The sequence below is a fragment of the Paracoccus beibuensis genome, assembly GCF_026162625.1.
GTDB classification, from domain to species: domain Bacteria; phylum Pseudomonadota; class Alphaproteobacteria; order Rhodobacterales; family Rhodobacteraceae; genus Paracoccus; species Paracoccus beibuensis.
Window position 1 is genome coordinate 1 of the sequence record NZ_JAOTBD010000021.1, and the last position, 56,103, is coordinate 56,103.

Here is a 56,103-nt window from a genome sequence, read left to right on the forward strand (position 1 = left end):
CGTCACGCAGTAGCGAAAAGGACGAGCTGTCGGTATTCTGCTTCATGGCGTGATCTCCCTGGCGTTGCCGCCGCCGGTCGGGTGGGTGAGTGTCCACCTGCAGATCACGCCGCCAGCCAATATCCACCAGTTCCGAGACACAATCAGTCTACTGTCAATCGTGATCTTCTGGAGACTGCCGCAGCGCACGTCGTCGCGCAAGACGACGATTGCGGGAGGAATGATGTTGCGAAAGATCGGTGCCCCTGCCGGCATGGTCACGTCCGATTTTCCTCGACCCGTCTGGCTTCGAACATACACGTCCATCCAACGCTCGAATCCTGCGACGCAGCGCCGCGGCCGCCGCGCGTCGGAGTGGGACGACCTTCATGGCCAAATCCGCGTCAAGGGTCGACAGTTGCGCTATAGTCGGATTCACCTCACACGATGCAGCCTGACGCGGGCGCAGGTGCGACCTGAGGCGGTCACCCGACCCATCATCGACGCCTTGGCTGATCGTCAGAGCGACATCGTCGCCTTGACCGCACGCCGCCAGGCGTCATAGCGCGACTGGCGGTCCCGATCATCCATGGCGGGGCTAAAGGAGCGGTCCAGCGCCCAATTCTTGGCAAACCCCTCCGCGTCCGGATAGATGCCGGACCCCTGCCCCGCAAGCCAAGCGGCGCCAAGCGCAGTCGTTTCCAGCACCTTGGGCCGGTCGACCTGTGCGCCCAGGATGTCTGCCAGGAACTGCATGGCAAAATCCGACGCGCTCATCCCGCCATCGACGCGCAGTGCGGTTTCGCCGCGCGGCGTCCAATCGGCGTTCATTGCCTCGAGCAAGTCGCGGGTCTGGAAGCCGACGCTCTCCAGTGCCGCTCGCGCCAACTCTGCCGGACCCGAGTTGCGGGTCAGGCCATAGATCGCGCCTCGGCTGTCCGGGCTCCAGTATGGTGCGCCAAGACCGGTGAAGGCCGGCACCAGGATCACCTGCTGCGACGGGTCGGCGGTTTCCGCAAGGGGCTGCGTTTCGGCAGCGTTGCGGATGATCTTCAGCCCGTCGCGCAGCCATTGCACGACGGCGCCCGCGATGAAGATCGACCCTTCCAGGGCATAGGTCGGCTTGCCGTCCAGCTGATACGCTATCGTCGTCAGCAGCCGCTGCGTTGAGGCGACGGGCCTGTCCCCTGTGTTCAGCAGCGCAAAACAGCCCGTGCCATAGGTCGACTTGATCATGCCCGGCTGGAAGCAGGCCTGTCCGACGGTCGCCGCCTGCTGGTCGCCCGCGACCCCGGTGATCGGGATCGGACGCCCGAAGAGGTCCGCCCGCGTGGTGCCGAAATCCGCCGCGCAGTCACGAACCTCTGGCAGCATTGCAGAAGGGATGTCGAACAGATCGCAGATCGTCGTGCTCCACCGCCCCTTGTGGATGTCATAGAGCATCGTGCGCGCAGCATTGGTCGCGTCGGTGACATGTGCCTTGCCGCCGGTCAGGTTCCAGATCAGCCAGCTGTCCACGGTGCCGAAGGCCAGGTTGCCCGCCTCGGCCCGTGCCCGCACACCATCGACATTGTCCAGGATCCACTTCAGCTTCGTGGCCGAAAAGTACGGGTCGATCAGCAGGCCTGTGCGGGCGCTGATCATCTCGCCGTGGCCAGCCTCTTCCAGCTTCCGGCAGAAGGCGGCGGTGCGGCGGTCCTGCCAGACGATCGCGTTGTGGACAGGCTTGCCCGTAGTGCGGTCCCAGACCACCACGGTTTCGCGCTGGTTGGTGATGCCGATGGCCTCGATGCGGGGATTGCCGCATTTCTCGATCGCCGCGCGGCAGGTCGCCGCCGTGCTGGACCAGAGGTCGCGCGCATCGTGCTCGACCCAGCCGGCGCGCGGGAAGTGCTGAGGAAACTCGGTCTGGGCGCTGCCGCAGGGCCGCAGATCGGCATCAAAGATGATCGCGCGGGACGAAGTCGTGCCCTGGTCGATGGCAAGAACGTGGGACATTGGCATTTCCTCCGTCGGATAAAGAAGGGGCGCGGCTGGCCGCGCCCCCCGAGGCTAACGTCGCAGGCTTGTTCCTGCCAGCGCTTGATCAGTTCCTCCTAGGAGATCGTCACCGGCTCGGGCTTTTCTTTTTCGAGCTTCGGCGCTCCTTCCCGGTCCAGCCAGACCTGCGGATCCTCGGGCTCTTTCGGAACCGGACCCAGATCGCCCTGCCCGCCTGACCGTGCCAGTCGATCCAGCACGTCTTCCTGCTGCTGGCAAAGCGCGTCAAGCGGCTCTTGCGCCATCTTCGCACCCGAGGACGCGTCGCCGATGATCTGCCACCACAGCTGAGCGAGGCGCAAATCGTCCGGCACGTTCAGGCCCGTGTCCGGCCAACACGTCCGATCCGGCGAGCGTTAGAACTCAACCAGCCCCCCAACCGCAGTGTATGTTCCGTAAAGCTTTCGTGCAGTCTGTTGCTGTCACGCACAAATGTCGGTCCAACATGGTTCTTCTTCGTGTCGACGGTATTAGAGACGATGAATTGCGCACAGAGCCTGCGGGCACACTCGGTCATGCCGGCACCGGATCTTGCCGCCCGACTACCTTGGCACCATCCCGCATCAGCAGCGTGTCCTTGGGACACTGTCTTCGGACATGAAGAAGCCCGCCGCAGCGGGTGGATGACGTTCGGGTCGTCGTCAGCCTCACGACGCGGGCGCGACGACCCAGCCAGAAGAATCAAGGATCAGCCTACGGAACAGCGATCCTGCGCCGCGCCGCTACCGCTTTTGCACGCTGAGTCGTCCCGGGCATCCGTCGAAGTCATTGCACGCGGAACGACATCACCGACGGAGGGAAAAGCGTCAGCCAAGGCAAGACCGAAGCCGCCCTGTGAATCCCGTTGATTGCTGATCTGCGGGCAGCGCTGTCTTCCATACCGAAAGCGGGTTTGACGATCTGCGCCCAGCCAACGGCAAGCCATCCACCTACGACGGTGCTTGGGCGATGATGATGGGCAGCGGCCGGCGCATAGGTTCCGGTGCCAACGACATGCACGGCCTGTACCACACGGCAGGTCACGAACCGGCCGCACTGGGCTGCTCCCATGAGCCGACCATGGCCGTCGCGGGGCATTCGTCGCGGTCGATGGTGGCACACTACGCCGGCGCTGCTCGGTAGAAATCTCGCGCAACGGCGGCTCGAAAGCTGCGGGAACGAACGGGGGGCGAACAATGAATGTTGCGAAGCCCGCGATTGCAACCAACTAACCTGTCGAAACGAAAGCCGCTGGAAGGCACCAGACCCGTCGGTTTGGCCGGATTTCAAATCCGATTGGGCAGCAAGCCTGTCCAGGGTGAGTTCGACACTCATTCCCTTCCGCCAGGCCTCTCAGCACTCGTTCAGCGGCTCGGGCCGGCCACCCAGATCGAGGCTGCGCACCGTCGGCGGCTGCCACCTGGGCGAGGCCGAAGCGGCGCCGTGTGTCCTGGTGCCCAGTTGCGAACCTCCGGTGTCGCCGCTCCAGCCGGTGGTAGCGGTACTCTCGGGTGCGGTTGCGCCCTCCGACGGCTGCGGGCGGTCAGCGGGTTCGGCCGTTGTCGCAGGATCGGGGTAATCATCGGTGGCGCTGATGGCGCTTTCCTGCGTCAGGCCGCGGGCAGCAAGCGCCAGCAGCAGCACCGGAACGCCTAGGAAAGACGCCGGTCGGAACATCGTGGCCTCGCATCGAAATGCTGGTTGCGAAACGTCTGTCAGTCGCGCTCGTTCCGGCGCTGAAACTTTGCTGCCCTCAGCCCATCCTTTCGGAGGTCGAAGCGCCGGCGATGCGCAGGTTGTTCTGAACGTGCGTGACGCCCGACACCATTTCGGCCAAGTCCTCGGCATGGCGCTTGGCAATGCGCTCGCGCACGGTTCCGTCCAGCGTGACCTCGCCACCTGCAACCGAAACTTCGATGTCGGACGCATCGATGTGGCGATCGACCGTCAGCCGGTCGTTCACGTCCTCGAGAATCCGTTCGTCCGAGCGGCGATAGTTCTTCGGGCCCCGCCCACTGTGATCTTCGTCGCTGTCACGCCGACGTCGTGCATCCTTGTCACCGAACCAGGACGCGACTTCGTCCCCGGCGCGGTCGAGGAAGTCTCGGTCATGGCCATAGCCGTGCCTGCGCGGGCTGGGATCCCGGCGGTAGGGATAATCCGCCATGCCGAAGCCCAGGTTCCCGACGCCGTAACGGTTGCCGCCGTAGCGCGGGTCCGCATCGCGGCCATAGACGGCGGAATCGGGTCGGTGTTCCATGTCGCTGCGTTCGGCACCTGCTCCGAAGCGCTGCTCGTCGTCGAACCGGCGGCGGTCGGCATCTTCCTCCGCCTCGTCACGGGACCAGCCGCTTGCGGTGTCGCGGCGCCAGCGGTTTCGGTCTGCCATGCCAGTCCTTCTTTCAAGGATGCCGATAGGGCATTCGCGCCCTGAACCGCAGTTTCCGGCCGATGTTCCAACGGCGGGGGCCAGGACGTCAGGAACATATCCCGCCCGGTTCGGTTGACCGGAAGCCCAGAGCACAGGAGGACGCAATGAACGAAGATCGCACCAAGGGTCAGGCGAAGGACGTCATCGGCTCCGCAAAGGAGACGATAGGCAAAGCGACCGGCGACAAGGAAACCGAGCGCAGCGGCCAGGCGGACCAGGCCGAAGGGAAGATCCAGAAGGGCGTCGGCAAGGTCAAGGACGCGCTCAGCGACAACAAGCACGACAGATAGCCGCCTGCCGGACCGCCGACAGGGTTCGTCGCGGTCCGGCGCAGCCTCGTATCGAACAAGGACATCCGGATGAATTCGCGCCGCCTCTTCCTTCTCTTCGCCACCACCGCCATCACTTTCGCTGTGCCGGCGCAGGCGCAGCAGGCGCCGATCACTCCGGCAGACCAGGCAGAGACCGGTCCGGCGGCAGAGCCGTCTGTCGCGCCCTTCGACAACAGCAGCGAAATGGCGACGGCTCCGCAGGAGCAGCCGCAGCTTGGGGCAGACTGGCCCTTCTGGGGCGGCGACAGCGACGCCACGCGCTATTCGCCGCTGAACCAGATCACGCCCGAAAATGTCGCCGGGCTGGAACGCGCCTTCGTCTTCCACACCGGTGACATGCCTAGCGCGGAGGCCGAGGGAAAGTACGCGCCCGAGACGACACCGCTGAAGGTCGGTGACGACCTTCTGATGTGTTCTGCCAAGAACGTGCTGATCTCGATCGACGCGGCGACCGGAGAGGAGAACTGGCGCTTCAACCCGGGTGTCCCGGACGACGCCATCCCATATTCCGCCAGCTGCCGGGGGGTCAGCATCTGGACCGATCCGCAAGCGGCCGAGGGCGATCTCTGTTCGACCCGCGTGATCGAGGGCACGCTCGACGCCAAGCTGATCGCCGTCGACGCACGCACGGGCGACCCCTGCGAGGGTTTCGGCGAGAACGGCACGGTCGATCTCTGGGAAGACATCGGAGAGCGCGTGCCCGGCTGGTACGCCGTAACCGCGCCACCCGCCATCGTCCGGGGGATCATCGTGACCGGCGCGCAGGTCAAGGACGGTCAGGCCGAGGATGCGCCGTCAGGCGTGATCCGCGGCTTTGACGCCCGCACCGGCGAACTTGCCTGGGCTTGGGACGTGGGCGCGCCCGAACAGAATGCCGACGGCCCGCCCGAGGGCGAGGTATATACCCGCGGCACGCCCAACATGTGGACCACCGCCACGGCCGACGAGGAGCTGGGCCTGGTCTACCTGCCGATGGGCAACAGTTCGGTGGACTACTACGGCTCGAACCGGTCCGAGGCGGAGAACGAGTGGTCGACCGCCCTTGTCGCCCTCGATGCGACCACCGGAGAGCCGGTCTGGTCCTTCCAGACAGTTTATCGCGACGTGTGGGACTATGACCTCGGCAGCCAGGCGACGCTGGTCGACTTTCCGCAGGACGGCACCACCGTCCCCGCGATCATCCTGCCGTCGAAACAGGGCGACATCTATATCCTGAACCGCGAAACCGGCGAAAGCCTCCACCCGGTCGGAGAGTTCGAGGTTCTTTCCCAGGGAGAGATCGAGCCCGACTACATCGCGACGACCCAGCCGGCCAGCACATATCACACGTTGCGCCAGAAGCCCCTGACCGAACGCGACATGTGGGGCGCGACGCCGCTGGACCAGCTGTGGTGCCGCATCCAGTTCCGCCGCGCGAGCTACGATGGTTATTTCACACCGCCATCTGCCGACCGTTACTTCATCCAGTATCCGGGTTACAACGGCGGGTCCGACTGGGGTTCTGTCGCCGTGGACACGGATCGCGGCATCATCGTCGCGAACTATAACGACATCCCGAACCACAACCGCCTGATCCCGCGCGAAGAGGCCGAGGAGCGGAACCTCCAGCCGATTTACGCGCAGGAGAGCGGCGGCGACGCCGGCAGCAATGCCGAGGGCGCGGGCGACCCCCAGATCGGCGCACCCTATGCCATCGACGTCAACGCCGGGTGGCGCTCGCCGCTGACCGGCATGCCTTGCACCGCCCCCCCCTATGGCGGCATCCGGGCCATTGACCTCGAAACCGGCAAGACATTGTGGGACCGCCCGCTCGGGACGGCGCGACGGAACGGGCCCTGGGGCATCCCGTCCGGTTTGCCGCTGGCCATCGGGACGCCGAACAACGGCGGGTCGGTGGTGACCGCCAGCGGGCTGATCTTCATCGGCGCCGCGACCGACAACCTGTTCCGCGCCATCGACATCGAGACCGGCGAGGTCCTGTGGACCGACGAGCTGCCGGCCGGCGGCCAGGCCAACCCGATCACCTATGAGGTCGACGGCCGCCAATACGTGCTGATCGCGCCGGGCGGGCATCACTTCATGGAAACCGGCGTCAGCGATGCGGTGATCGCCTATGCTCTGCCCGACTGACGCGCGGGACAGCCCGGTTATTTCAAGCTTGAAATAACCGGGCGCCGCGGTATCCTGCCACGGAAGCAGCAGGAAGGCCCTGGGCATGAAAATCGCAGTCCTTGGCGGCGGCCCCGCCGGTCTCTATTTCGCCATTTCGATGAAGCTGCGCGATGCGGCACATGACATCACCGTCTTCGAAAGGAACCGACCGGACGACACTTTCGGCTGGGGCGTGGTTCTGTCGGACGAGACGATGTCGAACTTCGCCGGCAACGACCCGGTATCGGAACAGATGATCCGCGACAACTTCGCCTATTGGGACGACGTGAAGGTGGTGCGCCGAGACGAGAGCATGACCTCGGGCGGGCACGGATTTTCGGGGATCGGCCGCAAGGTCCTGCTGCAACTGCTGCAGCAGCGGGCCAGCGACCTGGGCGTGCGGCTGGCCTTCGAGGCCGACATCCCGCCCGAAAGGGTCGAGGAGCTGCGCCGCGACAACGACCTTCTGGTCGCAGCCGACGGGCTGAACAGCCGCACGCGCAGCCTCTATGCCGACCGCTTCGGCGTCGAGACGGACATGCGGCTGAACCACTTCGTCTGGCTGGGAACGCACCAGAAGTTCGACGACGCCTTCACCTTCATCTTCGAGCAAACCGAACACGGCTGGATCTGGGCCCATGCCTATCAGTTCGACGACGACACGGCGACCTTCATCGTCGAATGTGGGCCAGAAGTCTTCGACGCCTTCGGCTTCGCAAGCCTGAGCCAGCAGGAGAGCATCGCGCTCTGCGAAAAGATCTTCGCGCGGCACCTGGGCGGCCACCCCCTGATGACGAACGCCAACCACATCCGCGGGTCGGCCTGGATCAGGTTCCCGCGCGTCACCTGCGAACGGTGGTTCTTCGACAACGTCGTCCTGCTGGGCGATGCGTCGGCCACGGCGCATTTCTCGATCGGGTCGGGGTCGAAGCTCGGCATGGAAAGCGCCATCGCCCTTGCGCACGAATTGAACAGCGGCAAGCCCCTGCCCCGCGCGCTGGAGGATTACCAGGAGGAACGCGAGCTGCAGGTGCTGCGCGTGACGTCGGCCGCGCGCAACTCGACCGAGTGGTTCGAGGAAATCGACCGTCACCTGGCGCTGGACATGATGCAGTTCACCTATGCGCTGCTGACGCGCTCGCAGCGCATCAGCCACGAGAACCTGCGCCTGCGCGACCCAGAATGGCTGGCCTCGGCCGAGGCATGGTTCCAGCGGAAGGCGGGCAGCAACTCGACCCGCCGGCCGATGTTCGCGCCATTCCGCCTACGGGGGATGGAACTGGTGAACCGTGTCGTCGTCTCGCCCATGGCGCAGTACAAGGCCCGTGACGGGATGCCGACCGACTGGCACCTGATCCATTACGGCGAACGCGCCAAGGGCGGCGCCGGGCTGGTCTTCACCGAGATGCTGTGCGTCAGTCCGGAAGGACGGATCACCCCCGGCTGCCCCTGCATCGGCCCGGACCAGCTGGACGCCTGGAAGCGCCTGGTCGATTTCGCCCACGAGGAGACGCAGGCGCGGATCTGTGCTCAGATCGGCCATGCCGGGCGCAAGGGCTCGACCCGGGTCGCCTGGGACGGCATCGACCAGCCGCTGCCCGAGGGCCTGAACTGGCCGTTGATCTCGGCCTCGGCCATGCCGCTGATGCCGGGGAACGTTGTGCCCAAGGCGATGGACCGCGCCGACATGGACATGGTCCGCGACCAATTCGTGCAGGCGGTCCGCACGGCCGCCGAGGCCGACTTCGACATGGTCGAGATGCATGCCGCACACGGCTATCTGCTGGCGTCCTTCATCTCTCCGGTCACGAACCGGCGCGACGACGACTATGGCGGCAGCCTGCAGGACCGGATGCGCTTCCCGCTGGAGGTCTTCGAGGCCATGCGCGCGGCTTGGCCCCAAGAGCGACCGATGACGGTGCGCATCTCGGCCCATGACTGGATGGACGGCGGCGTGACGCCGGACGAGGCCGTGGCCATCGCCGCGATGTTCAAGGAAGCCGGCGCCGATGCGATCAATGTGTCATCGGGGCAGACGGACAAGGGCGAACAGCCGGTCTATGGCCGCATGTTCCAGGTGCCCTTCGCCGACCGCATCCGCAACGACATCGGCCTGCCGGTCCTGGTCGCGGGGAACATCTACGAGGCCGATCACATGAACTCGATCCTGATGGCGGGCCGGGCGGACCTGGTGCTGCTGGCGCGGCCGCACCTGGCCGACCCCTACTGGACGCTTCACCAGGCGGTCGATCTGGGTGACGACGCACAGCCTTGGCCCAAGCCCTACGAGGGCGGTCGGCGCCAAGCGATCACCTTGGCCGAACGCGCGAAGGCCATGTCATGATGCTGCAGGGAAAGCGTGCCTTCGTGTCTGGCGGCGGTTCCGGCGTGGGTGCCGAGATCGCGGTGCTTCTGGCGCAGAACGGGGCAGAGGTGACCATCTGCGGCCGTCGCCCGGACCCGCTGCAACGCGCCGCGCGGCGGCATGGGCGGATCACCTGGACCGTCTGCGACATCACCGACGAGGCCGCCGTGGCCCGCGCCATTGGCGACGCCCTGCCCGATATCGTCGTCGCGAATGCCGGCGCGTCGGAAAGCGCGCCTCTGGTGCGAACGGATCTCGAGGCGTTCCGCCGGATGATCGACGTCAACCTGACGGGCACGTTCCTGACCCTGCGCGAAGGCGCGCGTGCCATGTCGGGCAAGCCCTGGGGACGGCTGATCGCCATTGCATCTACCGCCGGGCTGAAGGGTTATGCCTATGTCGCGCCCTACGCGGCCGCCAAGCACGGCGTCGTGGGCCTTGTTCGCTCGGCCGCGCAAGAGTTTGCGGCCAAGGGCATCACCGTCAACGCCGTCTGCCCCGGCTTTCTCGACACCGAGATGACTGACCGCTCGATCGCCAACATCGCCGCCAAGACTGGCTGCACCACGTCGGATGCCCGCGTCCGGCTAGAGGCGCTGAACCCGATGAAGCGGCTTGTGCCGCCCGGCGATGTCGCGCGAACGGTGCTGTGGCTCTGCGGTGACGGATCGGACATGATCACGGGCCAGGCCATCTCGATCTCGGGCGGCGAGACATGAGCCGCTTGACAATTGCAGGAGAGTTCCGATGACCGCCATCAGCCCCCACATGTTCCTGCAACCCGACGGATGGCTACCCGCCAAGGGCTATGCCAACGGGGTGATGGCGCAGGGGCGGATGGTCTTCACCGGGGGCCTTGTCGGCTGGAACGCCCGCCAGGAATGGGAACATCCCGACATGGTCGGCCAGTTCCGCCAGACGCTGCTGAACGTCGTCGCCGTTCTGGACGCCGCTGGCGCACGACCCGAACACCTCGTCCGCCTGACCTGGTACATCACCGACAAGCGCGAATACCTGGACAACCTGCGGGACTTCGGTGCCGCCTACCGCGAGGTGATCGGCCGCCACTTCCCGGCCATGGCCGTCGTAGAGGTGTCGGCCCTGATCGAGGACGCCGCCAGGATCGAGATCGAGGCGACGGCCGTCATTCCCGACTGACCGCCGGGGCGAAAACCGCGTCAGTCGCTTCGCGCAAGGCTCTGCGACGCCTCGATCGACCGCAGGATATCGTCGCCGAGAATAGCTGCGGCGGCGCTTCGGCACATCGAGATATTGCTGTCATCCTCGACAGTCACGGCTGCGATCTGTCCTGCGCGCAGATGCGCAGTCACGCTGCAGTCGCTCTCGCCGGTGGCGGCGCTCCAGTCGGCAGAGATGTCCAGCATCTTGTCGGTTCGGTCGTCGAACAGAAACATCTGTCGCCTTTCAAGTAGGTCCGGTCAGGCTGATCGCCAACGAAATTGCGGCGGTGCCGAAGGTCATAATGAAGGTGTTAACAAAACGTAAACTGCCACCCAGGCAGATGCGGTGTGTCGTCTACGCGTCACTGGTCATCGGCTTTTGTCATTTTGCGCATACTGCAGCTTTGACAGGCAGCCCCTGCGTTTCGTCACCGCATTGCCGCGTGCAGTCTTCCTTTGCTGCAACAGTCAAACGACGATCACGTCAGAATCGTGTGCGGGACGTGAAGAATGTTCAAAGGCCAGATCGATCAGGTTCGCCGGAACACCCCAGATTTCCAGGCGCGGGCCGCGCGCATTTTGTCGATGCGGGATCTCTGACGCCAGCACACCTGCCCAGCAGCCAACGTCTTGCACCGGACCTGCTTCGAACCGCGCCGGTGGGCCAGCACGGCTTGGCCGAGGACATCGTCCTTGCGGCGCTTCGTCCCGCCTTCTTCGTGACCGAAAGCGGCATTGACGCGACCAATGCGATCGCAACCGACCCTGACCTTCTGGACCTCGTGACCTGGAACGGCAGCATGTTGACGCGCGCCGCGACCGGCATCGGCCGAATCGATCTGCTGCATCACGCGACGCTTCCCTATGCCGGAACGGGGTTCCTGATCGACCACACGCTGGCGGTCACGAACCGGCACGTGGCCTTGGTCCTCGCCGAACGCCTCCGCTTCGGCATGCGGACCGGCCGGTTCGGCAGCGACATGAGGGCCCGGCCGGACTATCACGGGTTCGTCGGAAACCGCTCACAGCAGGGCCGAGGTGACCGAGGCTCTCCATATCGCGCGTGACGATGAACCCGACCCCGCGTTCCTGCGCGTCGTCCCCCAGCCCGGAACGGTGCCGCTGCAGATCCTGGGCAAGCGGCTGGCCGGCGACCGCGCCCCCGTCGCCGGCCAACCTCATGCACCGGGTCTTTCGCGGCACATACGGCGTCAAGCGGTTGGCGCCGGGCTTCGTCACGGGCACCGCCTGCCAGGGCATGACGCTGCTGGCGGATTATTCGTCTCTCGGCGGAAACTCCGGCTCTGCGCTCGTCTCGCTCGAGGACGATCACGCCGTCGGATTGCACTTTGCCGGTCGGTTCATGGGGAACAATTATGCCGTGGCCGCGGACGTGCTGGAGGCCGCCCGCCGCGATGTCTTCCGCACCCTGCCCGGCACCGCCCTGCCCGCCGAGGCGCCGGTATCGGCAGCAGGGCCGTTCGCCGACAGGAACGGTTCCGACCCTGGCTTCCTGGGCGGGGCCTCTGCTGGTGCCGCTGCCGGGTCTGGGTCGGTGGGAAGCCGCGCCCGTGGCCGGCGACGACGATGCCGTTCTGCGCTATCGCAACTTTACGGTCATCCAGTCGGCCGTCCGGCGTCTTCCGCTGGTCACGGCGGTCAACATCGACGGCGCGCAGGCGCGGATGTTCAAGCGGCGGGGCGAATGGCGGCTGGACCCGGACCACCAGGCCGGCAACAATCTCTGTCGCCGCAATCCGCTGGACCGAAGCCACATGATGCGCCGGCGCGGCGCGGGTTGGGGACCCGACGCACACTAGGCCGAGGAAAACACCTCCACTACGCCCACTGCACGCCGCAGCACCAGGACCTGAACCAGAAGGACTGGCTGGGGCTAAAGGACTATATCATCGGCGCGGCCGCGACGCAGGGCTTCCGGCTGTCGGTCCTGACAGAGCCGGTTTTCCACGACAGCGACGGGCGTCTGAGGGCCAGGGTGGCGCCACCGACATCCCCCATCCCCGAAGAATTCTGGGAGGTCGGCGTGATGATCGATGCGGCCACCGGCTACGTTCTATCGCAAGGCCGCATGATCCGCAGCTTGGTCGAGAGCGCCTTCGTCTATGGCCGCGATTTCGCTGATCGCCGCCGAAACGGGGATTGAACTTCCGCAGTCTTGTGGATGGGGACCCGCTCGGGACGGAGGCCGGGGAAAGCCTCCGCCGGATCGCGCGGTCGGTGGACGGACCCGAGAGCCTGATCCTGCGCAGGAACGGCTTTGAATCGGCTGCAAGCTGACGTCTTTCCGGCCGAACACGTACTTGCCTGAGGCGAGCGCAGGCACGCCTGCAGGGTGTGCCTGCGCTCGGCGCCGCCGCTCGGTGCAACGACCCATAGCCGTACCTGATCGGATGCCGATCCGGGCTTCGGCGTCACGTGCAGGACGCGTCATCTGGGAGGCGTCCACCCGCGGCCCAGCCCGTTCCACGCGTGGCCATGCTTGCAGGAGCCGGCCAGCAATTCATTGGCTGCGGAAGTCGGCGGGCCTGATCCCGTGGCGGGAGAGCTTGTCGTAGAAGGTCTTGCGCGGCAGGCCCAGAAGCGTCATGGCCTCGGTTGCGTTGCCACGGGCTTCGCGCAGGGCGTCGCGGATCAGTCCGGCCTCGCAGGCGGCAACGAGGTCGGGCAGCGCCGGCCTGTCGCCGCCTGCAGTGTCGGGCGTCCAGGGGCCGACGCCCAGGACGTGGCTTTCGGCCTGCCCCTGCAATTCGCGCAGATTGCCGGGCCAGCCGTGGGTGGACAGCCGTGCCATCAGCAGGTCGGTCAGCGGCGGGACGCTGCGCGACAGCCGGTCGGCGGCCGCCTGAAGGAAGTGCCGGAACAGGGCCGGCACATCCTCGCGCCGGGCCGAAAGGGGTGGCACCTCCAGGATGGCGCGCGACAGGCGATAGAACAGGCCCTCGTGCAGGTCGCCGGATGGCCCGGTCGTCGCCAGGATCTGCAGGTCCAGCGGGCGCGGGGCAGCGGCGCCGGGCAGCCAGAACTCGCCGGCCTCGACCAGCGCCAGAAGCCGCGTTTGCAGATGCCGCGGCAGGTCGTCCAGCCGTTCGAGGCAGAGAATCCCCCGATGCGCCCCCTCCAGAAGCCCGGGCCTGCGCGGCAGGCGCGAGCCGGGCGCAGCCTCTTGCCCGGTCAGCAGCACCTCGAACCCCGCCGCGTCGACCGAGGCGCAATCCACCGTCACCAGCGCACGGGACCGGCGTCGTCCCTGCTGGTGGATCGCGCGGGCGACCAAGGATTTTCCTGCGCCGGCAGGGCCGCGGATCAGGGCGTCGCTTTCGGCCTCGGCAACCCGGTGCAGCATCTCTCGCAGCCGGACCATTGCGGCGCTGTCGCCCATCAGAGGCGGATGCGCCGCCGCGGCATCCAGCGACGGAAGCCGCAGCCGCCGGTTTTCCAGCACCAGCGCCCGCGTGGCCAGCGCCCGCCGCAGCGCCGCGATCAACCGGTCGGCCGCCACGGGCTTTGTCCGGAAGTCATAGGCTCCGTCCTGCAGCGCCGACACTGCCATCTGCACGTCGCCGTGCCCGGTCAGCAGGATCACCGGCAGGTCCGGATCGAGCGCATGCAGCCGCTGGAACAGCTGGATGCCGTCCATGCCGGGCATCCGGACGTCCGTCAGGACGACCCCCGGATAGTCGGGACTCAACCCCGCCAGGGCGGGCTCGGCCGCCGAAAATTCCTCGACCTCCAGCCCCGCAAGCGTCAGCGTCTGGCGCTGCGCCGCACGCAGGTCGTCGTCGTCATCAATAAGGCGGACACGCAGCAACGGGGTCATGCGGCCCTCGGCAGGGTGAGGCGAAAGGCGGCACCGCGACCCGCGATTGGCGGAACGACGTCCAACTCTCCTCCGAAATCGCGGGCGATGTCGCGAGAGATCACCAGCCCCAGCCCCAGCCCCTGCGGCTTGTCCGTGGCAAAGGGCGTGAACAGCTGCGCGGCCATGTCGGGCGTCAGGCCGGGGCCATCGTCGCTGATCGTCAGGCCGATGCTGTCAGGCCCTTCGGCCAGCGTGATGCTGATGCGGGCACCCGCCATGCCTTCCTGCGCGTCGTGGCTGTTGGTCAGAAGGTTGACCAGAATCTGCTCCAGCCGCACGGCCTCGGCCCGCACGAAAAGGTCGCGGGGAATGTTCGGCAGATCGAACGCCATAGCGCTGGCCCGGCGGCGGCTGGCGGTCAGCATCATCGACGCCTCGATGGCGTCGCGCAGGGACACGGCGCCGAACGAACCGGTGGCCTTGCGGGAAAAGCTGCGCAATTCGCTGGTGATCTGGCCGATGCGTTCGGTCATCCCGACGATGCGGTCCAGGTTCTGGCGCACCATCGGCGCCACGTCCTTGAGCACGCCCAGGCCATTCTCGGCCAGCAAACGGATCGTGGCCAGCGGCTGGTTGACCTCGTGTGCGAAGCCCGCCGTGACCTGACCCAGCGTCGCCAGCTTGTTGGCCTGCACCAGGTCGGCCTGCAGCTGCGCCAGCCGCTGTTCGGCCGCCTGGCGTTCGCGCATCTCGTCCGACAGTGCGCTGGTTCTTGCCGCCACCGCGCGTTCCAGGTCGGCGCGATATGCGGCCGCGGCCCGGGTCCTGCGGGCGGCCCGGCGCAGCCGCGCGCTGATCAGCGCCGCCGCAACCCCGGCCAGCAGCGTCGCCATCAGCGCCGTCCCCGCCGCCAGCGCCGCCACCCGGCCCGCCGCGGCGGTCGGCGCCTGCACCACCAGCCGCCAGTTCGTCCGTCGCACCGGCGCGCCGATGTCGGCGACGCCGGGCAGGGCCGGCGCCGGCTGAAACCGCTTCGACGGCCGGCTGGTGATGATCACGCGGCCGGTTTCGTCCAACACATGCGTCGCTGCCGGATCCCGCGCCCAAGCCGCCTCCAGCGCGTCGAACTCGACCTTCACGACGACGACGCCCAGGGTCTGCCCGCCGGCGCGCACGTCATGCGCCAGGTAAAGGCCCGGCCGCCCGCTGACGGTACCAAGCGCGTATTCCTGCCCGGTTCCTTCGGCCAGTGCCTCGCGGAAATAGTCTCGGAACCCATAGTCATGACCCACGAAACTGACCGGCTTGCCCCAGTTCGAAGCCGCGATAGCGCGGCCGCTGCGGTCCAGCAGATAGATCACGTTGCTTTGCGTTTCTGCCCGCAGCAGGTCCAGCTTGGCCGACACCGCGACATCGGCATCGACGCCGCCTTCCAGCGCCTCGACCACCTGCTGGTCGACGGCCAAAACGGCCGCGACGGCGCGCTGACGGTCCAGAAGACTGTCCAGCGCCAGCGCCCGCGTTTGTGCGGCCACCGTGGCGGTATCCTCCAGCCGCGCCAGCGCCGCCTGATGCGTCAGGCGATGGGTCGCCAGCGGCACCAGCGTCGCCAGCACCAGGCAGCAGAGCGCCAGCCACCATCGCGAATCACGTCGCGGCAAATCGTCCGTGACGCTTGCCGTCCTGCCTGCCCTTCGCAGCTTCGGGTGTTTCGGCTTCCACACTAGCACGCGCTCCCTGTGCGGAAAACCACACACGATTCCCGCCATGCACGGCAAGTTCAGCCATGAAAACGACGCACTGCTGCCATGCGGCCGATGTTTCAGCATTAACCTTTGGGGGCGCAAAGTCGACACATGCAGGTCGGAGGAGACCAGATGCACCTGAACGCTTCCGCGCAAACCGATGCGCCCGCCCCCAAGCCCTTCTATGCACACCTCTACGTCCAGGTCATCGCAGCCATCGTGCTGGGCGCGTTGATCGGCCACTTCCACCCCCAGACGGGCGAGGCGCTGAAGCCGCTCGGCGACGGGTTCATCAAGCTGGTGAAGATGATCATCGCGCCCGTGATCTTCCTGACCATCGTGACCGGCTTGGCCGGCATGAGCACGCTGCGGGGCGTCGGCTCGGTCGTCGGCAAGGCCTTCGCCTATTTCCTGACCTTTTCGACGCTGGCGCTGATCGTGGGCCTGATCGTCGCGAACGTGGTCCAGCCGGGCCGCGGGATGAACATCGACCCCTCGACCCTCGATGCCAGCACCGTCACGGGCTACGCCGAAAAGGCGCACGAGACGTCGCTGACGGGCTTCGTGATGGACATCATCCCGACCACCCTGATGTCGACCTTCGTGGAAGGCAACATCCTGCAGGTGCTGTTCGTAGCGATCCTGTTCGGGATCGGCATGATCCTGGTCGGTGAAAAGGCCAAGCCGGTGCTGAACGTGCTGGAATCCGCCAGCTTCGCGATCTTCCGCGTCGTGGACATCCTGATGAAGGCCGCCCCCATCGGCGCCTTCGGGGCCCTCGCCTTCACCATCGGCAAGTACGGCATCGGGTCGATCGTGAACCTGGCCGCGCTCGTGGGCACCTTCTACCTGACCTCTGCCGTCTTCATCATCGTGATCCTGGGCACGGTCTGCATGGTCAACGGGTTTTCGATCTTTCGCCTGATCTCGTACCTCAAGGCCGAGATCCTGCTGGTGCTGGGCACCTCGTCGTCGGAATCGGCCCTGCCCTCGCTGATGGAAAAGATGGAGAAGGCCGGCTGCGCCCGTCCCGTCGTCGGCCTCGTCGTGCCGACCGGCTATTCGTTCGACCTCGATGGCACCAACATATACATGACGCTGGCGGCCCTGTTCATCGCGCAGGCGACGAACACCGACCTGTCGGTGCAACAGCAGGTGCTGCTGCTGGTCGCGATGCTGTCGTCCAAGGGCGCGGCGGGCGTGACCGGCGCGGGCTTCATCGCGCTGGCGGCGACGCTGTCGGTGGTGCCGACGGTTCCCGTGGCCGGGATGGCGCTGATCCTGGGCGTGGACCGCTTCATGTCCGAATGCCGCTCGATCACCAACTTCATCGGCAACGCCGTGGCGACCGTGGTGGTCAGCCGCTGGCAGGGGGCGCTGGACCGCACGCAGTTCGATGCCGCGCTGGCCGGCCGTCCGCTGGCCCCGGCAGCCCATCGTGGCGACCTGGCCCTGACCCCGGCGGGGCTGCAGCTGGGCGAACGCAGCGCGGACTGAGCCAAATCTTCTGGAACGCACGACGGGCGCCGGTCGATCCGGCGCCCGTTGCATGTCTGCGCGTCCCCGACCGACCTCAGGACGTTGCCGCGAACCTGTAATGCGTGGTGCTATGGAACTCGTCCCCCGGTCTCAGGACGATGTCCGGAAAGTCGGGGTGGTTCGGCGCGTCGGGCCAGTGCTGCGCCTCGAGGGCGAGGCCGGCATGTGGGCCATAGATCCGCCCGTCCAGGCCCGGAACCCCGTCCAGCTGAACGCCGTCATAGAATTGCAGGCCGGTGCAGGTCGTCAGGACCTCCATCCCAAGGCGGCGGCCGGTAACGGCGCCGACGGGCCTCAGCGACTGCGGTGCCGCCGACAGGCAGAAGTTGTGGTCATAGCCCGCATCCCCGATCACCCGCGACTGGCGAAAGTCGAAGGCCGTCGCCTCGACCGGGGCGACCCGGCCCGTCGGGATCAGGTCGTCGTCCACCGGCAGGTACTGCCGGGCGTCGATCCTCAGCTGCTGGTCGCGGATGTCGCCCCGCCCGTCGAGGTCGAAATACCCGTGATGCGTCAGGTTGCACAGGGTCGGCCTGTCCGTCACCGCCGACAGCTCGATCGCAAGCGCGTTCTTCGCCAAGGCGATCGTGGCGGTGATCCGCAAGGTGCCCGGAAAGCCCATGTGCCCGTCCGGCAGGACCAGGCACAGCGTCACCCAGTCCGGCGCCAGGGCCGCGACCTGCCACAACTGAACGTCGCTGCCATCGGCGCCGCCGTGCAGCGTATGGCGGCCACGGAAATTCCGGTCCGTCCGGTAAAGCGTTCCGTCCAGCCGGAAGCACGCGTCGCCGATCCGGTTGGCGCACCGCCCCACAATGGCGCCAAGATAGCGTCCGCGGCCCACGTAATCGGCCACATCGGGACAGCCCAGCACCAGCGGGTGATCGACCCCCTCCATCCGCAGGTCCTGCACGATGGCCCCAAGCGTCAGCACCCGCGCAGTCAACGCCCCGTCGCGCAGCGTCACGCAGTCAACCGCCCGCCCGTCAGGCAGGGTGCCGAACGGCGCGATCACAGGATCACCCGCGGTTCCGGCAGGCCGGGGAACGGGGCGCGCACTAGGTAGGGCAGACCCTGCAGGGCATCGGGCTTCTCGATCCCTTCCAACGCGGTGGTGACCAGCATGTCGCGGAAGTCCTCTCCTCCGAAGGCCGGGCAGCTGCTGTGGCGCCCGGGCACCGCGATCTGATGCGTCTGCTTGCCGTCGGCGTCATAGCGGCGCACCGCCCCCAGGCCCCACAGTGCGCAGCAGAACCCGCCCTCGGAATCGACGACGGCGCCGTCGGGATTGGCGCCCTCGGGCGACAGGTCAAGAAACAGCTGCGCGGGTCCGTCCGGCCAGCCGTCGGCGTCCAGCGGCAGCCACCAGACCGTGGCCGCCTTGGTGCAGGAGTAATAGGCGCTGCGACCATCAGGCGCAAAGCAGATCGCGTTGGAAATCGTCAGCCCTTCGACCACGCGGCGCACCTGTCCCCGGTAATACCGATAGATCGACCCGCGGCCGGCTTGGGCGGACTTGCCCATCGTGCTGAACCAGAACCCGCCCTGCCGGTCCGCCCGACCGTCGTTCGACCGGGTCTCGGGATCGTCGGCCTCGACCGCCGCAACGTCGCCCAGGCTGCCGTCGCGCAGGTCCAGCAGCGCCAGCCCCGTTTCGGTCGCGATCATCAGCCGGTCGCGGTCCACCCAGCCTGCGGCCGAGGCCATGCGGTCGAACCGCCATTCGCGCGCCCGCCCGCCGTCGCGCGACAGCAACCGGCGGTTCAGGATGTCGAACCAGAAGAACTGCCGCCGCTCGGGGTGCCACAGGGGTCCCTCGCCCAGCTCGCACGGGCGGTCGTCATAGGCGTTCATGCGGCACCCCGTGCCAGCCGGCTTCCGGACAGTTTCAGCAGGCCCTTCTGCAGCAGGATGAAGACCAGCAGCAGAAGGCCGATGACGATCTTGGTCCACCAGCTGGACAGCGACCCGTCGAAGACGATGTAGGTCTGGATCAGCCCCATCGTCAGCACGCCGACCAGCGTCCCGAGGACATAGCCCGCCCCGCCGCTCAGCAGCGTGCCGCCAATGACCACGGCGGCGATGGCCGTCAGTTCCGTGCCCACCGTCGCCAGCGAATAGCCGGACCCGGTATAGACCGAAAAGACGATCCCCGAGAGACCCGCCATCGCCCCCGAGAAGGCATAGACCAGCACCGTCGTCCGCCCCTGCCGAACGCCCATCAGCCGCGCGGTCTGTTCGCCACCGCCAAGCGCATAGACGCTGGCGCCGAAGCGCGTGCGATGCGCGATGACCATGCCAAGCGCCACGACCAGCAGCATCAGCACGCCGATCAGCGTCAGCCGCCCCTTGCCCGGCATCAGGTAGTAAGCCCCCTGCAGCGTCTGGAAGAACGGGTGCTGGATCGGCACCGACTGGATCGACAGCATGTAGGCCGCGCCGCGCGCCAGGAACATGCCCGCCAGCGTGACGATGAAGGCGGGCATCGCCAGCCGGTCGATCAGGAACCCCATGCCCGCCCCGAAGGCCGTCGTCAGCAGCAGCAGCAGCGCGAATACGACCAGCGGATGCAGCCCCGTGTCGCGCAGCACCACGGCAATGAAGACCCCGGAAAATGCGATGACCGAGCCCACGGACAGGTCGATCCCGCCCGACAGGATCACCAGCGTCATGCCGACCGCGACGATACCCAGGTAGGCGTTGTCGGTCAGCAGGTTGCCCAGAACGCGCGTGGACAGGATGTTCGGGAACTGCGTCCAGGCCAGCAGATAGGCCAGCAGGAAGATCGCGATGGTCGCATAAAGCGGCAGGGCGCGGGTGTTCATATCCGGCTCCTCTGGCGCGGTTCGACCCGGTGGCTGTCGCGCCACAGCGACCACTCGGCCGCGATGCGGGGCGATTGCAGGATCAGGATGATCAGCACCAGCCCGGCTTTGATGACCAGGTTGTATTCCGACGGAAAGCCGGCCAGCAGGATGCCGGTGCCGATGGTCTGGATGATCAGCGCCCCCAGGATGGATGCGATGATCGAAAACCGTCCGCCCAGCAGCGAGTTGCCGCCGATGACGACTGCCAGGATCGCATCAAGCTCCAGCCACAGCCCGGCGTTGTTGGCGTCCGCGCCGCGGATGTCGGCGGTTTCCACGATGCCGGCCAGCGCGGCGCAGAGGCCCGAGGCGACATAGACCGCGATCAGCAGCACGGTGGCGTTGACGCCTGCCAAAGCCGAGGCGCGGCGGTTCACGCCCACGGCCTCGATCAGCAGGCCAAGCGCGGTGCGGCGCACGACCAGCGCCACGGCGGCGGCGGTGACAACCCAGATCCAGGTCGGCACCGGCATGCCCAGCAACACGCCCGACCCCAGCCAGCCAAAGCCCGCATCCGTGAAGGTCAGGATGCGGCCCTCGGTGATCAGTTGCGCGACGCCGCGTCCCATGGTCATCAGGATCAGCGTGGCAACAAAGGGCTGGATGCCGACCACGGCCACCAGCACGCCGTTCCACAGCCCCGCCAGGGCCCCGGCCGCCAGCGCGATCAGCAGCGCGGGCGCCAGCCCCAGGCCGGACGAAATCGCCAGCGCGGCCGACGCCCCGCAGATCGCCATGATCGCGCCGACGGACAGGTCGATGCCGCGCGTGGCGATCACCAGCGTCATGCCGACGGACAGCAGCGCGACCGGTGCGCTGCGCTTCAGTACGTCGATGACCGGTCCGACCAGGCGCCCGCCGCTGAATTCGACCGCAAGGAAGCCCGGAAAGAAGACCGAGACCAGCGCGATCAGCGCGGCAAGCGCGATCAGCTGGGGTGCGATGCGTGTCAACAGGGTCATGCTGCGGCCTCGTCTGCGATGGCGCGCATGATGCGGTCGCCGGTGACCTCGGCGCCCGTCAACTCGGCCACGTGGCGGCGGTCGCGCAGGACGATCACGCGGTCGGCCACGGCGACCAGTTCATCGATCTCGCTGCTGATGACCAGGACGGACATGCCCTGGGCGGTCAGGTCCTCGATCAGGCGCAGGATCTCGGCATGGGCGCCGACGTCGATGCCGCGCGTCGGCTCGTCCAGGATCAGGAAGCGGGGGTTCATCGCCAGCCAGCGGGCCAGCACGGCCTTCTGCTGGTTTCCGCCGGACAGCTCTCCGATCGGCTTTTCGCGGTCGGATGTGCGGATGTCCAGTTTGCGGATATAGTCGTCGGCCAAGCGGTTCTGTTCCGCCCGCGGGACCGGGCGCGCCCAGCCACGCCGCGCCTGCAGGCCCAGGATGATGTTCTGGCGGACCGACAGGTCCGCCACGATCCCGTCGGTCTTGCGATCCTCGGGCGCAAAGCCAAAACCCGCGCCGATGGCCGCGCGGGGGTTGCGCAGGTCCAAGGGGCCGTCGACGTCCCGCGCCTGCCCGCCCTGCGACTGGCGCAGGCCGAACAGCATCTCGGCCGTTTCGGTTCGGCCCGACCCCAGAAGACCCGCAAGTCCCACGACCTCGCCCTGCCCTACGGTCATGTCGAACGGATCGATCACGCCAGCCCGGCCGATGCCGTCGAATTGCAGCATCCGTGGCGCCGCGGCCTTGCCGTGATCGTGCGTTTCGGACACCGCGTCCTCCAGCGCCCGGCCCAACATGTGTTCGATCAGCGACATCCGGTTCAGGTTCGAGGTCGTCTCGGTCACGATCTTGCGGCCGTTGCGCAGGATCGTCACGCGGTCGGTCAGCTCGAACACCTGGTCCAGGAAATGCGACACGAAGACGATGCCCAGCCCACGGTCGCGCAGGTCGCGCACGACGTCGAAGACCATCTCGACCTCTCGACGGTCGAGGCTGGCGGTCGGTTCGTCCAGGATCAGGACCTTGCCCGACAGCGACACCGCGCGGGCGATGGCCACGATCTGCTGGATCGCCACCGAATAGGTGCCAAGGTCGCGATCCACGTTGATGTCCAGCCCATACTGTTGCAGCATCGCCTGAGCCACGACCCGGGTGCGGCGGCTGTCGACAAGGCCGAAGCGGCGCGGCTCGCGTCCGAACATCAGGTTCTGCGCCACGGTCAGGTTGGGCAGCAGGTTCACCTCTTGATAGACGGTGCCGATGCCCAGTTCCTGTGCTTGGCTGGTCGAGCGCGGGTCGATCCGGGCACCGTCCAGCGCGATGGTGCCCGCGTCCCGCTGATAGGCGCCGGTCAGGCACTTGATCAGCGTGGATTTGCCAGCGCCGTTCTCGCCCAAAAGGGCGTGGACCTCGCCAGCGGCGACGTCGAAATCGACATCATCAAGCGCGCGCGTACCTGGAAATGCCTTGGTCAGCGACCGGATTGAAAGCAGCATGTCCCCTCCTTCGGTATGGCCGGGGCGCAACCGCCCCAGCCGCCGTCCGTCAGTAGCCCAGGCCCTTGCGACGATCGTATTCGCCCTGCGGATCATCGGCTTGGGTGAACAACTTCGATTCCGTCTGAATGAACTTCTCGGGAGTTGTGCCGTCGGCCCAATAGGCCGCCAGAGCGTCGAAGGCGGGTCCGGCCATGTTGGGGGTCAGCTCGACCGTGGCATTGGCCTCTCCGGCGGCCATGGCCTGGAAGATGTCGGGCACCGCGTCGATCGAAACGATCAGGATGTCCTCGCCCGGCTTCAGGCCGGCTTCCTTGACGGCCTGGATGGCGCCCACGGCCATGTCGTCGTTATGGGCGTAAAGTGCGCAGATTTCCTGGCCGCCACTTTCGGCCTGCAGGAAGCTCTCCATGACCTCCTTCCCCTGCGCACGGGTGAAGTCGCCGGTCTGGCTGCGCACGATCTCGATGTTGTCGTGGCCCTCGATGGCGTTCTCGAACCCGGTCTTGCGGTCGATGGCGGGGCTCGATCCGGTCGTGCCCTGCAGCTCGACCACGCGGCATTCCTCTCCGGCAACCTCGTCGACCAGCCACTGGCCGGCCACTTCGCCCTCGTGTACCAGGTCGGACCCCACGGCTGTCAGGTAGAGGTCATCGGCACTGTCCACCTGCCGGTCCAGCAGCACGACGGGGATCTCGGCCTCCTGCGCCTCTTGCAGGACCGAATCCCAGCCGGTCGCCACGACCGGCGCCAGCAGGATCGCGTCCACGCCCTGCGCGATGAAGGACCGGATGGCGGCGATCTGATTTTCCTGCCGCTGCTGCGCGTCCGAGAACTGAAGCTCGATCCCGCGCTCCTCGGCCTGCTGGCGGGTCAGCGTGGTTTCCGCCGCGCGCCACCCTGATTCCGAGCCGATCTGCGAAAAGCCGACCACCTCGCCCTCGGCCATGGCCGAGGTTGCCGAGACCGCCAGCGCCGCCGCCGTCATCATCAATGTCTTCCGTGTCATTTTCTTCCTCCCTTGGTTCGGTTTCACGACCTTCCTCCGTCAGTCGCGCAGATCCCCTGGCAGCAACGCGTCGGGGATGTTCTGATAGCAGACCGGTCGCATAAAGCGCCGGATTGCCAGCGTTCCGACGCTTGTGGCGCCGAAATTGGTCGAAGCCGGATAGGGGCCGCCATGCACCATCGCATCGGCGACCTCGACCCCGGTGGGCCAGCCATTGGCGAGGACGCGCCCGGCCTTGCGTTCCAGAACGGGCAGCAGCCGCCGGGCAAGGCCGGCATCCGCGTCGTCCATCTGCAGGGTGGCGGTCAGCTGCCCTTCCAGACCGTTTGCCAGCGCCAGCATCGCGTCGTCGGACGCGACGGTGACGATCAGGCCAAGCGGGCCGAAGACTTCTTCGCCAAGCGCATGGTCGGCCAGATAATCCTCGGCGGTGCAGAGAAAGAGGCTGGGCCGCGCCTCGCGCCCGTCCGCCCGGTCATGAACGACGGCTTCGGCCCGCTCGCCGACGCGTGCGACACCTGTGCGATAGGCCTCTGCGATACCATCCGACAGCATCACCTGCGCAGGCGCATCCTGAAGCGCCGCCTTGGCAGCGGCCACAAAGGCATCGGTCCGGTCCTGGTGCAGGATCAGCAGGCCTGGGTTGGTGCAGAACTGTCCCGCGCCCATGGTCAGGCTAGCGGTCCAGCCCTGCGCGACTTCCGGACCCCGCGCGGCCAGTGCCTGTGGCAGCACGAAGCACGGGTTGATGCTGCCCAGCTCTCCGAAGAAGGGGATCGGCTCGGGCCGCTGCGCACACAGATCGAAAAGCGCGCGCCCCCCGCGCAGGCTGCCGGTAAAGCCCACGGCCTTGATCAGCGGGTGCTGGACCAGCGCCTGCCCGACCTCGTGCGTATCGCCATGGATGAAGGAAAAGACGCCCGCTGGCATGGCGCAGCTGCGGATGGCGGCGTCTACCGCCTCGGCTACGATCTGGCCGGTGCCGGGATGGGCGGGGTGTCCCTTGACCACGACAGGGCATCCGGCGGCCAACGCGGCGGCCGTGTCGCCCCCGGCGGTCGAAAAGGCCAAGGGGAAGTTCGAGGCGCCGAAGACGGCCACTGGTCCGAGGGGGCGCTGCATCATCCGCAGGTCGGGGCGCGGCAGCGGCTGGCGGTCGGGCAGCGCCGGGTCGTGACGGCGATCAAGGTAGCCGCCCGTTCGGATGTGGTTCGCGAACAGGCGCAGCTGACCAGTCGTGCGGCCGCGCTCGCCTTGCAGCCGGGCCTCCGGCAGCCCGGTTTCTTCGGCGCCCGTGCGGGTGATCGCGTCGGCGCGGGCATCGATCTGATCTGCAATGGTGTCCAAGAAGTCAGCCCGCGCCTGCCGTGTCGTTGCCGTATAATTCGCGAAGGCCGCCTCTGCCGCCTGCGCCGCGCGGTCCACCAGCGCCGCCGTCCCCGAGGCATAATCCCGCGCCGCCCCGCTGGCGGGCAGGGACCGGAAGCTGGTCTCACCCCCGGTCCAGTCGCCGCCGATCAGGTGCTGTCCATGGATATGCTGGTTCATGGGGTCCCTCTCAGAATTCGAACGGCTCGACGACGTTCCGCCGCCCCAGCGTGAACGCATCGGCGACCAGCACCATCGGCGACAGGTCGGCATCCGACGCCCCGTCACGCACCAGCTGCGCCATGCGGGTGTAGAGCGCGGGGTATTCCTGCATGATGTCGTCCTGCCCCTCGACCGGCTGACCGGCGATTTCCAGCACGTTGCCGCCCATGCGCAGGGACAGGGTGCCAGCGTCGGTCTGCAGCTCGATGTCCCAGGTCTGCGGACCTTCCTGACGGAAATCCAAGTCGACCTCGATCCCCCTGCTCAGCGACATGCGGGCGGCGATGGGGGCTTGGCGATTGGCGGGCACGTCAAGCTCGGCCCCGGTCAGGTGGACAGGGGCGGGCAGGATCTCGGTCAGGATCGACAGGGCGTTGATGCCGGGATCGAAGACGCCCATGCCGCCCGCCTCGAAGATCCAGTCCTGGCCGGGATGCCACTTGCGCACGTCCTCGCGCCAGGTGATCCGGCCGCTGCGGACAGGGCGTTCCGCCAGCCACGCCTTCGCCGCCGCGACGCCGAGCGCCATCCGCGAATGCCAGGTCGCGAAGATCGTGACGCCGGACGCCCGCGCCATGTCCTGAAGGGCGTGAACCTCGGACAGGGTGGCACCCGGCGGCTTTTCCAGCATCAGGTGCCGCCCCGCCCGCAGCACGGCCTGAGCAGCGGCAAAGCGCGGCACCGGCGGCAGGCAAAGGCTGACGGCCCGCACATCGGGATGGGCGGCCAGCATGTCCTCGATGCCGGTGAAGGAGGGAACCCCCTCCACCGTCCCATGGCGCGAGACCGTGGCCGCCAGCGTCCAGTCGGAGCTGGCCTTCAGCGCAGGAACGTGCTGGTCCAGCGCGATCTTTCCGATGCCGACAAGCGCGATCTGCATCAGTGGCTGTCCTTTCCGACCGGGTTGCCCCGGCATCCCTTCAGGAAGTCCATGTCCGCCCCGGTATCCGCGCCCATGACGTGCTGCTGGTGCAGCCAAGCATAGCCGCTGGTCGGCTGGTCGGGCAGAGGCTGCCACTGCGCCAGCCGGCTGGCCAGTTCGGCATCGCTGATCGCCAGGTGCAGGCGGCGGTTCGGGACGTCCAGCTCGATGATGTCGCCGTCCTGCACCACCGCCAGCGGGCCGCCTGCCGCGGCTTCGGGCGAGGTGTGCAGGACCACGGTGCCATAGGCCGTGCCGGACATGCGGGCGTCGCTGATCCGGACCATGTCGGTGATGCCCTTGCGCAGCACCTTGGGCGGCAGGCCCATGTTGCCCACCTCGGCCATGCCGGGATAGCCCCTGGGACCGCAGTTCTTCAGGACCATGACGCAGGTTTCGTCGATGTCCAGCATCTCATCCTCGATCTTCGCCTTGTAGTCGTCGATATCCTCGAAGACGACGGCGCGGCCGCGATGGACCAGCAGGTGCGGGCTGGCGGCGGACGGCTTCAGCACCGCGCCCGACGGCGCCAGATTGCCGCGCAGCACCGCGATACCGCCCTGCGCGGTCAAGGGGTTGTCGGCGGGGCGGATCACGTCCTCGTTCCAGTTGACGACGTCCTTGACCTCGTCCCAGATAGTGGTGCCGCTGACGGTCAGGGCGTCCTTGTGCAGCTGCCCGGCCTCGGCCAGCCGCTTGATGACGACCGGCAGGCCGCCGGCATAGAAGAATTCCTCCATCAGGTATTTCCCCGAAGGCATCAGGTTCACGATGGTCGCGACGTCGCGGCCAAGCCGGTCCCAGTCGTCCAGCGTGATGTCGACGCCCACGCGCCCCGCCATGGCCAGCAGGTGGATGACCCCGTTCGTAGACCCGCCCACGGCACCGTTGACGCGAATCGCGTTTTCGAATGCTTGGCGCGTCATGATGTCGGAAGGCTTCAAGTCGTCCTTGACCATCTGCACGATGCGTCGCCCGGACAGTTGCGCCATCACCCGGCGGCGGCTGTCCACGGCGGGGATCGCGGCATTGCCCGACAGCGCCATGCCAAGCGCTTCGGCCATCGAGGCCATGGTGCTGGCCGTGCCCATCGTGTTGCAGGTCCCCGAGGACCTGGACATCGACGCCTCGGCCTCGAGGAACTCGTCCTGGGTCATCTCTCCGGCCTTCACGGCTTCCGAGAATTTCCAGAGATGTGTGCCGGAACCTACCCGTTCACCACGGAAATATCCGTTCAGCATCGGCCCGCCGGTCACGACGATCGAGGGGATGTCGCAGGATGCCGCAGCCATCATCAGGCTGGGCGTGGTCTTGTCGCAGCCGACCAGCAGGACGGCCCCGTCCATCGGCTGCCCACGGATGGTTTCCTCGATCGCCAGGGCAGCGAGGTTGCGGAACATCATCGCGGACGGGCGGAACGTGTTCTCCGATGCCGAAAAGACCGGCACCTCCACGGGAAAGCCGCCGGCCTCCCAGATACCCGCCTTCACCTTCTCGGCCAGCTCCCTCAGGTGACCGTTGCAGGGCGTCAGTTCTGACCAAGTGTTCAGGATGCCGATGATCGGCCTTCCGTCAAAGAGATCATGTGGATAGCCCTGGTTCTTCATCCACCCTCGATGATAGATCGTGTCGCGGGAGGTGCCGCCGTACCATTCCTGAGAACGCAGTTTCCGGGGCCAGGGGGCGGGGGTAAAGCTCATCGTCGGACCTTAAAGGGCTGCGACCGCGACCGGGGCCGGGTCGGCATCGTGTTGCATCAGGGGGTTCCGCAGCGGCAGGCCGAAATCGGCGCATTCGATCTGGAAGGTGTCGCCGTTCTGCGCGGTGATCCCGTCGGCGAAGGACAGGGTCGCGGTGCCGAAGAAATGCACATGCACGTCGCCCGGCTGCCGGAACAGGTCGTACTTGAAGTGATGGTGTTCCAGGTTCGCGAGGCTGTGGGACATGTTCGCTTCTCCGGACAGGAAGGGCTTTTCCCAGACCGTCTTGCCGTCGCGGATCAGGCGGCTGGTGCCCTCGACATGCGCAGGCAGGTCGCCCACCCGCATCTCGGGGCCGAAGCTGGCGGGGCGCAGCTTGGAATGCGCAAGCCACAGGTAGTTGCCGCGTTCCGTCACGTGGTCGGAAAATTCGTTGGCCAGCGCGAAGCCAAGCCGCACGGGGCGCCCGTCAGGCGCGATCAAATAGAGGCCGGCAATCTCAGGCTCTTCTCCCGCATCCTCGGCGAAGCCGGGCGAAGCGAGGGCGGCACCGGGCGCCACGGCAGCATAACCGTTGCCTTTGTAAAACCACTCGGGCTGCGCACCGACCTGCCCTGCCGCCGGCTTGCCGCCGTCCAGGCCCATGCGGAACATCTTCATGCTGTCGGTCATGTTCTCGGTCGCGCCCTGGTGCATCGCGTCACGGGTCGCGGCCGATCCCAGATGCGTCAGTCCGGTGCCGGTCAGGTGCAGATGCGCGGGATCTGGATGGTCCAGCGGCAGCAGCAGGCGCCCGTCTTGCAATGCGGCCACAAGATCGACGGCCTCGCGCTGGCCGCGGGTCTCGACCTCGGCGGCAAGGCTGCGGCCACTCTCCAGCGCGTCCAGCGCCAGATCGCGGGTCGAGGTGGCACCGGGCACCAGGTGAGCGGTTTCACCGGTGCGGGCGGCGACGGCGCGGGTGCCGTCGGGGAGGGTCAGTTGGGACAGCCACATGCTCAGGCCTCTCGGTTCTTGTTGTAGACGTCGAAGACGACGGCGGCCAGCAGCACCAGGCCCTTGATGACCTGCTGATAGTCGATGCCGATCCCCATGATCGACATTCCGTTGTTCATCACGCCCATGATGAAGGCACCGACGACGGCACCCACGATCTTGCCCACGCCCCCGGACATGGACGCCCCGCCGATGAAGACGGCGGCGATGACGTCCAGCTCGACAGCGAAGCCGGCCTTGGGGGTGGCGGTGTTCAGGCGGGCCGCGAAGATCAGCCCGGCCAGGGCCGCCAGCAGGCCCATGTTCACGAAGACCAGAAACGTCAGACGCTCGGTCCGGATGCCGGACAGCTTGGCGGCCTTGGCGTTTCCGCCGACCGCATAGACGCGGCGGCCGATGGTCGTTCGCTCGGTCAGGAAAACATAGACGACCGTCAGGATCACCATCGACAGCAGGACGTTCGGCAGTCCGCGGAACCACGCCAGCTTCCACGTCACGAACAGCAGCGCGGCGGCGACGATGGCGTTGCGCAGGATGAACAGGCCGAAGGGCTCGTCCTCGATCCCGTAGCGGGCGTTGCGGGCGCGGGTGCGCATCCCCTGCCAGACGATCAGCAGGACGGCGGCCACGCCCAACGCCAGTGCCACGCCATTGGGCCGGCCGATGCCGAAGAGGTCGGGGATGAAGCCCGTGGACAGCAGCTGGAAGCTGTTCGGGAAGGGCCCGATCGACTGGCCGGCCAGCAGCCACAGCGACAGCCCGCGAAAGACCAGCATCCCGGCCAGCGTGACGATGAACGAGGGGATCTTCCAGTAGGCGACAAAATAGCCCTGCACCGCGCCGATGGCGATGCCCGCCACAAGGCAGGCGGCACCGGCCAACCAGACCGGCAGGCCCCAGCTGACGATCATCACCGCCGCCAATGCGCCGATGAAGCCCATGACCGACCCCACCGACAGGTCGATATGGCCGCTGACGATCACCAGCAGCATGCCAAGCGCCATGATGATGATATAGCTGTTCTGCAGGAACAGGTTGGTGATGTTCACCGGCCGCAGCAGCACGCCCCCGGTCACGACCTGAAAGAAGGCCATGATCGCGATCAGCGCGAACAGCAGGCCATATTCGCGGATATGCTTGGTGATATAGTCGCCGATGCCGATGCCCGGCGCGCGTTCGGTCTGTTCCACCGGTGCCCCTTCCTATTCCCTGACGATCAGCGACATGATCGCTTCCTGGCTGGCTTGTTGGCCCTCCAGCTCTCCGACGAAGCGGCCTTCATTCATCACGTAGATCCGGTCGCACATGCCCAGCAGTTCTGGCATTTCCGAGGAGATCATGATGACGGCCTTACCTTCACGGCTGAGGTCGTTGATGATGCTGTAGATTTCGTATTTCGCGCCCACGTCGATGCCGCGCGTCGGTTCGTCCAGGATCAGCACCTCGGGGTTAGTGAACAGCCACTTGGACAGCACGACCTTCTGCTGGTTCCCGCCCGAAAGGTTCATCACCTTCTGAAAGACCGAGGGCGTGCGGATGCGCAGCGTGCGGCGGTATCCCTCGGCCACGTCGGTTTCACGCGCCTCGTCCACGACGCCGCGGGTTGCCACGGCATCGAGGTTCGCCAGCACGGTGTTGCGGCGGATGGTCTCGTCCAGGATCAGGCCCAGTGTCTTTCGGTCCTCGGTCACGTAGGCGAGGCCTGCCTTGATGGCGCGGTCCACGGTCGAAAGGTCGACCGGCTGCCCATGCATAAGGGCTTGGCCCGATATGCCGCGCCCCCAGCTTTCGCCGAAGACGCTCATCGCCAGTTCCGTCCGACCCGAACCCATCAAGCCGGCGATGCCCACGACCTCTCCTGCCCTGACGGTCATCGACAGGTCGCGGATCATCTGGCGGTCGCGGTGGTCGCGGTGCCAGACGTTCCAGTTCTTCAGCTCGAACACCACACTGCCTGCGCGACGTTCGCGTTCGGGATAGCGGTTCGCCATGTCGCGGCCGACCATGTCGCGGACGATCCGGTCCTCGGTCAGCTCGCCCGCCCGCGCATCGATGGTGCTGATCGAGGCACCGTCTCGGATCACCGTCACGTTGTCGGCCACGCGGCGGACCTCGTTCAGCTTGTGGCTGATGATGATGCTGGTCACGCCTTGGCCCTTCAGCTCCAGCAGCAGGTCCAGAAGCGCCTGACTGTCGCTTTCCGACAGCGCGGCGGTGGGTTCGTCCAGGATCAGCAGGCGCACGTTCTTGGACAGCGCCTTGGCGATCTCCACCAGCTGTTGCTGGCCGACGCCCAGGCTGTCGACCAGTTGGCCGGGCGTGGCGCGCAGGCCGACCTTGGCCAGCAGCGCCTCGGTCTGGCTGAAGGTCTGGGGCCAGTCGATGACGCCGCGGGTGGCGCGTTCGTTGCCCAGGAAGATGTTTTCCGCAATCGTCAGCTGCGGCACCAGCGCCAGTTCCTGATGGATGATGATGATGCCGCGATCCTCGCTGTCGCGGATGGTGCGGAAATCGACGACCTGGCCGTCGAAGACGATCTGCCCGTCATAGCTGCCCGTCGGATAGACGCCCGACAGCACCTTCATCAGCGTGGACTTGCCCGCGCCGTTTTCGCCGCAGATGGCGTGGATCTCGCCCTCGCGCACCTCCAGGCTGACATCGTCCAGTGCCTTGACGCCCGGAAAGGTCTTGCTGATGCGGCGCATTTCAAGAAGCGCGGTCATGGCCGATTCCTTTCGGGGGCCGCCCTTCGCGGACGGCCCGTGACCTTACTGGATCTGGTCGGCGCTGTAGTAGCCGCTGTCGACCAGCACTTCCTGCCAGTTCGACTTGTCGACCGGCACCGGCTCCAGCAGATAGGACGGCACCACCTTGACGCCGTTGTCATAGGTCTCGGTGTCGTTGATCTCGGGCTCTCCGCCCTTGAGCATCGCGTCGACCATGCCGACGGTGACGCGGGCCAGTTCGCGCGTGTCCTTGAAGACGGTCGAGTACTGTTCGTCGGCCAGGATCGACTTGACCGACTGCACCTCGGCGTCCTGGCCGGTCACGATGGGCATCTCCATGTCGCCCGAGCCATAGCCGACCCCCTTCAGCGACGACAGGATGCCGATGGACAGCCCGTCATAGGGCGACAGCACGCCATGCACCTGCTGGTCGGTGTAGTTGGCCGACAGAAGGTTATCCATCCGCGACTGCGCCACCGCGCCGTCCCACCGCAAGGTGCCGACCGTGTCCATGCCCGTCTGGCCCGACGGGACGGCGATCTTGCCCTCATCGATCAGCGGCTGGAGGACGGACATCGCGCCGTCATAGAAGAAATAGGCGTTGTTGTCGTCGGGGCTGCCGCCGAACAACTCGACATTCCACGGCTGCTGGTCGGGAAAGCGTTCCTCCAGGCCCTTCACCAGCGAATTCGCCTGCTCGACGCCGACCTTGAAATTGTCGAAGGTCGCGTAGTAGTCGACGTCCCCCGTATCGCGGATCAGCCGGTCATAGGCGATCACCTTGATGTCGGACGCGGCCGCGTTGGCCAGCGCGTTCGACAGGGTCGTGCCGTCGATGGCGGCGATCACCAGGACGTCGACGCCCTTGGTGATCATGTTCTCGACCTGGGCCAGCTGGTTGGGGATGTCATCCTCGGCATATTGCAGGTCGGTGTCGTAGCCCGCTTCCTGGAACTGTTTGACCATGTTGTTGCCGTCGTCGATCCAGCGGGCCGAGGACTTGGTCGGCATCGAGATGCCGATGGTCTCGGACATTGCGCCGGTCGCAAGCCAGGAAACGCCGATCGCAAGCGCGACGGCCGTCGATTTCAGTGTCATGTCACTCCTCCCAGGGCGGTCCTCTGCCGCCGATCCGTCGGGCGCCTCTCCCGAGGGCATGTTTTACCCTAGCAAGGCGGTGACATGATGGTAAATTGACTTAAACCGCAACCTGCATAGCGAAACCGATATGTCCTTAGGCCACTCACGGCTGATGCTGAAGCCTGCGCAGCTGCGGCTGATCCTCGAGATAGCGGAAAGTGGCCAGCTGCAGCAGGCGGCACTGACCTGCGGCCTGACCCAGCCCGCCGCGTCCCGCATGCTGGCCGAGACCGAGCGCCAACTGGGCGCCGCGCTGTTCCTGCGCCAGCCCAAGGGCATGGCCCCGACCGAGATCGGGCTGAACGTCCTGCGCCGCGGCGGCGTCATTCTACACGAGATGCAGGGCATGGCCGCGGACGTGGGCGCGCTGACCAGCGGTCTTGCCGGATCGGTCCGCGTAGGCGCGGTCACCGGCCCTGCGGTCGACTACCTGGTCGCCGCGATCCGCGAGGTCAAGCAGCACGCGCCCGAGGCGGACGTCACCGTCGACGTCATGCCTTCGCGCGAGTTGCTCAGCCACCTGACGGCCGGAGACATGGACTTCGTGCTGGCCCGCATCCTGCCCGAATTCGACAGCCGCGATTTCGTCATCCACCCCATGCGGGACGAGGAGGTGACGTTCCTTGTCAGGTCCGGGCATCCCCTTGTCGGGGCGGCCCCGGTGGAGTTCGCGGCACTGGCCGGGCAGGAATGGATCATGCAGCAGCGGGGTGCGCCGATCCGCCAGGCGACGCTGGATGCCTTTGCCACCGAGGGCCTCCCAGAGCCGCGGAACGTGGTGAACAGCCCGTCGCTGCTCTTTACCATTTCCTATCTGGCGCAAAGCGATGCCATCGCGCCCTTGTCAGCAGAGGTGGCGCAGTTGCTGACTGGTCCGCTGGTCGGCGCACGGTTCACCCGGCTGAGCATCGGACGCGGCATCCGGGTTCCGCCATACTATATGCTGAACCTGCGCCGCCGCCCTCTGTCGCCCCTCGCGCAGCGCCTGAAGAATTCGGTATTTCAGAAGATCGCGCGATAAGCGGCCGCCCGCGACGAGCCACACGATATCGGCCCGCCAGACTTCACATCGGGCTGCGCAGCCGCTAGGTGCTGTCGCGACCAGTCGGCGCAGAGGGAAAGTGGCATGCAGGAATATCTCGACGAGCTGCGGCACGTGATGGCGCATGGCGTTGCCTCGACCGACCGGACGGGGACGGGGACTTTGCGCAGCATCGGGCGGTCGATGCGCTTCGATCTGTCGCGGGGCTTTCCGCTGGTCACGACCAAGCGCGTGCACCTCAAGTCGATCATCCACGAGCTGCTGTGGTTCCTGTCCGGCGACACCAACGTCGCCTACCTGCAGCAGAACGGCGTCACTATATGGGACGAGTGGGCCGACAAGAACGGCGACCTGGGCCCCGTCTACGGCCACCAGTGGCGCCGCTTCGGCCTGGCCGCGGACGAGGCGATGCGCCCGGAAAGCGACCAGATCCTGAACCTGGTGCGGATGATCCGAGAACAGCCTGACAGCCGCCGGCTGATCGTCAGCGGCTGGAACCCGCGCGACTTGTCGCGGATGGCCCTGCCGCCCTGCCACACGCTATGGCACGTCCTGATCCTGGACGGGAAGCTGAACCTGATCCTCTATCAGCGGTCGGGCGACATGTTCCTGGGCGTGCCCTTCAACATCGCCAGCTATGCGCTGCTGATGCTGATGCTGGCGCATGTGTCGGGGTACCAGCCCGGAGAGTTCATCCACCACATCGGCGACGCGCATATCTATGCCAACCACGTGGACCAGGTGCGCGAACAGCTGACCCGGACGCCCAGGCCGCTGCCCCGGATGCGCTTTGCGCGGCAGGTGAGCGACATTCTGGACTTTCGCTACGACGACTTCGTGCTTGAGGGGTACGACCCCCATCCTGCCATCAAGGCCCCCGTCGCCGTCTGAAGGAGCTGCCGATGCTGACCCTGATCGCCGCCATGGACCGCAACCGCGCCATCGGCCGGAACAACACGATCCCCTGGCACCTGCCCGAGGACATGGCCTTCTTCAAGCGCATGACGACGGGCAACACCGTCATCATGGGCCGCAAGACCTGGGACAGCCTGCCGCGAAAGCCCCTGCCGGGGCGCGACAACGTCGTTCTGTCCCGTCAGCCCGACCCGGGGGCCGGCGTACCGTGGCTGGACATGAACGCGGCGCTGCGGCTGATCTGGGCCGATCCCGACCGGCAGGTCTTCTGCATCGGCGGGGCCGAGATCTATGACCAGATGCTGCCCCATGCCGACCGCATCCTGCTGACTCAAGTCGACGTGACGGTCGACGGTGCGGATGCATGGTTCCCCCGGCTGAACCCCGCGGACTGGGTCGAGGTCGAGCGGACACCGCTCCGCTACGAGACGCCGCGCTGCGAGATGATCGAGCTGCGCCACGCCTGACGCCGCCTCGACCGTTGCCCGGTGCACCCCGTCATCTTTCACCACAAGAAGGGAATGCGGGTCAAGGAACACGATCAACCTCCGGGTCGGGTCCGAGGGGAGGTAAGGCGGCAGCCTCTGCCGCCGCTTTGCCGCCGAGGGGCACCACGTCCGGGTTGCCGACCGCAGACAAGCTGGGTGACGTCGTGGCGGCCGCCACCCTTGAGCGCAGAAGGGTCGCGGTCGCGGTGGCGGATGCCACCGACGAGGCGCAGGTGATAGTGCTTTTCGAAATGGCCGAGGTTGTCAGCGGCCGCATCATCGACCTCGGTGCGGCCTATCTCGACTCCTGCTGGAGGCTGGCCTGTTTCGGCGGCTTCCCCTGTGCCCAAGAGGCCGTGCAACGCATGGGTGCGGCGGCGACCTCGACCGGTCGCGCAGCGTGATCTTCACAGATGGCAGCGCATCGCTGCATGGCCCGGCCAACTATGGTGCGTTCGAATCCGATTGATGGGCTGAGGAACCTTGCGACGGCTCTGGCCAAGGACGGCTCCGACGGCATCCATGTCGGCCATGTCGTCATCGACGGCGGGATCGCTGGCGACAAGGTGGACGAGGCGATTGCCGGCGGTTGCGCGTCGGAGAAGATCGGTCTTGACGGCATCGCTCAAGCATACCGGTTCCTGCACCCCCAGTCCCGGTCGGGCTGGCACCTTAAGATGGACCTGCCGACCTGACACGAGGACTGTCAGGTCAGCAACCAAACCCTAGCGGCCGTTGCGGTGGGCATAGAGCGCGTTTGAACGGTCCAGGTGCGCCTGCATCGCGGCCACGGCGCCATCGGCGTCGCGGGCCTCGATCAGGTCTACGATGTGGTCATGCTCGCTCAGCGTGATGTCCTCGTTGCCGGACCAGTGCAGCAGGACACCGTGATAACGGAACAGCCAGCGCAGCATGGCCTGACTTGTCGCCATCAGGATCGGGTTTGCCGACACCGCGGCGATGCGGCCGTGAAAGGCGATGTCCAGCGTCACGAACTCCTCGGCATCGCCGACGCAGGCGCGCTGGCGCGCGATCAGCTGGCGCAGGTCGGCCAGATCGCGGGTCGAGGCATTCTCGGCCGCGACGCGGACAAGGCCGCTTTCGAACATGCGGCGCGCCTCTTTCAGATGCTCCAGCTGGCCGGGTTCCGACGACAGCAGCATCCGCGCCACGTCGTCGACACGGCTGAGGACGCTGCCCGCGCTCAGTTCGTTCACGCGGCTGCGTTCGCCGTGGCTGATCGTGATCAACCCCATCGTGTGCATGTGCTGCAACGCCTCGCGCACGGCGGGACGGCCAACGCCGAACCGCTCCATCAGGTCGCGTTCGGACGGCATGGGCGAGCCGGGGGGCAGCTCTCCGCTGGCCATCATCTCGCGCAGACGCTCGAACACCTGGTCGGACAGCTTGCGCCGCACGATCCTGTCGGCGCCGACGGCCGGGTCATCCTTCTTCATCGCGGCTCCACCGTTTGGTCGATCAAGCCCTAGGCGCAGTCGGGGCCGGAGGCAATTCGTTCGCGCCATTCGAAGGCATCCAGCGTGCCGCCATCGGGTAACGGCGCCGAGCGGGGAAGCAGGTTCGTCACCATCGCGTAGTCCGCCAGCTCCAGCGTTGCCAAGCCGTCCCGGATGGTTGCCTGCCCGACGGTCGCACCCGCCAGGCCCGAAAGCGCGGCGACCACGGCCGCAACGGGACGCAAGCTGCCGTCATCCCTGACCAGGCCCCGCGGACCGTAGAGCGATGCAGGCGTCCAGACAGCCAGCTCCGACGGCGCCAGGGCGGTGGCCAGTCCGCAGGTCCAGGCCGCGGCAAAGGTGCCGTCCTGGCGCGGGTCTTCAGCCGCCATGGGTGTGCGCAGGCGGTCCGGGTTCGGGATCGTGCGGCTGCCATAGGGGTTCTGGCGCATGGCAATGGTCGAGGGGCCAAGCCGGTATTCCGCCGCCCCCGCGATCACCCGGCCCGAAGTCAGGATGTGCGGCACCGTCTCCAGCGTCTCGATGACCGACACGTCGTCTGCGGCATGGACGATGGGGCAGAAGCCGTGGGTCACGAAGTCCAGCATCTCGACCGGGGGTCGTTTGCGGTTCAGTTCGGGAAAGAAGCTGGCAACGCCACCGCCCAGGGGCAGGTCCGGGAAGGCCATGCGTGCGGCGGCATGGATCTGCCTCAGCGGCGGACAGGGCGGCCAGTCGGACCCCGGCGGGGTCGATTGCCGATCCACCGCCGGCGTGACCATGACGGACGCTGCCCGCAATCCGGATGCTGTCAGCGCGTCGGCATAAGCCTTGAACTCGGCCTCCAGGTCGCCGTCCGGCGGGCAGGCAGCCACAAGCTCCAGGTCGAAGACGATCTGCATCGCCTGCGCCTGCAGGGCGGCAAAGCTGCGCAGGTCGGCGGCGATGTTGCCCGCGCTGGCGTCGAGGTGGCAGAGCAACCGCTGCGGCGCGATGCGGTGCAGGTGGCTGGGGTCGCCTGCGGCTCGGACAGCGTCGGCGGCGGTGATCAGCAGGGCAGTTTGCGGAAACCGGGCGGGGCGCGGTTCTACAGGTGGTGCGGCGGGGCGCGTTGCGTCCTGATGTTGCCAGCGGATGCTGACCGCCTGCTCCAGCCGCGCACCATCGGGCAGCGCATAGGGCCACGGCAGGGCCAGCGGGCGGTTGTAGGTCTTGAAGGACGCGTCGCCCCATTGGCGCTGGTCCTCCATCTCGAAGACGTCGCCCGCGAAGCGGCAGGAGACGCGCCACGGGCCGGCCTGATGCGTCAGCGCCGCGATGTCCATGAACGGCTGCCATGGGGCGATCAGGTCGGGGAAATGGCCATTGGTCCGGCCGCCGTCCGGGTGATCGACCTGCACCGGGGCGCCCGCCACGCCGTTGATCGGATGGAGGACGGTGAACCCCGCGCGGTTCGTCAGGACCTCGCCCTTGGACACGGCGGATGCTGTCGCGTCGCAGCCGCTTGCGGTCAGCAGCAGCGTGACGTCGGCCACCAGCCGTTCACCCATGTCGAACGTGGCGCGATAGGTGACGCGAGTCCTCGGACCGGTTTCCTCGATACGCAGATCGCTGATGCGGGCAGGGACGGTGCCCCAGTCGCTGTCGCGGACCAGAAAGGCGATGCTGCGGATCGCCTCGTGCCCGTCGATGCGCAGGTGGCGCAGCTGGCCGTCCTCCAGCGTGACCTCGGCCGGGCCGCAGGTCAGGCGGCGGCCCGCGCGCGGGGGCTCGTCCGTGCCGTAAAGCGCGCGCAGGTCCGTCATGCCATTTCGATCCGGCTTCCGTCGCGGGCCGAGGCATACGCGGCCTCTACAAGTGCCAGCGTCCGAAGGTTGTCGCGCCCCGATGTTTCGGGCTCGCGCCCCTCGCGCAGGCAGTCGACGAAGTGCTGCTGGATGATCTGGACGCTTTCCTGGATGTTGTGCCAGGGCCGCTCGGCCCAGGGCAGCAGCGGCGGGGCGACGTCGCGCGCATCCTCTCCGTCACGCTGAATGATCAGGCGGTAGCCCGCGTCCAGCCGCAGCGTTCCCTTGTCGCCGTCGATCTCCAGCAGCGTCTCGGGGAAGGTCTCGGGCGTCCGGCGGGTGGCATAGGAACAGTCCACGATCGAGGTCACGCCGGATGCGTGGTCCAGCAGCATCGTCGCCACGTCCTCTCCGCGGATCGCCGGGTTGATCCGCGCGGTGCTGGCCGACAGGCGCGTCACGTCGCCGAAGAGCGCGCGGGCGATGTCCAGGATGTGGATGCCCAAGTCCTGGATGATGAAGCGTTCATCCGTGGCCAGATAGGGCTGACCCGAGAACACGTCATAGCCTGACCGGAAGCTGACGCGCCCGAAGAACGGCCGGCCGATGGCGCCGCTGCGCAAGGCGTCGATGGCGGCGCGGACGGCAGATTGCCAGCGGAAGTTCTCGTGCACCATCAGGACGCGGCCCGCATCCTGCATCGCGGTGACCATGGCGCGGGCATCGTCCATCGTCTCGGCAAAGGGTTTCTGGCAAATGGCATGGACGCCCGCCCGCGCCGCCGCCTCGACCAGCGGGCGGTGCGAGGCGACGGTCGTGGCGATGTCCACGATGTCCAGATCCTCGGCCGCCAGCATGTCGTCGGCATCGGCATAGCTGCGGGCGATGCCAAAACGTTCGGCCGTTGCCTGCCGGCGCCCCTCGTCCGGGTCGCAGACGGCGGTGACGGTAACGCCCTCGATGGACTGCCAGGCATGCATCTGGTTCTGGGCGAAAAAGCCGCAACCGATCAGGGCAACCTTCATCCTTACGCTCCTGCCTCGGCCTGCAGCGCGACGCGGGCCTGAAGTTTCTGCTGCGCCTGATCGACCACGACCGCGGCGATGATGACAAGGCCCTTGATGACCGTCTGCCAGAAGGACGACACGCCCATCATCACCAGGCCGTCCGACAGCACGCCGATCACGAAGGCGCCGACGATGGTGCCGCCGATCCGTCCCCGCCCGCCCGACATCGAGGTGCCGCCAAGCACCGCTGCGGCAATGGCGTTCAGCTCGAACGACTGGCCCGTGGCGGGGTGCGCCGCGACCAGCTGCGACGAGATGATCAGACCGACCAGCGCCGCGCACAGCCCGCTGAACATGTACACGAACATCTTGATCCAGTTGACCCGGACACCCGACAGCGCCGCACCGCGTTCGTTCCCGCCGACCGCGTAGATATAGCGACCAAGCGGCGTGCGGCGCGCGACATAGGCGGCGACCACCGCCACGGCGATCAGCATCCAGATGGAGACCGGCAGCCCCAGGAACGTCCCGGCCCCGATCAGGCGAAAGCTGTCGGAGCCGTATTCGGCATTGCCGGTCAGGTTCGGGAATGTGCGCCCGTCCGAAAACAGCATCGCCGCGCCCCGGCAGACGTAAAGCGTGCCAAGCGTCGCGATGAAAGGCGCGACATTCAGCCGCGTGATCAGAACGCCGTTGACGGCACCGATGGCGATGCCGACGACCATGACGATCAGGCATATCTCGACCGTGTTGAACTGGATCGACCAGCCGAGCCCGACGTCGATGCCGTTCAGGATCAGCCAGCCCGCGACCATCCCGCACAGCCCGACGATCGAGCCCACCGACAGGTCGATCCCGCCCGAGATGATCACGAAGGTCATCCCGATGGCCAGAAAGGCGTTCAGCGCCACGTGCTTGGACATGATCACCATGTTCGCCGTGGACAGGAAGTTCGGCGCGGCAAAGGCGAAGAAGGCAAAGACCAGGATCAGCGCGATGAAAGTCCGCGCCTTCAGCAGCACCAGCAGCGCCTGCGTGGATGACGGGCCGCTGCGGGCCGGGGTTGCGACGTCGCTCATGCGGCGGGCTCCTTTTGGTGAAGGGCATGGCCCTTGGCCGATGCGGCGACCACAAGGGTCTCGGTGGCGTCCTTGCGGTCGAACCGGCCGGTGACGCGGCCGTTCGACATGACGACGATGCGGTCCGACAGGGCCATCAGCTCCTCCAGGTCGGAGGTGACGAAGATGATCCCCAGCCCCTCGGCGGCCAGGTCGCGCATGACGCGGAACACCTCGGCCTTGGCGCCGATGTCGATGCCGCGCGACGGCTCGTCCATCAGCAGCACGCGGGGCTTGGTCATCAGGGCCTTGCCGATGACGACCTTCTGCTGGTTGCCGCCCGACAGGCTGGAGACCGGGTTTTCCATCGAGGCGATCTTGACCGTCAGGCGGCGCACGAAATCGGCCACGGTGCGACGCTCGGCGCCCAGATTCATGTGAATGCCGGTGGTGACGCGGTCCAGCGAGGAGAGGGTCATGTTCTCGCGAATCGAGAGGATCTGGACAAGACCGTCATTCTTGCGATCCTCGGGGATCAGGGCGATGCCCTGGGCGATGCGCCCCGCGACGCTGCGCGATTTCAGCGGGCGGTCCTCGACGAACATGCGGCCGGTGGCATGGGGATGGCGGCCGATGACGCATTCCAGGAACTCGGTCCGGCCGGCGCCCATCAGGCCATAGATGCCCAGGATCTCTCCGGCGCGCAGTGACAGGCTGACATGGTCGACGACCATGCCGCCCGCGCGGGGCAGGCAGACCTCCTCGGCGCGGAAGACCTCGGGGCCGAAGGGGTGGTCGGTGGCCTTGGCGTAATCCTTGCTGGCTTCTCCGATCATGCTTTCCACGATCCAGGGCAGATCAACGCCGTCCATGGTGCGGGCACCGGTGATGCGCCCGTCGCGCAGGACCGTGATGTGGTCGCCGATCCGCAGCAGTTCTTCAAGCCGGTGAGAGATATAGACGATGCCCACGCCCTGACGGCGCAGGTCGTCGATGACGCGGAACAGGATCTCGACCTCGGCGGCGGACAGGGCGCTGGTCGGTTCGTCCAGAATCAGGATGCGGGCATGCTGCGCCAGGCTTTTCGCGATCTCGACGATCTGCTGCTGGCCGACGCGCAGGTCGCCCAGCAGCGTGTCCGGGTCGATGTCCTGTTCCAGCCGCGCCATCAGCGCCCGGGTCTCGCGGCGCTGCGCGGCCATGTCGATGTCGACGCCGGCCCGGGTGCGTTCGCGGCCCATGAAAATGTTTTCCGCCACCGTCAGGTTCGGGAACAGGTTCAGCTCCTGAAACACGATGCCGATGCCGTGGCGGCGGGCGTCGTCGGGGCCGTTGAAATGGACCTCGGCGCCGTCCATCAGGATGCGGCCCTGGGTCAGCTGCTCGACGCCCGCGATGACCTTCATCATCGTGGATTTTCCAGCACCGTTCTCGCCGATCAGCACGTTGACCGCGCCCATGTGCAGGTCGAAATCGACCGACTTCAGCGCCTTGGTGCCGGGATAGACCTTGGTGCCGCCGCGGATCTGCAGGCCCACCGTCATGGCGCGACCTCTGACAGGGCAATCGGCACCACGACCCAGGGCTCGTCCACCGAGGGCAGCGTCATCGCGCCTTCGACGGTGAAGCTGCGGCCGACAAGATTGCCTTCGGGCAGGGCCAGCCGCTGGTGGGCCTGATCGTTCAGGGCACGGGCCAACTTGGCGAATTCGATCTGGTCGCGGAAGTCGGTGAAGATCAGGAAGTCCAGCGCGTCGCGCAGCGCCGTGCCGCGGATCACCGGCCCAAGCTGCACGGTCAGGTCGCCCTGCCCGTCGCCGTTGCTGTCCAGCACCATGCTGGCCGCGCGGGATTCGCGGTCGGCCTCGACCACCTGCCCCTCGGCCCGCAGGACAAAGTTCCAGGGGCTGCCTTCGGACCCAGGGCGGATGCCGTGGGCTGTCCCGGCGGTGTCCAGCCCATCGGCCAGCGCGGCCCGCAGGGTGGCGGCATCGACGACATGGTCCTGCACATAGGCCGGCAGACGCTCGTCGAAGATCTGGGCCGCCTGCAGCGCCATGCGCTGGTCGTCATCCATGGGCGCTGCGGCCGCGTCGCTTTCGGGATCGGGGTTCGGCACGATCTTGCAGCCGGGCAGCAGGGCACAGGCCAGCGCACCGGCCACAAGGGCGGTTCTTGCAGGGGTCATCCATCGCTCCTGGAAAAAGGGACCCGGCGCACCGGGTCCTTGGGCGTCATTCGCTCAGCGCGAAGGTTTCCAGCTGCTCGGCGTTGTCGCCGTTGATCAGCACGCAGTCCATCAGCTGCTTTTCCTCGACCCCGGTCGAGCCGGTCTTGAGGTACTGGTCGGCCTGTTCGACCGCCAGCTGCGCCTGCCGATATGCGGGCTGCAGCACGGTGGCCTTGATGCCGCCCGCCTTGATGGAGTCGCGCACGTCGTTCGAGCCGTCGAAGCCCACCACCATCACGTCGGTCCGGCCCGCGGCCTCCAGCGCGGCCCAGGCACCCATCGCCATGGTGTCGTTGCCCGAGATCACGCCCTTGATGTCGGGATGGGCCTGCAGCATCGTCTCCATCACCGTATAGGCCTCGGTCTGGGACCAGTTGGCGGTCTGCTGGGCGACCATCTCCATGTCGGGATACTGGTCGATGATGTCGTGATAGCCCGAGGACCGGATGCCCGCGTTGGTGTCCGCCTCGCGGCCCAGAAGCTCGGCATACTGGCCCTCTTCGCCCATCAGCTTGACGAACTCCTCGGCGCCCAGCTGCGCGCCCTGATAGTTGTTCGACACGATCTGGCTGACGGCGATGCCGGACTCCTTGATCTCGCGGTCGATCAGGAATGACGGGATGCCCGCATCCTTGGCACGCTGGACGGCGGCGACGGTGGCGTCGGCGCCGGCATTGTCCAGGATGATGGCCGCTGCGCCGCGCGCGATGGCGGTGCCGAACAGCTCCGACTGCTTGTTGGGGTCGTCGTCATGCACCATCACGACCGTCTCGTAGCCCAACTCCTTGGCGCGCGCTTCGGCGCCCACGGCCTCGGCCTTGAAGAACGGGTTGTCGTGGCTGGGGGTGATGATGGCGATCAGCCCCTCGGCGGATGCGAACCCTGGCATGGCAATAGCCAGGGACAGTCCGAAGGCCGAGATCATCAGCCGGCGGTTCAGTTTCATGTTTTCCCTCCCTTGGTCAGCGGGCTGCTGAGCCCCTTGACGTTCCTCGACGGTGGCTGTGAATGACCTTCATGTCAACAGGTATGATGAGGTGACGTTCCAGCCGTCAGGTGATCCGCTCGATGCTGGCGGCGATCTCGTCCCATTCGAAGACACGCTTCCAGTCGTCGCGCATCAGCATCGGCTTGCCAAACTCGATGGCCTTGTTGCAGGCATCGGAAAACGCCCCCTCCCGCTCTTCGAACAGCACTGCGCCCAGGATGTTCATGTGGCCCAGCAGGAAGTCACGAGCGCATTCATGGCTGACGCCGCTGCGGCGCACGGTTTCGTCCAGCGCCTCGCGCATCACCGACAGAAGCGAGGCGCAGACGGTCTCCGACAGTCCCGGCTCCAGCATCGCCATCTGCTTCACCGTGACTTCATAGCTGCGGGTGACGGGGGCATAGATTGCGCGGGCGACCCGGTCGCCAAGCTGATAATGTTCGCGCGGACCCTGCATCAGCGCATTGACCACGCCCTGCTTCGCCGCAACGCCGCCGAAATGGTCGGCGCGGCCTTCGGGCGTGTCTTCATCATTGAAGATCGGCGGGTGGCAGGGGTGGGTCACGAAGTAGGTGACATCGTCGCGTTCCGGCAGATGGCCCGCGAAGGGCGCCGCCGCGTCCAGCACCACGACCATGGTGCCGGGCGCAAGCGTCGGCACCACCGCTGCGGCGACTTTCCCGATCACGGTGTCGGGGACGGCGAGAATGACAACTTCGGCACCCTCGAGCGCCGCGTTCTGGTCGATGCATTCGACGCCTAGCTCGTCACGCAGGCGGGCGCGGCCGGCCTCCCCGACCTCGACATGCGCCACGTCGAAATCGGTCTTCGCCAGGTTGGTCGCCAGACGCACACCCATCTTGCCGCCTGCCCCAAGCAGAGCCACCTTGGTCATCTTTTCGTTTCCTAATCCGGACTTGATACTGGTATGATGAGATGATAAATAAAGTCACATGTCAAGCGGAACGGAGGAGCCGGATGTCAGAGCCTTGGGTCGCCTGGCTGGGGGATGATTTTACCGGATCGGCCGCCGTGATGGAGGTGCTGCAGTTCGCGGGCCTGCCCGCGGTGCTGTTCACCGACCTGCCATCGCCTGTTCTGCTGCAGCGGTTCGCGGGCGTGCGCGGGATTGGCATTGCCACGACGGCACGCACGCTGGACCCTGTCGGGATGGCGGCGACGCTGCCGGATCTGTTTCGGTTCCTGCAGGGATTGAACCCGGCGCTGCTCCATTACAAAATCTGTTCGACCTTCGATTCCGCGCCCGGGATGGGCTCGATCGGCAAGGCGATCGAGGTCGGGCTGACGGTGCGCCCCGCCGATGCGGTGCCGCTGCTGACTGCCGCGCCGGCGATGCGGCGGTACCAGGCCTTCGGGCACCTTTTCGCGGGCGCGCCGGGCGGCGTCTTCCGGCTGGACCGCCATCCGGTGATGGCCCATCACCCCGTCACCCCCATGGCCGAGGCCGACCTGCTGGCCCACCTGTCGGCGCAGACATCGCTGCCCGGAGCCCTGATCGACCTCGAGGCCTTGGCCGCCGATCCGCAGGCGCGGCTGCGGCAGGTCGTGGCGGGCGGCGCGCGCATCCTGTCGATCGACTGCATGGACGCGGCCAGCGAGGCCGCTGCCGGTCGGCTCCTCTGGCTGAACCGCCAGCGGATGGGTCTGGTCGCCGGCAGCCAGGGGATCGAATACGCTCTGATTCGACACTGGCAGGACATCGGTCTGATCCCTGCGCCGCAGCCCGCTGGTTCGGCGGGAGCCGTGGCGCAGATCGCGGCGGTCTCGGGATCGGTCTCACCGGTGACCGCTTCGCAGCTGGACTGGGCGGGGCGGAACGGCTTCGACCTGCTGCCCTTTGATGCCCGTGCCGCCTGCGGAAGCGACGCCGACCTTGCGACCGAGGTTGGTCGCGTTGCACGTGGGGCTTTGGCGACTGCCGCGCGGGGCGCCAGCCCGCTGGTTCATTCGGCCGCGGGAACGGCCGGGCCGCAGGTCGCGGCCTTTCGCGATGCTCTTGCCGCAAGCGGCATGACCCCGACCTCGGCCAACCAGCGCATCGGCGAGGGGCTGGGCCGCGTCCTGGACGCGGTGCTGCGCGGGTCGGGCATCCGCCGTGCGGTCATCTCGGGCGGCGATACGTCGGGCCATGCGATGCGGCAACTGGGCCTGTCGGCGCTGGTCGCAAAGGCGCCCACCATTCCGGGGGCGGCGCTCTGCGAGGGCCATGGCGACGGCACCCACGACGGGCTGGAGATCGCGCTGAAGGGCGGGCAGATGGGATCCGAGGATTATTTCGGTTGGATCCGCGACGGCGGCGGCCCGCGCCGCGAAAGGGCCGCGGCATGAGCGTCTCGATGATCCGCGTCACCTACCTGATTGAAACCCCCGGCGACCCCGAGGCCATGGCCGCCAAGATCGCCGCCGACCAGTCCACGGGCACGTTCACTGAACTGCCCGGCGAAACCGAGGCCGTGCGCGCCCGCCACGCCGCCCGCGTCGAAAGCGTCGAGGCGCTTGAACCCGCACGGCAGCCAGCACTGCCCCAACCCGACCAGACAGGGCCGTTCCGACGGGCGCGGGTGGTGGTCGCCTATCCGCTGGAATCGATCGGCGTCGACCTGGCGGCGGTCATGACCGTCACCCTGGGCGGCGTCTTCGCGGCGCGCGGCATCAGCGGCATCCGCATCCTGGATATTGCCCTGCCGCCCGAGTTCGCCAGCTATCCCGGCCCGCAGTTCGGCATCGAGGGGTCCCGCACACTGACTGGCGTGGCGCAGGGGCCGATCATCGCGTCGATCATCAAGCCCTCTCTTGGCCTGACCCCGGCAGAGACGGCCGCCGTCGTGCAGACGCTCTGCGACGCCGGCGTCGACTTCATCAAGGATGACGAGAAGATGATGGGCCCCGCCTATGCGCCGCTGCAGGCGCGGGTGGACGCGATCATGCCGGTCATCGAACGCCATGCCGACCGGACGGGCAAGCGGGTGATGTATGCCTTCGGCATCTCGGCCGCGGACCCGGACGTGATGATGCGAAACCATGACCACGTTCTGGGGGCCGGCGGCAACGCGGCGGTCATCAACATCAACTCGATCGGGATCGGCGGGATGGCCTTCCTGCGCAAGCGGTCGGGCCTCTGCCTGCACGCGCATCGCAACGGCTGGGACATCCTGACCCGACATCCGGGTCTCGGTTGGGACTTTCGCCCGTATCAGAAAATCTGGCGGCTGCTGGGGGTCGACCAGTTCCAGATCAACGGCATCGGCGCGAAATACTGGGAAGGCGACGACAGCTTCGTGCAATCCTTCGCCGATGTGACGACGCCCATCTTCTCGGACCGGGACCGGGCGCTGCCGGTGGTCTGTTCGGGACAATGGGGCGGCCAGGCGTTCGAGACCTGGCGCCGGACGGGGCAAACGCTTGACCTGATGTACCTGGGCGGCGGCGGAATCCACGGCCATCCGGGCGGCGCGGCCGCAGGCGTGCGGTCCATCCGCGCAGCCTGGCGGGCCGCCAGCGAGGGCCTGAGCGCGGCAGAAACCGCCGCAGAGAACGCTGATTTCGCCGCAGCCTCGGCGAAGTGGGGCAACGCGGGCGAGGCTACGGCAGCTTCGCCATCTTCGGGTCGTGGATCGGGCAGCCGTTGAAGCGTTCGCGAAACTGGGCCGAATGGCGATAGGTCTGGCGACGGGCACGGTTGACCGACCCCAGCGGCCTGTGCGCCTCGATGCCGATCCAGGGACCGAACCGCATGCCGTCATCAACGGCGCTGGCGCGATCCCTTGACCATGTCGGCTGCGCGGCGGCCCCGACGGTGGCGACGGTCACGAACGGGGCCTCGACCTCGTCCCAGACGACGGACGGATCCTCGATTGGCTGCCGGTCGAGGTCCAGGCACAGCTGGACCCGCAGTTCCCAGAGCGCCTCGCCCGCCCGCATCGCTTTGGTGATCTCTTCCCGGATGGCGTCGGGACGACCGCTCGTGTCGATCTCGGCCCCCGTCAGTGCCGTCAGCCGGGGCGAGACAGGGACCAGTTGCAGCTTGGCGACGTGATCCCCGAACCTGTAGGGCGTCTGGGTGTAATAGGTCTCTCCCAACGGGTGCACGTTCGGGGCGCCGCCAAGCGTCTCCAGCGTCGGGCTGGGACCGACCGTGGCCTTCAGCCCCTTTTCGGCGCCGCGCAGAACCGCAGACAGGGCCTTCTTCGCCCATTCCGCCCGATCCGTGGTTTTCGCCAAAAGCTTCAGGCTGCCCAGAAACGTCTTGGCATCGGGCGCCGAGAATGCCGGCCCGTTCACCATCACGAAATCCTGCGAACTGTCGCCCTCGGACCCCTCCAGCCGCGGCCCCTCGACGTTCAGCACCTTGAGCGCCAGCCCCCGCGGGACGGACACGCTGTCATCCAGCAGGTCGCCCGGGTTGGTCGACAGGCGCATGATCGCGTCGTGCCGACCGGGCCGCGCAAAGATGCCCTGCGCGAATTCCGGTGGAAGGTCCGGGGGCACGGTCACGGTGGCTTCGAGCAACCCGTGGCTTTTGGCGTGGACCGAGCGATAGGCGTGCCCTTCGTCCTCGGCCACGGTGGACAGGATCTGGTCCAGCGTGCGGTTGAGGTCGTCTATGGTCTCGGCCTCGTCTTCGGCCAGGTGTTCGAGATCGGGCGAGTATCTGACGGGACGGTCCATGGGGGCCTCGGGCTTTCAGGGTGGCGGAATGGCTGTGGCGTCGTCACCAACGCAGAGGGGCGCCTGCGGTTGCAGGCCGCGCAGCCTTCGCGGGGATGCACAGCACCTGTGCGCCCCGCGCAATCCACATGGGCGGCGCTTTACGCTAGATCGGCCGAAACGCAACCGGGGCCGAGGCATCATGTACCAGAACACAACCCACAGCTATGGCCGCGTCGCGCGGATGTTCCACTGGCTGACAGGCCTGATCATTCTGGCCAACATAGGCCTCGGCCTTCTGGCCAGCCGCATGCCGATGGAGCAGGTGGAGCTGAAGGTGCAATTGTTTTCCTGGCACAAGACGCTGGGGATCGCGGCGCTGTCGGTGGCAAGCCTCCGTATCCTGTGGGCGCTGACCCAGCCCCGGCCTGTTCCCGTGCATCCCGACCGGAGGGTCGAAACGCTGGCGGCCGAGACGGTCCACTGGCTGCTCTATGCCTCGCTGGTGCTGGTCCCGCTGACCGGCTGGATCGAACATGCCGCGACCGAGGGCTATGCGCCGATCCTCTGGCCGCTTGGGCAGGGCCTGCCGTTGGTGCCGAAGTCGCCCGCGCTGGCGCTGACCATGGCGGGCGTCCACCACGTCTCCGCCTGGCTGCTGATCGCGTCGATCGCGCTGCATGTCGCGGGCGCGCTGAAGCATGCGGTCATCGACCGCGACGGCGTGCTGTCGCGGATGCTGCACGGCAGCCGGGTGGGCGGCAGCAAGGCGGGTTCGCACCGGATGGCGGCCATGGCGGCCGCGGGCGTGCTGGTCGCCGGCGCCGCCTATGCGCTGACCACCCGGACGCCAGAGGCTGAAGTCGCCGCACCGCTCGAGGCGGCTGCCTCTGAATGGCAGGTCACCGAGGGCAGCCTGGGCTTCACCGCGCGGCAGATGGGCAGCGAGGTGCAGGGCGGCTTTTCGGACTGGACGGCCGCGATCAGCTTCGACCCCGACACGGGGCAGGGCCAGGTGCAGGTGCGGATCAACATGGACAGCGTCACCGTCGGGACCGTCACGGACCAGGCCAAGGGCGCGGACTTCTTCGGCGTCGCGGCGCATCCGGTCGCCGTCTTCGACGCCACAATTCGGCCGGAAGGTGACGGCTATGTTGCCCAAGGCCCGCTGTCGCTGAAGGGCCAGCAGACCCCCGTGACGCTGACTTTCGACCTGCGGATCCAGGACGGCGTCGCGCAGATGCAGGGCACTGCCGTGCTGGACCGCCGCGACTGGCAGGTGGGCCAGGGCTACGACGACGAATCGACGGTCGGCTTTGGGGTCGACCTGAACATTGCCCTGACCGCCACCCGCCCGCAAACGTGATTGTGCGCAGACTGACACCCGATGTTCGCGCATCGCCAATTGCCCGCACGCCATCTTGCCGTGATGGTGCGCCTGCAACCGATGGAGAACCTTACATGTTCAAGACCACTGTCCTGACCGCCGCCTTTGCCCTGACCGCCGGTGCGGCGCTGGCCGAACCGCAGGTCTATACCTTCGACACGTCGCACAGCCAGATCGTGTTCGATTACAGCCATCTGGGCTTCTCGACCACGACGGGCATGTTCAGCGGCATCGAAGGCACGATCAGCTTCGACCCCGAAGACCCGGCCAATTCCTCGGTCGAGGCGACCTTCCCGGTCGCGTCGCTGATGACCGGCGACAAGGGCCGTGACGAACACTTTCTGTCGGCCGATTTCTTCGGCAGCGAAGCCGCCGCCCCCGAGGTGACCTTCACATCGACCTCGATCGAGGTGACTGGCGACGATACCGCGCTGATCACGGGCGATCTGACCCTGAACGGCGTCACGAAAGAGGTCGTGCTGGACACGGTCCTGAACCAGCAGGGCGAACACCCGATGGAAAAAAAGCCGTGGTTGGGCTTCGACGCCACTGCGACGCTGCTGCGCAGCGACTATAACCTGGGCATGTTCGCCCCGGCCGTGTCGGACGAAGTCGAAGTCGCCATTTCGGTCGAGGCGATGGGCCAGTAGGCTTGAACGCCTGAACGGCCCCTGCCCGCGACCACGTCGTCACGGGCAGGGGCAAGAGGGTCGCGGCACGCAGCCTCAGACGATTCTCAACAGGATCGGCAGCAGCACCAGGCTTGCCAGCAGAACCGTTTGACCGACCAGCATCAGGATCGCCGCCGGTCCGACATCCGCCAGCCGCGCCAGCGACGTCTTCATGCCGACCGCGGCGACCGCCGCAACCAGCACGGCGCGTGACAGGGCCGAGGCCGCATCGGTCACCGGCGCGGGCACCAGATGCAGCGAATTGGCCACCGCCAGCAGCAGGAAGGCCAGCACGAAGCCCGGCAGCAACGGCGGACGCTGCCCGCTTGCAGGGTTGCGGCGCCGCAGGGCCAGCGCGGCGATCAGTACCACGGGCGCCAGCATGGTCACGCGGATCAGCTTGACGACGGTTGCGATGTCGCCACTTTCCTCGGACACGGAATAGCCTGCGCCCACGACCTGCGCGACGTCGTGGATGGTACCGCCCAGGAACAGCCCGCTGTGGTGGGCGTCCAGCCCCAGCATCGCTGTCAGCGCAGGGTAAAGGATCATTGCCACCGTCGACAGCGCCGTCACCGTGATCACGGTGAACGACAGGTCGCGTTCAGTCGTGTCGCGCGGCGGCAGGACGGAGGCGATTGCCATTGCCGCCGACGCCCCGCAGATCGCCACCGATCCCCCGGTCAGCAGTCCGAATGCCCTGTCCCGCCCCAGCCGCCGCGCCAGCGCCACCGACACCAGGATGACAGCCGCGATGGACAGCGCGATCAGCGCCACGAAGGGCCAGCCGATCCGCGCCACCATATCCATCGACACGCGCAGACCCAGCAGCGCCACGCCGATGCGCAGAAGACCGCGGGCGGCGAAGTCGATGCCCGGACCGGCGCGGCCGTCCTCGGCCAGGAAATGCAGCGGCATGCCCAGCAGGATCGCCATCAGCATGACCGGCACGCCGTAGTGGCTCGACAGGAACTGCGCGGCCATCGCCACCGTCACGCTCAGCGTGACGCCGGGTGCAAGCAGGCGGGCGCGGTTGATCAGCTGGGCAGAGGGCAGACGCATCAAGATTTTCCGGGCAGATGCAGATGCGAGAGGGGCCGGAAGGCCCCTCTGCGGTCGCGGTGGCTCAGTCTGGGATCTGTCACTGGGTGTCGCGAGCGCGTTCCTCGGCCAGCTCTGCCTCGGCCTGTTCGACCGTCTCGCGGAAGGTCGCAAGAATCTCTTCTCCACCGTCCACATTGGCGGCGAACCAGTCATATACCGGGGCTGCCGCCTCGGCGAACGCGGCCTTTTCCTCGGGCGTGGGCACATATAGGTCGCCACCGCCTTCCACGAACTCCTCATACGCAGCGATGGACTTGCGCTTGGGCGAGGCGAACGTTGCCTGCTGCAGTTGCGCGAAACCATCGACGACAACCCGGCGCATGTCCTCGGGGAGGGACATGAAGCTCTCGTTCGACATCCACCACATGGCGCCCATATAGGCGTGGTTGTCCAGCGTCAGGTACTGCAGCCCGGCTTCGGGAAACCGCATCGACATGATGTCGGTGATGCCGTTCGCGGTGCCCTCGACCACGCTGGTCTGCAGCGAGGTGAAAAGTTCAGGCCAGGGGATCGGCGTCGGCGAGGCGCCGAGCGCGCGCACCAGTTCCTGCGGCAGGTCGGCCACGACGGTGCGCATCTTCAGCCCCTCGAGGTCGGCGGGGGTCTGGATGCGGCGTTCGGTGTTGGCGAAGTTGCGCCAGCCACCCGTGTTGCCGATGGTCATCAGCCGCAGCATTCCGCCCGAATCCTCCAGCGCCATGTCGCGCAAGGTGCGGGGAAAGTCGCCGGTCAGGACGCGTTCCGCCACGCGGTCATCGGCCATGATGTAGGGCAGGTCCAGAACCTGGACATAAGGGAACAGCCCCGCCGCCCCATCCGAGGTCGAGATGTAGACGTCGATCGAACCGTCGGCCACGCCTTGCAGGCACTCGGCCCCATTCGAGCAGAGCTGCGTGCCCATGTAGATATCCACGGCGATGAGGCCGTTCGAGGCGGCCTCGACATAGGACTTGAAGACCTGCAGACCGTCGTAGTCCTCGTCGTTCTCGTTCGAATTGGCGACGGCGCGCAGCGTGTATTCCGCATCCTGCGCCAGAACCGGCGTTGCGGTCAGCGCCAGCGCGGCCATCAGTGTCAGGCTTGTCTTCAGCATGTTTCTCCTCCCTCAGGATATCAGTCCGCAAAGCCGGTCAGGCGCGGGATGGTCATGGAAATGGCCGGGACATAGGTGATCAGGAAGATCACCGCGATCTCTACGGCCAGGAACGGCAGGATGGCGCGGGCGATGGTCATCACCTTCTCGCCCGAGACGGCGGACGCCACGAAGAGGACCAGCCCCATGGGCGGCGTCGCCAGCCCCACCGTCAGGTTGACGCACATGATGATGGCGAAATGCACGCTGTCGACGCCCATGCCGGTGAAGACCGGCGCCAGGATCGGCGCCAGGATGATGATGGCAGGGCCGGCGTCCAGGAACATGCCGACGACGAACAGCAGCAGGTTGATCAGGAACAGCAGGAGCAGCGGGTCGGCCGTCAGCGTCAGGATCCAGTCGGCCATCATCTGCGGCGTCTGCGACAGCGACACGACGGTCTTGAACGACATCGCCGCACCGACCAGCAGCAGGACCACCGCCGATGTCAGCCCGGCCCGCCCCAGCACGTCCGGCAGCTCGCCCCAGGTCATCGTCCGCAGCACGAAGAGCGAGATGACCAGCGCATAGACGACGGACACCGCCGCAGCCTCGGTCGGCGTGAAGACGCCGCCCAGGATGCCGCCCAGGATGATCACCGGCGTCATCAGCGGAAAGAACGCCTTCAGGCTGGCCCGACCGCGGTCCGGCCAGCTGTAGCGGGCCGAGGCGACGGGGAAGTCGTACTTGTTGGCCATCAACTTGATCACCAGCATCAGGCCAAGCCCGACCAGCACCCCCGGCACCAGACCGGCCAAAAACAGTGCCGCGACGCTTTCGCCCATGACATAGGCATAGATGATCATGATGCCCGACGGCGGGATGATCGGCCCGATGACGGAACTGGCGGCGGTGATGGCGGCGGCGAAGCGGCGGGAATAGCCCTGTTTCTCCATCGCCGGGATCAGCATCGACCCGAGCGCGCTGGTATCGGCCACCGCCGACCCCGACAGACCCGCGAACAGCATCGAGGACAGCACGTTCACATGCGCCAGTCCGCCGCGGAAGTGGCCCATCAGCGCCTGCGCAAACTCGACCAGTCGCGTGGTGATGCCGCCGCGGTTCATCACCTCCCCGGCCAGCATGAAGAAGGGAATGGCCATCAGAGGAAAGCTGTCCATCCCGTTGTAGAGGTTGCGATAAAGCAGCGTCAGGTCACGTTCCTGGCCGTTCAGCCACAGAAGGATGCCCGGGGCGGCCAGCATCCCGAAGAAGACCGGCAGGCCGACTAGCAGGAAGACGAGGAACAGCGGCAGGAACCAGATCAGCATCAATCGACCCCCCGGATGCCCGTATCCATCCCGTCACCCATCGGGATGGGCGGCAGATCGCGTACGCCCGCCAGTTGAGCCACGATGCGCAGCAGCAGTTCCAGATTGACCATGATCAGCAGCACCAGCCCCGCGGGGAGAGAGGCCATCATCCACGACCGCGGCACGCGGTGCCACTCTGTCAGGTCCCAGCTGATCGGCACGAACAGCGAGGCACTGGCGAAGCGGCCGCCGAGGCCCGTGACCTCGCGCCAGCCGATCTGCAACGCCACGACCAGCACCAGCAGCGACAGCGACAGCAGCGCCAGATTCAGAAGCCGCGCCACCGTCGCCGGAAGCATCGCGGGCAGGAAGTCGATGGCGACGAACCCGCCCCGGCGGAAGGCGGTGGGGGCCATCAGCCCGGTCATCCACAGCATGCAGAAGCGTGCGGCCTCGTCCGGCCAGGCCAGCGCGCCGTTCAGGACATAGCGGAAGACGACCTGCACGATCGTCACCACGACCATGATCGCGATCGCGAAGATGCCCACGGCACGGCCCGCCTTCAGCGCCCGTTCGTTGATCCACGACAGCGGCCGGACCACGCCCCCCATGTGCCTCATTCAAACCCCTCCCAAGGTTCCTGCGGCGCCGCCCGCTCCTCCGAAGACGGCATGCCGGTCAGTTGATGGCCAGCGTCGCCACCCTGCCTCCAAAGAAGGCCAACGGGTCGCCGTCGCTGATCGTCGCCCGCAGCACCCGGCCGACGACGATGACATGATCGCCTGCCTCGTGCATGGCGTGCTGGCGGCAGTCGAAGCGCGCCAGGCAGCGACGCAGCACCGGCACGCCTTCCTCGTTCACGTCGTGGTCGCGTGCCATGACCGCGCCGCGGTCGCGGGCCACGGCCCAGGCCAGCTCGGCCTGATCGGCGGCCAGGACGTGGATCGCAAAATGCTCGGCCTGCGCGAAGGCGGGATAGCGGGCGCTGTGCACGGCCGGCGACCACAGCACCAGCGGCGGGTCCATGGACACGGAGGAAAAGCTGTTGGCCGTAATCGACACGCAGCCGTCCGGACTGGCGGCCGTCACCACGGTCACGCCCGTCGCGAAGCGTCCGAAGGCATCGCGCAGCAGCCGCCCGTTCTGCGGGTCGGGCACGAAACTGCGGACCTTGTCGCTTCGGGTCATGGCACCTCCTGGCCCGTGGCGGCTTCGTAAAGCTGGAACCACTGGACGCGCGACAGATCTACGGTCCGGGCGTCCGCGATCTTTGCGATGCGTGCAAGAGAATTCGTGCCCAGCACGGGCAGGATCGTGGCCGGGTGGCGCAGCAGGAAGGCCACGGCGACGGCGGATCGGTCCACGCCCCATTCGCTGGCCATTCGGTCCATGCGCTTGCCCAGTTCGCCATGGTCGGTCATCAGCCGCCCGCCGCCAAGGGGCGACCAGGCCATCACCGGTTCGCGGCGGCGCTGGTGGAAGGCCAGGTCGCCATTGGTAAAGGGCGCCACCGCCGCCAGCGAGATCTCGATCTGGTTCGTCGCCAGCCGCGTCGTCATGCGCGACTGCAGAAGCTCGACGTCCCAAGGGCGGAAGTTCGACACGCCGACCGCGCGCACCTTCCCCTCGGCCACCAGCGCGTCCAGCGCGGCGCCGGTTTCATCAGCGTCCATCAGCGGGTCGGGACGGTGGATCAGCAAGAGGTCGATCCGGTCGGTCGCCATGTCGCGCAGCGAGTTGTCAACCGACGCGCGGATATGTCCCGCAGACGTGTCATAGTGCTTGCAGGGCGCGTCAGAATATTTGCCGATCGGCGCGACGATGTCGCATTTCGTGATGATCTCGACCCGGTCGCGCAGGCCGGGCGACTGGCGCAGCGCGGCACCGAGGATCGCCTCGGCCGTATAGTCGCCATAGATGTCGGCCTGGTCCATCGTGGTGATGCCCTGGTC

55 protein-coding genes and 1 tRNA gene (1 of these 56 only partly in view) are annotated in these 56,103 nt (G+C 66.9%); 19 read left to right on the forward strand and 37 right to left on the reverse strand.

Translation table 11 applies throughout. The features are described 5' to 3' along the window. Positions 1–42: 42 nt before the first annotated feature. From OC159_RS12910 to OC159_RS20190, 3 genes are all read right to left on the reverse strand, one after another. Positions 43–261 carry a hypothetical protein gene (locus OC159_RS12910; protein ID WP_265501589.1) on the reverse strand — a complete coding sequence of 73 codons (219 nt, stop codon included), beginning with the start codon at positions 259–261 and terminating at the stop codon, positions 43–45. A 237-nt stretch (positions 262–498) separates the two neighbouring features. Beyond that, positions 499–1,977 carry a glycerol kinase GlpK gene (gene glpK, locus OC159_RS12915; RefSeq protein ID WP_265501590.1) on the reverse strand — a complete coding sequence of 493 codons (1,479 nt, stop codon included), beginning with the start codon at positions 1,975–1,977 and terminating at the stop codon, positions 499–501. Positions 1,978–2,075: 98 nt separating this feature from the next. Next, positions 2,076–2,333: a hypothetical protein gene (locus OC159_RS20190; RefSeq protein WP_407674129.1), complete on the reverse strand. Its 258-nt coding sequence runs from the start codon at positions 2,331–2,333 to the stop codon at positions 2,076–2,078. Between the two features lie 918 nt (positions 2,334–3,251). On the opposite strand from OC159_RS20190, the gene OC159_RS12925 reads away from it, so the two are divergent. Beyond that, positions 3,252–3,345: transfer RNA gene (locus OC159_RS12925), tRNA-Sec, on the forward strand. Between the two features lie 6 nt (positions 3,346–3,351). Here OC159_RS12925 and OC159_RS12930 read toward each other — a convergent pair. Both OC159_RS12930 and OC159_RS12935 read right to left on the reverse strand, forming a co-directional pair. Further along, positions 3,352–3,675 carry a hypothetical protein gene (locus tag OC159_RS12930; RefSeq protein WP_265501591.1) on the reverse strand — a complete coding sequence of 108 codons (324 nt, stop codon included), beginning with the start codon at positions 3,673–3,675 and terminating at the stop codon, positions 3,352–3,354. 76 nt (positions 3,676–3,751) lie between these two features. Further along, complete coding sequence (locus OC159_RS12935; protein ID WP_265501592.1) at positions 3,752–4,387, reverse strand: BON domain-containing protein; 636 nt, start codon at positions 4,385–4,387, stop codon at positions 3,752–3,754. Between the two features lie 146 nt (positions 4,388–4,533). On the opposite strand from OC159_RS12935, the gene OC159_RS12940 reads away from it, so the two are divergent. From OC159_RS12940 to OC159_RS12960, 5 genes are all read left to right on the forward strand, one after another. Then, positions 4,534–4,719, forward strand: a complete 186-nt coding sequence (locus OC159_RS12940) for a CsbD family protein (RefSeq protein ID WP_265501593.1) — start codon at positions 4,534–4,536, stop codon at positions 4,717–4,719. A gap of 69 nt (positions 4,720–4,788) precedes the next feature. Continuing rightward, positions 4,789–6,891, forward strand: coding sequence for a pyrroloquinoline quinone-dependent dehydrogenase (locus tag OC159_RS12945; RefSeq protein ID WP_265501594.1), 2,103 nt, complete (start codon positions 4,789–4,791; stop codon positions 6,889–6,891). 85 nt (positions 6,892–6,976) lie between these two features. Beyond that, positions 6,977–9,256 carry a bifunctional salicylyl-CoA 5-hydroxylase/oxidoreductase gene (locus tag OC159_RS12950; RefSeq protein ID WP_265501595.1) on the forward strand — a complete coding sequence of 760 codons (2,280 nt, stop codon included), beginning with the start codon at positions 6,977–6,979 and terminating at the stop codon, positions 9,254–9,256. Further along, the gene (locus tag OC159_RS12955; RefSeq protein WP_265501596.1) at positions 9,253–9,996 is read left to right on the forward strand and encodes an SDR family NAD(P)-dependent oxidoreductase; all 744 of its coding nucleotides are present in this window, start codon (positions 9,253–9,255) and stop codon (positions 9,994–9,996) included. Before OC159_RS12950 ends, OC159_RS12955 begins: the two co-directional genes overlap by 4 nt. Before the next feature lie 28 nt (positions 9,997–10,024). After that, on the forward strand, positions 10,025–10,435 hold the full coding sequence (locus OC159_RS12960; protein ID WP_265501597.1) for a RidA family protein: 411 nt from the start codon (positions 10,025–10,027) through the stop codon (positions 10,433–10,435). Between the two features lie 20 nt (positions 10,436–10,455). On the opposite strand, the gene OC159_RS12965 is transcribed toward OC159_RS12960, so the two are convergent. Beyond that, positions 10,456–10,692: a hypothetical protein gene (locus tag OC159_RS12965; protein WP_265501598.1), complete on the reverse strand. Its 237-nt coding sequence runs from the start codon at positions 10,690–10,692 to the stop codon at positions 10,456–10,458. 234 nt (positions 10,693–10,926) lie between these two features. Continuing rightward, the gene (locus OC159_RS12970) at positions 10,927–11,094 is read right to left on the reverse strand and encodes a hypothetical protein (RefSeq protein WP_265501599.1); all 168 of its coding nucleotides are present in this window, start codon (positions 11,092–11,094) and stop codon (positions 10,927–10,929) included. A gap of 23 nt (positions 11,095–11,117) precedes the next feature. On the opposite strand from OC159_RS12970, the gene OC159_RS12975 reads away from it, so the two are divergent. From OC159_RS12975 to OC159_RS12985, 3 genes are all read left to right on the forward strand, one after another. Further along, positions 11,118–11,525, forward strand: coding sequence for a trypsin-like serine peptidase (locus tag OC159_RS12975; protein ID WP_265501600.1), 408 nt, complete (start codon positions 11,118–11,120; stop codon positions 11,523–11,525). Between the two features lie 465 nt (positions 11,526–11,990). Beyond that, positions 11,991–12,278, forward strand: a complete 288-nt coding sequence (locus OC159_RS12980) for a DNA/RNA non-specific endonuclease (protein ID WP_265501601.1) — start codon at positions 11,991–11,993, stop codon at positions 12,276–12,278. Continuing rightward, a complete protein-coding gene (locus OC159_RS12985; RefSeq protein WP_265501602.1) occupies positions 12,257–12,622 on the forward strand; it encodes a DNA/RNA non-specific endonuclease in 366 nt (121 codons plus the stop codon). The genes OC159_RS12980 and OC159_RS12985 overlap by 22 nt, the downstream gene beginning before the upstream one ends. Positions 12,623–12,979: 357 nt before the next feature. Here the strand turns inward: OC159_RS12985 and OC159_RS12990 are convergent, their stop codons facing one another. Together OC159_RS12990 and OC159_RS12995 are read right to left on the reverse strand one after the other, a co-directional pair. After that, the gene (locus tag OC159_RS12990; protein ID WP_265501603.1) at positions 12,980–14,296 is read right to left on the reverse strand and encodes a sigma-54-dependent transcriptional regulator; all 1,317 of its coding nucleotides are present in this window, start codon (positions 14,294–14,296) and stop codon (positions 12,980–12,982) included. Then, positions 14,293–15,939: a sensor histidine kinase gene (locus OC159_RS12995; RefSeq protein WP_265501604.1), complete on the reverse strand. Its 1,647-nt coding sequence runs from the start codon at positions 15,937–15,939 to the stop codon at positions 14,293–14,295. The genes OC159_RS12990 and OC159_RS12995 overlap by 4 nt, the downstream gene beginning before the upstream one ends. 216 nt (positions 15,940–16,155) lie before the next feature. Here OC159_RS12995 and OC159_RS13000 point away from each other — a divergent pair, with 216 nt between their 5' ends. After that, complete coding sequence (locus OC159_RS13000) at positions 16,156–17,520, forward strand: dicarboxylate/amino acid:cation symporter (RefSeq protein ID WP_265501605.1); 1,365 nt, start codon at positions 16,156–16,158, stop codon at positions 17,518–17,520. Positions 17,521–17,596: 76 nt separating this feature from the next. Here OC159_RS13000 and OC159_RS13005 read toward each other — a convergent pair whose 3' ends face one another. The 13 genes from OC159_RS13005 to chvE are packed head-to-tail and all read right to left on the reverse strand — an operon-like array spanning position 17,597 to position 32,922. Continuing rightward, a complete protein-coding gene (locus OC159_RS13005) occupies positions 17,597–18,577 on the reverse strand; it encodes an aldose epimerase family protein (RefSeq protein WP_265501606.1) in 981 nt (326 codons plus the stop codon). Then, entirely contained in the window at positions 18,574–19,416 is an 843-nt protein-coding gene (locus tag OC159_RS13010) for an SMP-30/gluconolactonase/LRE family protein (RefSeq protein WP_265501607.1), read from the reverse strand. The genes OC159_RS13005 and OC159_RS13010 overlap by 4 nt, the downstream gene beginning before the upstream one ends. Continuing rightward, complete coding sequence (gene yjfF / locus OC159_RS13015; protein WP_265501608.1) at positions 19,413–20,387, reverse strand: galactofuranose ABC transporter, permease protein YjfF; 975 nt, start codon at positions 20,385–20,387, stop codon at positions 19,413–19,415. The genes OC159_RS13010 and yjfF overlap by 4 nt, the downstream gene beginning before the upstream one ends. Then, complete coding sequence (locus tag OC159_RS13020; protein WP_265501609.1) at positions 20,384–21,391, reverse strand: ABC transporter permease; 1,008 nt, start codon at positions 21,389–21,391, stop codon at positions 20,384–20,386. Before OC159_RS13020 ends, yjfF begins: the two co-directional genes overlap by 4 nt. After that, positions 21,388–22,881 carry a sugar ABC transporter ATP-binding protein gene (locus tag OC159_RS13025; protein WP_265501610.1) on the reverse strand — a complete coding sequence of 498 codons (1,494 nt, stop codon included), beginning with the start codon at positions 22,879–22,881 and terminating at the stop codon, positions 21,388–21,390. Before OC159_RS13025 ends, OC159_RS13020 begins: the two co-directional genes overlap by 4 nt. Positions 22,882–22,930: 49 nt before the next feature. After that, positions 22,931–23,890 carry a galactofuranose ABC transporter, galactofuranose-binding protein YtfQ gene (gene ytfQ / locus OC159_RS13030; RefSeq protein WP_265501611.1) on the reverse strand — a complete coding sequence of 320 codons (960 nt, stop codon included), beginning with the start codon at positions 23,888–23,890 and terminating at the stop codon, positions 22,931–22,933. Between the two features lie 39 nt (positions 23,891–23,929). Continuing rightward, positions 23,930–25,438 (reverse strand): aldehyde dehydrogenase (NADP(+)), encoded by a 1,509-nt coding sequence (locus OC159_RS13035; protein ID WP_265501612.1) that lies wholly within the window; start codon positions 25,436–25,438, stop codon positions 23,930–23,932. A 10-nt stretch (positions 25,439–25,448) separates the two neighbouring features. Continuing rightward, positions 25,449–26,360 (reverse strand): Gfo/Idh/MocA family protein, encoded by a 912-nt coding sequence (locus tag OC159_RS13040; RefSeq protein WP_265501613.1) that lies wholly within the window; start codon positions 26,358–26,360, stop codon positions 25,449–25,451. Continuing rightward, entirely contained in the window at positions 26,360–28,102 is a 1,743-nt protein-coding gene (gene araD / locus OC159_RS13045) for an L-arabinonate dehydratase (RefSeq protein WP_265501614.1), read from the reverse strand. The genes OC159_RS13040 and araD overlap by 1 nt, the downstream gene beginning before the upstream one ends. Before the next feature lie 9 nt (positions 28,103–28,111). Then, entirely contained in the window at positions 28,112–29,098 is a 987-nt protein-coding gene (gene araD1 / locus OC159_RS13050) for an AraD1 family protein (protein WP_265501615.1), read from the reverse strand. A gap of 2 nt (positions 29,099–29,100) precedes the next feature. Beyond that, entirely contained in the window at positions 29,101–30,288 is a 1,188-nt protein-coding gene (gene mmsB, locus OC159_RS13055) for a multiple monosaccharide ABC transporter permease (protein ID WP_265501616.1), read from the reverse strand. A 12-nt stretch (positions 30,289–30,300) separates the two neighbouring features. Then, positions 30,301–31,821, reverse strand: a complete 1,521-nt coding sequence (mmsA, locus tag OC159_RS13060; protein WP_265501617.1) for a multiple monosaccharide ABC transporter ATP-binding protein — start codon at positions 31,819–31,821, stop codon at positions 30,301–30,303. A 45-nt stretch (positions 31,822–31,866) separates the two neighbouring features. Continuing rightward, positions 31,867–32,922, reverse strand: coding sequence for a multiple monosaccharide ABC transporter substrate-binding protein (chvE, locus tag OC159_RS13065; RefSeq protein ID WP_322626729.1), 1,056 nt, complete (start codon positions 32,920–32,922; stop codon positions 31,867–31,869). A gap of 154 nt (positions 32,923–33,076) precedes the next feature. Here chvE and OC159_RS13070 point away from each other — a divergent pair, with 154 nt between their 5' ends. The 5 genes from OC159_RS13070 (at position 33,077) to OC159_RS13090 (ending at position 36,104) form a co-directional block, all read left to right on the forward strand. Further along, positions 33,077–33,985, forward strand: a complete 909-nt coding sequence (locus OC159_RS13070; RefSeq protein ID WP_265501618.1) for a LysR family transcriptional regulator — start codon at positions 33,077–33,079, stop codon at positions 33,983–33,985. Between the two features lie 105 nt (positions 33,986–34,090). Beyond that, complete coding sequence (locus tag OC159_RS13075) at positions 34,091–34,897, forward strand: thymidylate synthase (protein ID WP_265501619.1); 807 nt, start codon at positions 34,091–34,093, stop codon at positions 34,895–34,897. Positions 34,898–34,908: 11 nt separating this feature from the next. Next, positions 34,909–35,388 (forward strand): dihydrofolate reductase, encoded by a 480-nt coding sequence (locus OC159_RS13080; protein ID WP_265501620.1) that lies wholly within the window; start codon positions 34,909–34,911, stop codon positions 35,386–35,388. A 155-nt stretch (positions 35,389–35,543) separates the two neighbouring features. Next, a complete protein-coding gene (locus OC159_RS13085) occupies positions 35,544–35,813 on the forward strand; it encodes a Rossmann-fold NAD(P)-binding domain-containing protein (protein ID WP_265501621.1) in 270 nt (89 codons plus the stop codon). Positions 35,814–35,858: 45 nt separating this feature from the next. Further along, entirely contained in the window at positions 35,859–36,104 is a 246-nt protein-coding gene (locus tag OC159_RS13090; RefSeq protein WP_265501622.1) for a Rossmann-fold NAD(P)-binding domain-containing protein, read from the forward strand. A gap of 30 nt (positions 36,105–36,134) precedes the next feature. Here the strand turns inward: OC159_RS13090 and OC159_RS13095 are convergent, their stop codons facing one another. The 8 genes from OC159_RS13095 to OC159_RS13130 form a co-directional block, all read right to left on the reverse strand. Beyond that, positions 36,135–36,866: a transcriptional regulator NanR gene (locus OC159_RS13095; RefSeq protein WP_265501623.1), complete on the reverse strand. Its 732-nt coding sequence runs from the start codon at positions 36,864–36,866 to the stop codon at positions 36,135–36,137. Between the two features lie 29 nt (positions 36,867–36,895). Next, complete coding sequence (locus OC159_RS13100) at positions 36,896–38,671, reverse strand: hypothetical protein (RefSeq protein ID WP_265501624.1); 1,776 nt, start codon at positions 38,669–38,671, stop codon at positions 36,896–36,898. Further along, positions 38,668–39,678, reverse strand: coding sequence for a Gfo/Idh/MocA family protein (locus OC159_RS13105; RefSeq protein WP_265501625.1), 1,011 nt, complete (start codon positions 39,676–39,678; stop codon positions 38,668–38,670). The genes OC159_RS13100 and OC159_RS13105 overlap by 4 nt, the downstream gene beginning before the upstream one ends. A gap of 2 nt (positions 39,679–39,680) precedes the next feature. Beyond that, complete coding sequence (locus OC159_RS13110; RefSeq protein WP_265501626.1) at positions 39,681–40,739, reverse strand: ABC transporter permease; 1,059 nt, start codon at positions 40,737–40,739, stop codon at positions 39,681–39,683. Further along, positions 40,736–42,262, reverse strand: coding sequence for a sugar ABC transporter ATP-binding protein (locus OC159_RS13115; protein WP_265501627.1), 1,527 nt, complete (start codon positions 42,260–42,262; stop codon positions 40,736–40,738). The genes OC159_RS13110 and OC159_RS13115 overlap by 4 nt, the downstream gene beginning before the upstream one ends. Continuing rightward, positions 42,259–42,906 carry a DUF2291 family protein gene (locus OC159_RS13120; protein WP_265501628.1) on the reverse strand — a complete coding sequence of 216 codons (648 nt, stop codon included), beginning with the start codon at positions 42,904–42,906 and terminating at the stop codon, positions 42,259–42,261. Before OC159_RS13120 ends, OC159_RS13115 begins: the two co-directional genes overlap by 4 nt. A gap of 46 nt (positions 42,907–42,952) precedes the next feature. Further along, on the reverse strand, positions 42,953–43,894 hold the full coding sequence (locus OC159_RS13125; RefSeq protein ID WP_265501629.1) for a D-ribose ABC transporter substrate-binding protein: 942 nt from the start codon (positions 43,892–43,894) through the stop codon (positions 42,953–42,955). Positions 43,895–44,000: 106 nt separating this feature from the next. Further along, positions 44,001–44,831, reverse strand: a complete 831-nt coding sequence (locus tag OC159_RS13130; protein WP_265501630.1) for a phosphogluconate dehydrogenase C-terminal domain-containing protein — start codon at positions 44,829–44,831, stop codon at positions 44,001–44,003. Between the two features lie 83 nt (positions 44,832–44,914). On the opposite strand from OC159_RS13130, the gene OC159_RS13135 reads away from it, so the two are divergent. Both OC159_RS13135 and oiaX read left to right on the forward strand, forming a co-directional pair. Then, positions 44,915–46,285: a four-carbon acid sugar kinase family protein gene (locus tag OC159_RS13135; protein ID WP_265501631.1), complete on the forward strand. Its 1,371-nt coding sequence runs from the start codon at positions 44,915–44,917 to the stop codon at positions 46,283–46,285. Then, complete coding sequence (gene oiaX, locus OC159_RS13140; RefSeq protein WP_265501632.1) at positions 46,282–47,586, forward strand: 3-oxo-isoapionate-4-phosphate decarboxylase OiaX; 1,305 nt, start codon at positions 46,282–46,284, stop codon at positions 47,584–47,586. Before OC159_RS13135 ends, oiaX begins: the two co-directional genes overlap by 4 nt. On the opposite strand, the gene OC159_RS13145 is transcribed toward oiaX, so the two are convergent. Next, a complete protein-coding gene (locus OC159_RS13145; RefSeq protein ID WP_265501633.1) occupies positions 47,540–48,625 on the reverse strand; it encodes a catalase family protein in 1,086 nt (361 codons plus the stop codon). The genes oiaX and OC159_RS13145 overlap by 47 nt on opposite strands. Before the next feature lie 181 nt (positions 48,626–48,806). Between OC159_RS13145 and OC159_RS13150 the strand changes: the two genes are divergently transcribed. Then, positions 48,807–49,970, forward strand: coding sequence for a cytochrome b/b6 domain-containing protein (locus OC159_RS13150; protein WP_322626730.1), 1,164 nt, complete (start codon positions 48,807–48,809; stop codon positions 49,968–49,970). Positions 49,971–50,065: 95 nt separating this feature from the next. Further along, positions 50,066–50,641: a YceI family protein gene (locus OC159_RS13155; protein WP_265501634.1), complete on the forward strand. Its 576-nt coding sequence runs from the start codon at positions 50,066–50,068 to the stop codon at positions 50,639–50,641. Positions 50,642–50,716: 75 nt separating this feature from the next. On the opposite strand, the gene OC159_RS13160 is transcribed toward OC159_RS13155, so the two are convergent. The 6 genes from OC159_RS13160 to OC159_RS13185 all read right to left on the reverse strand — a co-directional run. Next, positions 50,717–51,724, reverse strand: coding sequence for a YeiH family protein (locus OC159_RS13160; protein ID WP_265501635.1), 1,008 nt, complete (start codon positions 51,722–51,724; stop codon positions 50,717–50,719). A gap of 79 nt (positions 51,725–51,803) precedes the next feature. Beyond that, positions 51,804–52,859 (reverse strand): TRAP transporter substrate-binding protein DctP, encoded by a 1,056-nt coding sequence (dctP, locus tag OC159_RS13165; RefSeq protein ID WP_265501636.1) that lies wholly within the window; start codon positions 52,857–52,859, stop codon positions 51,804–51,806. 20 nt (positions 52,860–52,879) lie between these two features. After that, entirely contained in the window at positions 52,880–54,169 is a 1,290-nt protein-coding gene (locus OC159_RS13170; RefSeq protein WP_265501637.1) for a TRAP transporter large permease, read from the reverse strand. Beyond that, positions 54,169–54,762, reverse strand: coding sequence for a TRAP transporter small permease (locus OC159_RS13175; protein WP_265501650.1), 594 nt, complete (start codon positions 54,760–54,762; stop codon positions 54,169–54,171). Before OC159_RS13175 ends, OC159_RS13170 begins: the two co-directional genes overlap by 1 nt. 67 nt (positions 54,763–54,829) lie before the next feature. Next, a complete protein-coding gene (locus OC159_RS13180) occupies positions 54,830–55,339 on the reverse strand; it encodes a flavin reductase family protein (protein ID WP_265501638.1) in 510 nt (169 codons plus the stop codon). Further along, on the reverse strand, positions 55,336–56,103 hold the 3' portion of the coding sequence (locus OC159_RS13185; RefSeq protein WP_265501639.1) for an aldo/keto reductase. 123 nt of this gene lie beyond the right edge of the window; the window shows 768 of its 891 coding nt (coding positions 124–891); its start codon lies beyond the right edge, outside the window; it ends in the stop codon at positions 55,336–55,338. Before OC159_RS13185 ends, OC159_RS13180 begins: the two co-directional genes overlap by 4 nt.

Coding starts and splice junctions, on each gene's coding strand:
- OC159_RS12945 (WP_265501594.1), top strand. CDS start 4,789: ATGAATTCGCGCCGCCTCTTCCTTCTCTTCGCCACCACCGCCATCACT.
- OC159_RS13125 (WP_265501629.1), bottom strand. CDS start 43,894: ATGAAACTGAACCGCCGGCTGATGATCTCGGCCTTCGGACTGTCCCTG.
- OC159_RS13175 (WP_265501650.1), bottom strand. CDS start 54,762: ATGGGGGGCGTGGTCCGGCCGCTGTCGTGGATCAACGAACGGGCGCTG.
- OC159_RS12950 (WP_265501595.1), top strand. CDS start 6,977: ATGAAAATCGCAGTCCTTGGCGGCGGCCCCGCCGGTCTCTATTTCGCC.
- yjfF (WP_265501608.1), bottom strand. CDS start 20,387: ATGAACACCCGCGCCCTGCCGCTTTATGCGACCATCGCGATCTTCCTG.
- OC159_RS13010 (WP_265501607.1), bottom strand. CDS start 19,416: ATGAACGCCTATGACGACCGCCCGTGCGAGCTGGGCGAGGGACCCCTG.
- OC159_RS13025 (WP_265501610.1), bottom strand. CDS start 22,881: ATGCTGCTTTCAATCCGGTCGCTGACCAAGGCATTTCCAGGTACGCGC.
- OC159_RS12955 (WP_265501596.1), top strand. CDS start 9,253: ATGATGCTGCAGGGAAAGCGTGCCTTCGTGTCTGGCGGCGGTTCCGGC.
- OC159_RS13135 (WP_265501631.1), top strand. CDS start 44,915: ATGTCAGAGCCTTGGGTCGCCTGGCTGGGGGATGATTTTACCGGATCG.
- OC159_RS13170 (WP_265501637.1), bottom strand. CDS start 54,169: ATGCTGATCTGGTTCCTGCCGCTGTTCCTCGTCTTCCTGCTAGTCGGC.
- OC159_RS12965 (WP_265501598.1), bottom strand. CDS start 10,692: ATGTTTCTGTTCGACGACCGAACCGACAAGATGCTGGACATCTCTGCC.
- OC159_RS13070 (WP_265501618.1), top strand. CDS start 33,077: ATGCTGAAGCCTGCGCAGCTGCGGCTGATCCTCGAGATAGCGGAAAGT.
- OC159_RS13120 (WP_265501628.1), bottom strand. CDS start 42,906: ATGACCCCTGCAAGAACCGCCCTTGTGGCCGGTGCGCTGGCCTGTGCC.
- OC159_RS13105 (WP_265501625.1), bottom strand. CDS start 39,678: ATGAAGGTTGCCCTGATCGGTTGCGGCTTTTTCGCCCAGAACCAGATG.
- mmsA (WP_265501617.1), bottom strand. CDS start 31,821: ATGACCGCGCTTCTTGAAATGCGCCGCATCAGCAAGACCTTTCCGGGC.
- glpK (WP_265501590.1), bottom strand. CDS start 1,977: ATGTCCCACGTTCTTGCCATCGACCAGGGCACGACTTCGTCCCGCGCG.
- OC159_RS13155 (WP_265501634.1), top strand. CDS start 50,066: ATGTTCAAGACCACTGTCCTGACCGCCGCCTTTGCCCTGACCGCCGGT.
- OC159_RS13180 (WP_265501638.1), bottom strand. CDS start 55,339: ATGACCCGAAGCGACAAGGTCCGCAGTTTCGTGCCCGACCCGCAGAAC.
- ytfQ (WP_265501611.1), bottom strand. CDS start 23,890: ATGACACGGAAGACATTGATGATGACGGCGGCGGCGCTGGCGGTCTCG.
- OC159_RS12960 (WP_265501597.1), top strand. CDS start 10,025: ATGACCGCCATCAGCCCCCACATGTTCCTGCAACCCGACGGATGGCTA.
- OC159_RS13095 (WP_265501623.1), bottom strand. CDS start 36,866: ATGAAGAAGGATGACCCGGCCGTCGGCGCCGACAGGATCGTGCGGCGC.
- dctP (WP_265501636.1), bottom strand. CDS start 52,859: ATGCTGAAGACAAGCCTGACACTGATGGCCGCGCTGGCGCTGACCGCA.
- OC159_RS13160 (WP_265501635.1), bottom strand. CDS start 51,724: ATGCGTCTGCCCTCTGCCCAGCTGATCAACCGCGCCCGCCTGCTTGCA.
- chvE (WP_322626729.1), bottom strand. CDS start 32,922: ATGACACTGAAATCGACGGCCGTCGCGCTTGCGATCGGCGTTTCCTGG.
- OC159_RS13130 (WP_265501630.1), bottom strand. CDS start 44,831: ATGACCAAGGTGGCTCTGCTTGGGGCAGGCGGCAAGATGGGTGTGCGT.
- OC159_RS12935 (WP_265501592.1), bottom strand. CDS start 4,387: ATGGCAGACCGAAACCGCTGGCGCCGCGACACCGCAAGCGGCTGGTCC.
- OC159_RS13115 (WP_265501627.1), bottom strand. CDS start 42,262: ATGACGGTGGGCCTGCAGATCCGCGGCGGCACCAAGGTCTATCCCGGC.
- OC159_RS13150 (WP_322626730.1), top strand. CDS start 48,807: ATGTACCAGAACACAACCCACAGCTATGGCCGCGTCGCGCGGATGTTC.
- OC159_RS13020 (WP_265501609.1), bottom strand. CDS start 21,391: ATGACCCTGTTGACACGCATCGCACCCCAGCTGATCGCGCTTGCCGCG.
- araD (WP_265501614.1), bottom strand. CDS start 28,102: ATGAGCTTTACCCCCGCCCCCTGGCCCCGGAAACTGCGTTCTCAGGAA.
- OC159_RS13080 (WP_265501620.1), top strand. CDS start 34,909: ATGCTGACCCTGATCGCCGCCATGGACCGCAACCGCGCCATCGGCCGG.
- OC159_RS13040 (WP_265501613.1), bottom strand. CDS start 26,360: ATGCAGATCGCGCTTGTCGGCATCGGAAAGATCGCGCTGGACCAGCAC.
- araD1 (WP_265501615.1), bottom strand. CDS start 29,098: ATGTGGCTGTCCCAACTGACCCTCCCCGACGGCACCCGCGCCGTCGCC.
- OC159_RS12930 (WP_265501591.1), bottom strand. CDS start 3,675: ATGTTCCGACCGGCGTCTTTCCTAGGCGTTCCGGTGCTGCTGCTGGCG.
- OC159_RS13000 (WP_265501605.1), top strand. CDS start 16,156: ATGCACCTGAACGCTTCCGCGCAAACCGATGCGCCCGCCCCCAAGCCC.
- OC159_RS13035 (WP_265501612.1), bottom strand. CDS start 25,438: ATGAACCAGCATATCCATGGACAGCACCTGATCGGCGGCGACTGGACC.
- OC159_RS13075 (WP_265501619.1), top strand. CDS start 34,091: ATGCAGGAATATCTCGACGAGCTGCGGCACGTGATGGCGCATGGCGTT.
- OC159_RS13145 (WP_265501633.1), bottom strand. CDS start 48,625: ATGGACCGTCCCGTCAGATACTCGCCCGATCTCGAACACCTGGCCGAA.
- OC159_RS12940 (WP_265501593.1), top strand. CDS start 4,534: ATGAACGAAGATCGCACCAAGGGTCAGGCGAAGGACGTCATCGGCTCC.
- OC159_RS12990 (WP_265501603.1), bottom strand. CDS start 14,296: ATGACCCCGTTGCTGCGTGTCCGCCTTATTGATGACGACGACGACCTG.
- OC159_RS13100 (WP_265501624.1), bottom strand. CDS start 38,671: ATGACGGACCTGCGCGCGCTTTACGGCACGGACGAGCCCCCGCGCGCG.
- OC159_RS13110 (WP_265501626.1), bottom strand. CDS start 40,739: ATGAGCGACGTCGCAACCCCGGCCCGCAGCGGCCCGTCATCCACGCAG.
- oiaX (WP_265501632.1), top strand. CDS start 46,282: ATGAGCGTCTCGATGATCCGCGTCACCTACCTGATTGAAACCCCCGGC.